At 34.8% G+C, this 57,671-nt stretch carries 63 protein-coding genes and 1 pseudogene; 63 read left to right on the top strand and 1 reads right to left on the bottom strand.

Annotated elements, in window-relative coordinates:
* Nucleotides 1-61: 61 nt before the first annotated feature.
* The 10 genes from MWH25_RS02760 (at nucleotide 62) to MWH25_RS02715 (ending at nucleotide 9,242) form a co-directional block, all read left to right on the top strand.
* A complete protein-coding gene (locus MWH25_RS02760) occupies nucleotides 62-289 on the top strand; it encodes a FeoA family protein (RefSeq protein ID WP_248625546.1) in 228 nt (75 codons plus the stop codon).
* 29 nt (nucleotides 290-318) lie between these two features.
* Nucleotides 319-2,085 (top strand): FeoB small GTPase domain-containing protein, encoded by a 1,767-nt coding sequence (locus MWH25_RS02755; protein WP_248625544.1) that lies wholly within the window; start codon nucleotides 319-321, stop codon nucleotides 2,083-2,085.
* A 26-nt stretch (nucleotides 2,086-2,111) separates the two neighbouring features.
* Nucleotides 2,112-2,747: a class I SAM-dependent methyltransferase gene (locus tag MWH25_RS02750; protein ID WP_248625542.1), complete on the top strand. Its 636-nt coding sequence runs from the start codon at nucleotides 2,112-2,114 to the stop codon at nucleotides 2,745-2,747.
* A complete protein-coding gene (locus MWH25_RS02745; protein ID WP_345947217.1) occupies nucleotides 2,629-3,669 on the top strand; it encodes a lysylphosphatidylglycerol synthase transmembrane domain-containing protein in 1,041 nt (346 codons plus the stop codon). Before MWH25_RS02750 ends, MWH25_RS02745 begins: the two co-directional genes overlap by 119 nt.
* 212 nt (nucleotides 3,670-3,881) lie before the next feature.
* The gene (locus tag MWH25_RS02740) at nucleotides 3,882-4,997 is read left to right on the top strand and encodes a YibE/F family protein (protein ID WP_248625538.1); all 1,116 of its coding nucleotides are present in this window, start codon (nucleotides 3,882-3,884) and stop codon (nucleotides 4,995-4,997) included.
* A 123-nt stretch (nucleotides 4,998-5,120) separates the two neighbouring features.
* The gene (locus tag MWH25_RS02735; RefSeq protein WP_248625536.1) at nucleotides 5,121-5,543 is read left to right on the top strand and encodes a nucleoside recognition domain-containing protein; all 423 of its coding nucleotides are present in this window, start codon (nucleotides 5,121-5,123) and stop codon (nucleotides 5,541-5,543) included.
* Between the two features lie 21 nt (nucleotides 5,544-5,564).
* Nucleotides 5,565-6,065: a nucleoside recognition domain-containing protein gene (locus tag MWH25_RS02730; RefSeq protein ID WP_248625534.1), complete on the top strand. Its 501-nt coding sequence runs from the start codon at nucleotides 5,565-5,567 to the stop codon at nucleotides 6,063-6,065.
* On the top strand, nucleotides 6,062-6,931 hold the full coding sequence (gene aroE / locus MWH25_RS02725; protein ID WP_248625531.1) for a shikimate dehydrogenase: 870 nt from the start codon (nucleotides 6,062-6,064) through the stop codon (nucleotides 6,929-6,931). Before MWH25_RS02730 ends, aroE begins: the two co-directional genes overlap by 4 nt.
* A gap of 117 nt (nucleotides 6,932-7,048) precedes the next feature.
* The gene (locus tag MWH25_RS02720) at nucleotides 7,049-9,082 is read left to right on the top strand and encodes an HAD-IC family P-type ATPase (RefSeq protein ID WP_248625529.1); all 2,034 of its coding nucleotides are present in this window, start codon (nucleotides 7,049-7,051) and stop codon (nucleotides 9,080-9,082) included.
* Nucleotides 9,051-9,242 carry a hypothetical protein gene (locus tag MWH25_RS02715; RefSeq protein WP_248625527.1) on the top strand — a complete coding sequence of 64 codons (192 nt, stop codon included), beginning with the start codon at nucleotides 9,051-9,053 and terminating at the stop codon, nucleotides 9,240-9,242. Before MWH25_RS02720 ends, MWH25_RS02715 begins: the two co-directional genes overlap by 32 nt.
* Nucleotides 9,243-9,278: 36 nt before the next feature.
* Here the strand turns inward: MWH25_RS02715 and MWH25_RS02710 are convergent, their stop codons facing one another.
* Nucleotides 9,279-12,266: a cation-translocating P-type ATPase gene (locus MWH25_RS02710; protein WP_345947219.1), complete on the bottom strand. Its 2,988-nt coding sequence runs from the start codon at nucleotides 12,264-12,266 to the stop codon at nucleotides 9,279-9,281.
* Nucleotides 12,267-12,657: 391 nt separating this feature from the next.
* On the opposite strand from MWH25_RS02710, the gene MWH25_RS02705 reads away from it, so the two are divergent.
* From MWH25_RS02705 to MWH25_RS13010, 53 genes and pseudogenes are all read left to right on the top strand, one after another.
* Complete coding sequence (locus MWH25_RS02705) at nucleotides 12,658-12,888, top strand: hypothetical protein (protein WP_248625523.1); 231 nt, start codon at nucleotides 12,658-12,660, stop codon at nucleotides 12,886-12,888.
* 18 nt (nucleotides 12,889-12,906) lie between these two features.
* Nucleotides 12,907-13,224: a DUF1490 family protein gene (locus MWH25_RS02700; protein WP_248625521.1), complete on the top strand. Its 318-nt coding sequence runs from the start codon at nucleotides 12,907-12,909 to the stop codon at nucleotides 13,222-13,224.
* A 30-nt stretch (nucleotides 13,225-13,254) separates the two neighbouring features.
* Nucleotides 13,255-13,599, top strand: a complete 345-nt coding sequence (locus tag MWH25_RS02695) for a hypothetical protein (protein WP_248625519.1) — start codon at nucleotides 13,255-13,257, stop codon at nucleotides 13,597-13,599.
* 139 nt (nucleotides 13,600-13,738) lie between these two features.
* Nucleotides 13,739-15,043: a GspE/PulE family protein gene (locus MWH25_RS02690; protein WP_248625517.1), complete on the top strand. Its 1,305-nt coding sequence runs from the start codon at nucleotides 13,739-13,741 to the stop codon at nucleotides 15,041-15,043.
* Nucleotides 15,044-16,249 carry a type II secretion system F family protein gene (locus tag MWH25_RS02685; RefSeq protein WP_248625515.1) on the top strand — a complete coding sequence of 402 codons (1,206 nt, stop codon included), beginning with the start codon at nucleotides 15,044-15,046 and terminating at the stop codon, nucleotides 16,247-16,249.
* A gap of 16 nt (nucleotides 16,250-16,265) precedes the next feature.
* On the top strand, nucleotides 16,266-16,709 hold the full coding sequence (locus MWH25_RS02680; protein WP_248625513.1) for a type II secretion system protein: 444 nt from the start codon (nucleotides 16,266-16,268) through the stop codon (nucleotides 16,707-16,709).
* A gap of 24 nt (nucleotides 16,710-16,733) precedes the next feature.
* A complete protein-coding gene (locus tag MWH25_RS02675) occupies nucleotides 16,734-17,219 on the top strand; it encodes a pilus assembly FimT family protein (protein ID WP_248625511.1) in 486 nt (161 codons plus the stop codon).
* Nucleotides 17,220-17,229: 10 nt separating this feature from the next.
* Nucleotides 17,230-17,589, top strand: a complete 360-nt coding sequence (locus MWH25_RS02670) for a type II secretion system protein (RefSeq protein WP_248625509.1) — start codon at nucleotides 17,230-17,232, stop codon at nucleotides 17,587-17,589.
* 5 nt (nucleotides 17,590-17,594) lie between these two features.
* Nucleotides 17,595-18,041: a PulJ/GspJ family protein gene (locus tag MWH25_RS02665; protein ID WP_248625507.1), complete on the top strand. Its 447-nt coding sequence runs from the start codon at nucleotides 17,595-17,597 to the stop codon at nucleotides 18,039-18,041.
* 14 nt (nucleotides 18,042-18,055) lie between these two features.
* Nucleotides 18,056-18,856 carry a helix-hairpin-helix domain-containing protein gene (locus MWH25_RS02660; RefSeq protein WP_248625505.1) on the top strand — a complete coding sequence of 267 codons (801 nt, stop codon included), beginning with the start codon at nucleotides 18,056-18,058 and terminating at the stop codon, nucleotides 18,854-18,856.
* A 5-nt stretch (nucleotides 18,857-18,861) separates the two neighbouring features.
* Nucleotides 18,862-19,896: a type IV pilus assembly protein PilM gene (pilM, locus tag MWH25_RS02655; RefSeq protein ID WP_248625503.1), complete on the top strand. Its 1,035-nt coding sequence runs from the start codon at nucleotides 18,862-18,864 to the stop codon at nucleotides 19,894-19,896.
* Nucleotides 19,889-20,389: a PilN domain-containing protein gene (locus tag MWH25_RS02650; protein WP_248625501.1), complete on the top strand. Its 501-nt coding sequence runs from the start codon at nucleotides 19,889-19,891 to the stop codon at nucleotides 20,387-20,389. The genes pilM and MWH25_RS02650 overlap by 8 nt, the downstream gene beginning before the upstream one ends.
* On the top strand, nucleotides 20,386-20,871 hold the full coding sequence (gene pilO, locus MWH25_RS02645) for a type 4a pilus biogenesis protein PilO (protein WP_248625499.1): 486 nt from the start codon (nucleotides 20,386-20,388) through the stop codon (nucleotides 20,869-20,871). The genes MWH25_RS02650 and pilO overlap by 4 nt, the downstream gene beginning before the upstream one ends.
* Nucleotides 20,872-20,884: 13 nt before the next feature.
* Nucleotides 20,885-21,454 carry a hypothetical protein gene (locus MWH25_RS02640; protein ID WP_248625497.1) on the top strand — a complete coding sequence of 190 codons (570 nt, stop codon included), beginning with the start codon at nucleotides 20,885-20,887 and terminating at the stop codon, nucleotides 21,452-21,454.
* A 78-nt stretch (nucleotides 21,455-21,532) separates the two neighbouring features.
* Complete coding sequence (gene aroC / locus MWH25_RS02635) at nucleotides 21,533-22,729, top strand: chorismate synthase (RefSeq protein ID WP_248625580.1); 1,197 nt, start codon at nucleotides 21,533-21,535, stop codon at nucleotides 22,727-22,729.
* 5 nt (nucleotides 22,730-22,734) lie between these two features.
* The gene (locus MWH25_RS02630) at nucleotides 22,735-23,235 is read left to right on the top strand and encodes a shikimate kinase (protein WP_248625495.1); all 501 of its coding nucleotides are present in this window, start codon (nucleotides 22,735-22,737) and stop codon (nucleotides 23,233-23,235) included.
* Between the two features lie 365 nt (nucleotides 23,236-23,600).
* Complete coding sequence (aroB, locus tag MWH25_RS02625) at nucleotides 23,601-24,698, top strand: 3-dehydroquinate synthase (protein ID WP_248625493.1); 1,098 nt, start codon at nucleotides 23,601-23,603, stop codon at nucleotides 24,696-24,698.
* Nucleotides 24,695-25,126 carry a type II 3-dehydroquinate dehydratase gene (gene aroQ, locus MWH25_RS02620; RefSeq protein WP_248625491.1) on the top strand — a complete coding sequence of 144 codons (432 nt, stop codon included), beginning with the start codon at nucleotides 24,695-24,697 and terminating at the stop codon, nucleotides 25,124-25,126. The genes aroB and aroQ overlap by 4 nt, the downstream gene beginning before the upstream one ends.
* A 108-nt stretch (nucleotides 25,127-25,234) precedes the next feature.
* The gene (locus MWH25_RS02615) at nucleotides 25,235-26,302 is read left to right on the top strand and encodes a M24 family metallopeptidase (protein ID WP_345947216.1); all 1,068 of its coding nucleotides are present in this window, start codon (nucleotides 25,235-25,237) and stop codon (nucleotides 26,300-26,302) included.
* 82 nt (nucleotides 26,303-26,384) lie between these two features.
* Nucleotides 26,385-26,945, top strand: a complete 561-nt coding sequence (efp, locus tag MWH25_RS02610; protein WP_248625487.1) for an elongation factor P — start codon at nucleotides 26,385-26,387, stop codon at nucleotides 26,943-26,945.
* Between the two features lie 571 nt (nucleotides 26,946-27,516).
* Complete coding sequence (spoIIIAA, locus tag MWH25_RS02605) at nucleotides 27,517-28,473, top strand: stage III sporulation protein AA (protein WP_248625486.1); 957 nt, start codon at nucleotides 27,517-27,519, stop codon at nucleotides 28,471-28,473.
* Between the two features lie 15 nt (nucleotides 28,474-28,488).
* On the top strand, nucleotides 28,489-28,998 hold the full coding sequence (spoIIIAB, locus tag MWH25_RS02600; RefSeq protein WP_248625485.1) for a stage III sporulation protein SpoIIIAB: 510 nt from the start codon (nucleotides 28,489-28,491) through the stop codon (nucleotides 28,996-28,998).
* Between the two features lie 27 nt (nucleotides 28,999-29,025).
* Nucleotides 29,026-29,220 (top strand): stage III sporulation protein AC, encoded by a 195-nt coding sequence (gene spoIIIAC / locus MWH25_RS02595; RefSeq protein WP_248619034.1) that lies wholly within the window; start codon nucleotides 29,026-29,028, stop codon nucleotides 29,218-29,220.
* An 11-nt stretch (nucleotides 29,221-29,231) separates the two neighbouring features.
* The gene (gene spoIIIAD / locus MWH25_RS02585) at nucleotides 29,232-29,618 is read left to right on the top strand and encodes a stage III sporulation protein AD (protein ID WP_282706860.1); all 387 of its coding nucleotides are present in this window, start codon (nucleotides 29,232-29,234) and stop codon (nucleotides 29,616-29,618) included.
* Nucleotides 29,619-29,630: 12 nt separating this feature from the next.
* On the top strand, nucleotides 29,631-30,806 hold the full coding sequence (spoIIIAE, locus tag MWH25_RS02580) for a stage III sporulation protein AE (RefSeq protein WP_248625484.1): 1,176 nt from the start codon (nucleotides 29,631-29,633) through the stop codon (nucleotides 30,804-30,806).
* Nucleotides 30,807-30,813: 7 nt separating this feature from the next.
* On the top strand, nucleotides 30,814-31,362 hold the full coding sequence (gene spoIIIAF, locus MWH25_RS02575; protein ID WP_248625483.1) for a stage III sporulation protein AF: 549 nt from the start codon (nucleotides 30,814-30,816) through the stop codon (nucleotides 31,360-31,362).
* Between the two features lie 78 nt (nucleotides 31,363-31,440).
* Entirely contained in the window at nucleotides 31,441-32,040 is a 600-nt protein-coding gene (locus MWH25_RS02570; RefSeq protein ID WP_248625482.1) for a hypothetical protein, read from the top strand.
* A 9-nt stretch (nucleotides 32,041-32,049) separates the two neighbouring features.
* Nucleotides 32,050-32,655: a SpoIIIAH-like family protein gene (locus MWH25_RS02565; protein ID WP_248625481.1), complete on the top strand. Its 606-nt coding sequence runs from the start codon at nucleotides 32,050-32,052 to the stop codon at nucleotides 32,653-32,655.
* A 176-nt stretch (nucleotides 32,656-32,831) separates the two neighbouring features.
* On the top strand, nucleotides 32,832-34,697 hold the full coding sequence (accB, locus tag MWH25_RS02560; protein WP_248625480.1) for an acetyl-CoA carboxylase biotin carboxyl carrier protein: 1,866 nt from the start codon (nucleotides 32,832-32,834) through the stop codon (nucleotides 34,695-34,697).
* A gap of 16 nt (nucleotides 34,698-34,713) precedes the next feature.
* Nucleotides 34,714-36,066, top strand: coding sequence for an acetyl-CoA carboxylase biotin carboxylase subunit (gene accC, locus MWH25_RS02555; RefSeq protein WP_248625479.1), 1,353 nt, complete (start codon nucleotides 34,714-34,716; stop codon nucleotides 36,064-36,066).
* A gap of 76 nt (nucleotides 36,067-36,142) precedes the next feature.
* Nucleotides 36,143-36,556 (top strand): Asp23/Gls24 family envelope stress response protein, encoded by a 414-nt coding sequence (locus tag MWH25_RS02550; RefSeq protein ID WP_248625478.1) that lies wholly within the window; start codon nucleotides 36,143-36,145, stop codon nucleotides 36,554-36,556.
* A gap of 66 nt (nucleotides 36,557-36,622) precedes the next feature.
* Entirely contained in the window at nucleotides 36,623-37,156 is a 534-nt protein-coding gene (gene amaP, locus MWH25_RS02545; RefSeq protein WP_248625477.1) for an alkaline shock response membrane anchor protein AmaP, read from the top strand.
* Nucleotides 37,157-37,175: 19 nt separating this feature from the next.
* On the top strand, nucleotides 37,176-37,409 hold the full coding sequence (locus tag MWH25_RS02540) for a DUF2273 domain-containing protein (RefSeq protein ID WP_248625476.1): 234 nt from the start codon (nucleotides 37,176-37,178) through the stop codon (nucleotides 37,407-37,409).
* Nucleotides 37,410-37,515: 106 nt separating this feature from the next.
* Nucleotides 37,516-37,950, top strand: a complete 435-nt coding sequence (gene nusB, locus MWH25_RS02535; RefSeq protein ID WP_428832789.1) for a transcription antitermination factor NusB — start codon at nucleotides 37,516-37,518, stop codon at nucleotides 37,948-37,950.
* Between the two features lie 5 nt (nucleotides 37,951-37,955).
* Nucleotides 37,956-38,891 (top strand): Kae1-like domain-containing protein, encoded by a 936-nt coding sequence (locus MWH25_RS02530; protein ID WP_248625474.1) that lies wholly within the window; start codon nucleotides 37,956-37,958, stop codon nucleotides 38,889-38,891.
* Between the two features lie 501 nt (nucleotides 38,892-39,392).
* Nucleotides 39,393-40,244 (top strand): sulfide/dihydroorotate dehydrogenase-like FAD/NAD-binding protein, encoded by an 852-nt coding sequence (locus tag MWH25_RS02525; protein ID WP_248625473.1) that lies wholly within the window; start codon nucleotides 39,393-39,395, stop codon nucleotides 40,242-40,244.
* Nucleotides 40,201-41,607 carry an NADPH-dependent glutamate synthase gene (gene gltA, locus MWH25_RS02520; RefSeq protein WP_282706865.1) on the top strand — a complete coding sequence of 469 codons (1,407 nt, stop codon included), beginning with the start codon at nucleotides 40,201-40,203 and terminating at the stop codon, nucleotides 41,605-41,607. The genes MWH25_RS02525 and gltA overlap by 44 nt, the downstream gene beginning before the upstream one ends.
* Before the next feature lie 172 nt (nucleotides 41,608-41,779).
* Nucleotides 41,780-42,994 carry an exodeoxyribonuclease VII large subunit gene (xseA, locus tag MWH25_RS02515; protein ID WP_248625472.1) on the top strand — a complete coding sequence of 405 codons (1,215 nt, stop codon included), beginning with the start codon at nucleotides 41,780-41,782 and terminating at the stop codon, nucleotides 42,992-42,994.
* A 186-nt stretch (nucleotides 42,995-43,180) separates the two neighbouring features.
* Nucleotides 43,181-43,429 carry an exodeoxyribonuclease VII small subunit gene (gene xseB, locus MWH25_RS02510; protein ID WP_248625471.1) on the top strand — a complete coding sequence of 83 codons (249 nt, stop codon included), beginning with the start codon at nucleotides 43,181-43,183 and terminating at the stop codon, nucleotides 43,427-43,429.
* Nucleotides 43,429-44,304 carry a polyprenyl synthetase family protein gene (locus tag MWH25_RS02505; protein WP_248625470.1) on the top strand — a complete coding sequence of 292 codons (876 nt, stop codon included), beginning with the start codon at nucleotides 43,429-43,431 and terminating at the stop codon, nucleotides 44,302-44,304. Before xseB ends, MWH25_RS02505 begins: the two co-directional genes overlap by 1 nt.
* Nucleotides 44,305-44,377: 73 nt before the next feature.
* Nucleotides 44,378-46,255: a 1-deoxy-D-xylulose-5-phosphate synthase gene (dxs, locus tag MWH25_RS02500; RefSeq protein ID WP_248625468.1), complete on the top strand. Its 1,878-nt coding sequence runs from the start codon at nucleotides 44,378-44,380 to the stop codon at nucleotides 46,253-46,255.
* Between the two features lies 1 nt (nucleotide 46,256).
* On the top strand, nucleotides 46,257-47,069 hold the full coding sequence (locus MWH25_RS02495; protein WP_248625466.1) for a TlyA family RNA methyltransferase: 813 nt from the start codon (nucleotides 46,257-46,259) through the stop codon (nucleotides 47,067-47,069).
* Between the two features lie 34 nt (nucleotides 47,070-47,103).
* Nucleotides 47,104-47,961: an NAD(+)/NADH kinase gene (locus MWH25_RS02490; protein ID WP_248625464.1), complete on the top strand. Its 858-nt coding sequence runs from the start codon at nucleotides 47,104-47,106 to the stop codon at nucleotides 47,959-47,961.
* Between the two features lie 12 nt (nucleotides 47,962-47,973).
* Nucleotides 47,974-48,429: an arginine repressor gene (argR, locus tag MWH25_RS02485; RefSeq protein ID WP_248625462.1), complete on the top strand. Its 456-nt coding sequence runs from the start codon at nucleotides 47,974-47,976 to the stop codon at nucleotides 48,427-48,429.
* Nucleotides 48,430-48,442: 13 nt separating this feature from the next.
* Nucleotides 48,443-50,140 carry a DNA repair protein RecN gene (recN, locus tag MWH25_RS02480; protein WP_248625460.1) on the top strand — a complete coding sequence of 566 codons (1,698 nt, stop codon included), beginning with the start codon at nucleotides 48,443-48,445 and terminating at the stop codon, nucleotides 50,138-50,140.
* A gap of 110 nt (nucleotides 50,141-50,250) precedes the next feature.
* Nucleotides 50,251-51,576, top strand: coding sequence for a SpoIVB peptidase (gene spoIVB, locus MWH25_RS02475; protein WP_248625458.1), 1,326 nt, complete (start codon nucleotides 50,251-50,253; stop codon nucleotides 51,574-51,576).
* Between the two features lie 96 nt (nucleotides 51,577-51,672).
* Nucleotides 51,673-52,464, top strand: coding sequence for a sporulation transcription factor Spo0A (spo0A, locus tag MWH25_RS02470; RefSeq protein WP_248625456.1), 792 nt, complete (start codon nucleotides 51,673-51,675; stop codon nucleotides 52,462-52,464).
* 158 nt (nucleotides 52,465-52,622) lie between these two features.
* Complete coding sequence (gene steA, locus MWH25_RS02465) at nucleotides 52,623-53,741, top strand: putative cytokinetic ring protein SteA (RefSeq protein ID WP_248625454.1); 1,119 nt, start codon at nucleotides 52,623-52,625, stop codon at nucleotides 53,739-53,741.
* 11 nt (nucleotides 53,742-53,752) lie between these two features.
* Nucleotides 53,753-54,337, top strand: a complete 585-nt coding sequence (locus MWH25_RS02460) for a copper transporter (RefSeq protein ID WP_248625452.1) — start codon at nucleotides 53,753-53,755, stop codon at nucleotides 54,335-54,337.
* Nucleotides 54,330-55,010, top strand: coding sequence for a glycosyltransferase family 2 protein (locus MWH25_RS02455; RefSeq protein WP_248625450.1), 681 nt, complete (start codon nucleotides 54,330-54,332; stop codon nucleotides 55,008-55,010). Before MWH25_RS02460 ends, MWH25_RS02455 begins: the two co-directional genes overlap by 8 nt.
* The gene (locus MWH25_RS02450) at nucleotides 55,010-55,825 is read left to right on the top strand and encodes a glycosyl transferase family 4 (RefSeq protein ID WP_248625448.1); all 816 of its coding nucleotides are present in this window, start codon (nucleotides 55,010-55,012) and stop codon (nucleotides 55,823-55,825) included. The genes MWH25_RS02455 and MWH25_RS02450 overlap by 1 nt, the downstream gene beginning before the upstream one ends.
* Before the next feature lie 165 nt (nucleotides 55,826-55,990).
* Nucleotides 55,991-57,103: a M20/M25/M40 family metallo-hydrolase gene (locus tag MWH25_RS02445; protein WP_248625446.1), complete on the top strand. Its 1,113-nt coding sequence runs from the start codon at nucleotides 55,991-55,993 to the stop codon at nucleotides 57,101-57,103.
* Nucleotides 57,104-57,392: 289 nt separating this feature from the next.
* Nucleotides 57,393-57,549 (top strand): annotated as a pseudogene (locus MWH25_RS13010) (RNA-guided endonuclease TnpB family protein); the annotation flags it as partial.
* Between the last annotated feature and the right edge of the window lie 122 nt (nucleotides 57,550-57,671).

Below are 57,671 nucleotides of genomic sequence, written 5' to 3'. Positions count from 1 at the left end.
ATTGTAACAACAGGCTTTTAATTTAGCTGAGAGCGTTGACTATTAAAACGGAGGTGTTATGATGTTTTTATATGATTTAAAGAAGGAGCAGGCTTGTAGAATAGAACAATTACCAACAATTCCTCTTTTGAATTCTTTGGGATTAAGAGAAGGAATGAATGTATCTATTAAATCTCATCAGCCTTTGGGTGGGCCAATTGTTATCCAAATAGGCAGAAGAAGTGTTGCTGTAGCAAAAGATATTGCAGAGGAAATTTCAGTAGAAAAGATAGAAAAAAATATTTCATAAGAGGCTATATAGAATAGGGGGCAAACTAGGTGGACTGTCATGGTGTAGAAGAAGAGAAAATAGAAGTAGGAAGAGATGAATTAAAAATTTTATTGATGGGAAATCCGAATGTTGGAAAGAGTGTTTTCTTTTCAAAGTTGACAGGCAGAGAAGTTATGTCATCAAATTATAGTGGTACTACAGTAAGCTATACTCATGGTAAAATGCAATATAGTGATAAGCAAGCAACATTAATTGATGTGCCAGGTACTTATTCCCTAAAGGCAACATCTCCAGCTGAAGAGGTTGCAGTAGATTTTTTACAAGATGGTGAAGTAGATGTAGTTGTCTGTGTTTTAGATGCTACTAACTTAGAAAGAAATTTAAACTTTGCTTTACAGGTGAAGGAATTTGGATTACCTGTAGTTTTTGCTTTGAATTTGATAGATGTTGCCCAAAATCAAGGGGTATCGATTGATGTAGATAGGTTAGAAGAAGAATTAGAAAGACCAGTAATACCTACTGTAGCTATTCGTAATGTAGGGATGAAGGAGTTATTAGAAGAGGTTTGGAAAGCAAGTGCAGATCAAACTCAATTTAATGAGCAAGTATCGGTAACAGAAGATGAAAGGTGGCAAGCTGTAGGGAGAATAGTGGAAGAGGTTCAGGAGGTAGAACATAGACATCCTACTTTTCTAGAAAAATTAGGAGATTTAGCAGTCAAACCTGTTACTGGTATTCCTATAGCTTGTTTAGTTTTACTCATAGCTTTAGTGATTGTTGTCGGGGGAGGTAAAGGTTTAAGAGCTGTTTTCTTTTTACCATTTGTAGACAATATTGTTGTTCCCTTTTTTAGAAGTATTGTTTCTATTTTTATAACAGAAGGGTTGTTATTCAATGTTTTAGTAGGGGAGTATGGTGCACTTGTAAAGGGGATTGAATGGCCTTTTGCTTTGGTATTACCTTATGTATTCTTATTTTATATTGTTTTGTCCTTTTTGGAGGATAGTGGTTATCTTCCGAGGGTTGCGGTACTGCTGGACTCTACTTTACGTAAACTCGGTATTCAAGGTGGTAATATTGTCCCTCTAATTATGGGATATGGATGTGCTATTCCAGCAATATTAGGGACAAGGGCCAATACTAGCCCGAAAGAAAGATTAGTTACATCTTCTTTAGTAGTGTTAGCTGTTCCCTGTTCTGCACAGGCGGGAGCCTTTGTTGCTTTGTTGGGAGATCATTCTATTTTAGCTTTAGTATTAGTCTATCTAATTTCCCTTGCTGGTTTATTATTAGCTGGAGTAATATTAAATAAGGTAATTCCTGGAAAGTCTGATCCTATGTTGTTAGAGATACCACATTTATTGTTACCAGATAGAGAAGCACTGTTCAAGAAGATATGGCTGCGGACTAAATCATTTATGATAGAAGCAGAGATGCCTATATTATTAGGAGTAGGTTTTGCTGCTTTATTGGTTGAAGCTGGATTGCTAGAATCGATTAATAGTTATCTAGCACCATTAACAACAGGATGGTTAGGTCTTCCTACTGAAGCTACAATGGGACTTATGTTAGGAATTATTCGTCGGGAATTGGCTGTTTTACCTCTGTTAGAGTTAGATTTATCCACTTTGCAAATAGTTGTTGGTTCTGTAGTAGCTTTATTTTATATTCCTTGTATTTCTGCATTAGGGGTTTTAATTAAAGAATTTGGAGTTAAGATAGCTATAACTATAGGTTTCGTAACTACATTTATTGCTATTTTTGCTGGCGGTTTAATTAATCAAGTTGTTAGTTTTATTGGAATATTACTTTAATTATTAATAGAGGTAGGGTGAGAAAGTTGGGGATTATACCTGTATTAACAAAGAAGATTGAGAAATGGGCATCTTATTTTCCTGTTTCTCATTATTTATTAGGAATATATTATAATAAAAAAGTGAAAAGAGAAATTGAATTAAGTGATATTTGTAATGAGGATAGAGTTCTTTGTATTGGTGGAGGTTCTGTTCCTTGTACTGCACTAGAAATTATGAAGAGAACAGGAGCTTCTGTAGATATCGTTGATTTAGATCCAGTAGCAGTAAGGAATTCTAAAAGGTTAATAGAGAAGTTGGATTTAGATGACAAGATAAATGTGATCCAAGCAAGAGGAGAAGAGGTTGATCCTAGAGGGTTTACAGTTATTCATGTGGCATTACAGGCTTATCCTCATGACCAGATTTTGAAAAATATTTTATTTAAACTTTCTGAAGGAGCTAGGATTTTATTAAGAAGTCCTAAAGAGTCACTCAACAAGGTGTATAGTACTTTAAATCAAGTTTATCCTACAGGAGAATATCAATGTGTAGAAAAAGAGTATGGAAAGGGAGCAGCAGTATTGTTATTTATTGACCCTGAAGGGGGTAATGAGGATGAAGAGAGTTTCACTATTTATAGTGGGAATACTGCTGGTATTTCTAATTCTATGGCAGGCTGATTTTTATGAGGTTTTAGAGGGTTTAAAGGACTTTTCGATCCCCCTTTTAATAACTACATGCCTATTACAACTGATAACAATTCTAACAATTAATTTTCAGTGGTATAAATTAGCTATTCAGATGGGAGAACGGATACCTTTAAGGAAGATATTACATATTAATTTAATAGGAACTTTTGTAGAGAGTATTACTCCTTCCAATAAAGCAGGAGGGGAGCTAACTAAGGTATTATTGTTGAGAGCAAAGTTGAGTTTTTCTACTAGCAAGGCAACAGCATTAGTAACATTACAGAAGACGATTAGTAGTACTGTCTTTATTTTTTTAAATTTAATAGCTATTATGTGGTTTCTGCTTACTATTAAAAGAGAGGGGCTTCATTTACAGGTTTTATTAATTATTTTTTTTTGTGGAGTATTGATTTTAATTTTAGCAGGGTTATTTATTCTTTATCCAGCCAAGTTTTATAATCTGATAGCAAAAATACCGATTAGTGAGAGGATAAAAGGAAAGATTGAAGACACAATTTTTATGCTCAGAAATAATTTAAAAGAAATAATAGAAAATAAAAAAATTCTTTGGGAACAGATATTGTTGTCATTATTAATATGGATTTTATTTCCAATAAAAGCTTATTTGATTATAAAGGGATTATCAATAGATATAAGTTTTGTTGCTGCGGGAGTAGTAACCTATTTAACCTATATGGTGGGAATGCTTCCTCTTTTGCCAGGAGGAGTAGGTACTGTTGAAGGCAGTATAGTCTTTTTTTTACTGCCTATGGGAGTTGCTGCCTCTGATGGTATGGCTGTGGCATTAATATTGAGATTTGTTACTTTTTGGTTTGTATTCTTGCTGAGTGCGTGTTATATGGGCTATCAAGAGCTAATAAAAGTTGTTAGAAGTAAGCGTATAGCTAAATAAAAGTAAAGAGAAAGTAATTAAATGTCCATTTTTTATTAAGTGAGGGCTTTGCTCGTTTAGGAGCATTAATCTTAATTTAAGTACTCAATTTTTGTGCTTAAACCAGTTTGATTTTAATAAAAATAGTATATATAATTAGATTGAATTAGTAAAATCATTATTCTGTTTTAGAATCAGAATAATGATTTTTTATTATAGAAAGGGTGGGTGTTATGATTAGATTGCCAAGGAAATTGATAATAATTTTAATCTTAGTGGGTTTAATCTTCTCTATTACTATAGATAATATTGCTTTTGCTAGAGAAATTGAAGAGCAAGAGATAGAGGAGTATTATCGAGGGAAAGTTTTATTTGTTCAAGAGCTTGAATCAGAAAGCTATTCGAGGATGGTTGAACAAAGGGCTGAGGTGTTATTAACAACTGGCCCTCATCAAGGGGAGAGAATAACTGTTACGAATACTTATGAAGAAGGGAATACATACTTAAGCCTTTATTTAGAAGAAGAACAAGATGTTATTTTGGTTTCTAGGGATAGAGAGGGCCAACTTGATCAGATTTATTTGCATGATGTTGCTCGGGATCGCGGTTTGTTTTATTTAATTATTATCTTTATGTTATTATTGCTGATAGTTGGAGGAAAATCTGGATTAAAGACGATTATAACTTTAGTCTTTGCGGGATTGATTATTGGTAGGTTTATGCTTCCTTTATTATTGGAAGGCTATGATCCTATTTTTATAACTACAGTTTCAGCAGTTATAATTATAATACCTACTTTGTTAATTATTGGAGGAATTAATGAAAAGTCTTTAGCAGCAATTATAGGTACAGCTACTGGAGTAGGAATAGCTGGTCTTTTGACTTTATGGGTAGGAGAACTATCACATTTGACCGGTTTTAATAGTGAAGAAGCTATGATGTTATTTAATTTAGATCAGGATATAAATATTAGAGGCTTGCTTTTCGCAGGGATAATTATAGGCTCTTTAGGGGCAGTTACAGACGTTAGTATGTCTGTAGCATCAGCTATTTCTGAAATTAGTAATAATAATCGGAGACTGAGGGTTTCTGATTTGATGTTGGCTGGTCTAAATGTAGGGCGTGATATTATGGGAACAATGGCCAATACATTGTTGTTAGCTTATGTAGGTAGTGCAATACCGTTGCTATTGTTATTATTGGGTGTAGAAATGCATTGGATGAGGATTATTAATATGGATATCATTGCGACGGAGTTTGTAAGGGGGATTACAGGTAGTATTGGCTTAATTATTTCGATCCCTGTAACGGCTTTTGTAGCAGCCGTTTTAATGGGGGAAAATAAGTAAGATAGCAACACCAGTGGAAAATTTTAACTAAATTTTCTTGTAGCAAGGGTTTTGAGGTGTTAGTATTGAAATAATTGATATTAAAGAGCAATTTTAAAAAATTAGAGGAGGAGTTATAGTTATATGGTTAATCTATTTAATGCGGTAAAACGAGGCTGTAAAAAGGCTTTTGTTACTTATATTGATTTAATAAAAATAATTGTTCCAGTATATATATTAGTAACTTTTCTTAAAAACATTGGTATAATTGAGTATTTAGCTGGTTTTTTTAGTCCAATGATGCAGTTGTTTGGATTGCCAGGAGAAGCTGTAGTTGTGTTAATGACTGGATATTTTTTAAATCTTTATGCAGCTATAGGGGCAATTTCAAGTTTGCAATTGGGGATTAGAGAGATTACAATTTTGGGTGCTATGTTAGGATTGGCCCATAGTCTAATTATAGAAGGAGCGGTAATGAAGAAGATGAGGGTTAATGTTCTAAAGTTAGTTATCTTAAGAGTAGGAACTTCTCTAGTAGTAGGAGTGATTTTGAATTTAATATTATAAACAAGTTATAGGGGGATTAGTATGGATTGGTCAAAGATGTTGCTGGAGATGTTATCAGGTAATCTTGAGCTGTTAGTGGATATTGCGAAGATTATCTTTCCATTATTAATTGGAATTGAACTAGCAGATGAAGTAGGGATTTTAGATAAAGTCTCACAATTATTTAATCCCTTTTTAAAATATTTTAATTTACCTTCCGAAGCAGGTTTACCTTTAATTGTTTCTCAAATTTTTGGTATTACTTATGGAGCTGGAGTGATAATTAGAATTGTAGATGAAGATAAACTTACAGCAGAAGAGTTGATGAGTGTGGGAGTGTTTTTAGCAATCTGTCATGCAGTTATAGAGGATACATTATTATTTATTGCGATTGGTGGCAGGGGAGTAATTATGTTAGGGGTAAGGATTGTTTTAGCAATTGGTTTAACATACATATATAGTAATTATTTGGTTAATGATCAGCGGGAAGAGGATACTACAATTCAGTCAAATCGTTGTACAGAAAGGTGGGAGGAGTTATGATTAATAGTTCTACTAAATTAGTAGGTTTGCTAGGAGATCCAGTTGAACATTCAAAATCACCATTAATGCATAATGCTGTTTTTGATCAACTAGGTCTGAATTATCGTTATTTAGCTTTTCAAGTTAAGGCTAAAGAAGTTAAGGAAGCATTGCAAGGGATTAGAGCTTTAGGAATTAAAGGAGTTAATGTGACTATCCCCCATAAAGAAGCAGTTATAAAGTCGCTAGATGAGCTGTCTAAAGAAGCTAAATTAATTGGAGCAGTTAATACGATTGAAAATAAACAGGGAGAATTGATTGGACATAATACAGATGGACAAGGGTTTATTAGGGCATTAGGAGAAGGAGTAGGGTTTAGTGCTCAAGGAAAAAAAGCTTTAATAATTGGAGCCGGTGGTGCTGCTAAAGCTGTTGCTTTTCAGTTAGGTTTAGAAGGGGTTAGTCAGTTATATATAGCTAACCGCACTTTTGAAACAGCAGTTGAGTTAGTAAAGAATCTTGAAGAAAAACTGAGCTTATCAAAGGTAGAAGCATTAACATTACAAGATAAAAATTTAGTAGATAATTTGCCCGAGCTTGATTTAATTGTTGATACTACTCCGATAGGAATGTACCCTCAGATTGATGCAACGCCAGTTATAGGAGATAAATTATTGAAAAGAACTTCATTGGTAACTGATTTGGTATATAATCCAGTTGAAACGGTACTATTAAAAAGAGCTAAAAGCTTGGGAATAAAGACTGTCAGTGGCTTGGGTATGTTGATTTATCAAGGTGCTATAGCATTTGAAATTTGGACTGGACAAGAAGCTGAGATTGGGACAATGAGAGATGTTATTTTATCCCAACTCAAAGCAAGAGACTAACTTATTTTATTTAAAGGAGCTAGCTGAAAAATTACAAGGTTTGGTGCAAAATATTGAAGAAATTAATCAGAATATAATTAAATTAGTTTGTCTAAACTAGCACTAGGTGTTTAAAAAATGAAAATTTTAAGCTTGATACCTGGTCGGATTAGATTAAGAATAGCTGAATTGTATAAGGATGTTCAGTCAGCAGAGATTATGGAAATATATCTAAAAGGGCTGACTGGAACAAAAAAGGTAAGGGCCAATCCCGTAATTGGTACCTTAGTGGTTGAGTATGAGCAAGAAAAGTTAACTACAGAAGAGGTAGTAAGAGCGATTAATGATTTTGAGCCTGATGATTATTTGAGTTATCTGTATGAGTATTATACAGACTATTATCAGGCAAAGAGGGACTTTGTTGCTGCTCGAGATAAGACTCTTTTATTTGCTGGTATTTTTTTGCTCTACAAAATAAAAGGTTTGTTGTGGGGAAAGTCTATTTTAAATAAGGATTTAACCTTTTTAATAGTTGCTACAATTGTTAGTTTAGTTAGTAGTTATCCAACATTAAATAATATTTATCAAAGAATGAATCAGTCAATTACAGAATTAGCAGATGATTTACTTATTTGGTCAGGAATTTTATTGACATTACTAAGGGAGAGTACAGGGCTGATTTTCTTATTCTTAAAATCGATTACTGATCTGATTGGAGAGCATTCTAATTTACAGTTGCAACAGGTCTTATTAGCAAATGATCGAAATCGGTTGGAATTAGTCTGGTATAACCATAATCAGCAAGAATACTTATTACCACTAAAAGAAGTAGAACGAGGGGATCTTATTTCATTTTATGAAGAAGAGATGATCTTAGTTGCAGGTACGATCAAGGAAGGAACTGCTATTGTAAGTCTTAGTTATCGCTCTGGGCAACCAGAAGTAAAACAGTTAACGGAAGGGGTCAAAGTTGTCCCTGGGATGCTTCTTTTGGCTGGAAAAATAAAAGTCAAAGTTGCTCAAGTTTCAATCAAGCAAAAAACTGAGTTGGAAGAAGTAAAAATGAAGTTGCGAGAAGAGGTTGATAATTATCAACAGCATTCCCTTTATACTGCTTCCAGTTTAGCAATCTGTAGCTATTTGACTACAGGAACTTTGGTTGGCCCGTTAAGTATATTTTTGGTAATGTCTCCTAGTGCAACTGAGATTGCATTAAATGCTGGACTAGCTAAGTATGCCAAGTTATTATTAAGAAATAAGATTTTATTAAAAGATGTTAATAAGATTGAAAAGATTATAGAAGTTGATCAGGTTCTATTCGATAAAACAGGGATATTAACTTCAGGAAAACTAGAAGTAGTAGAGATGGAATTAACTGATAATACTTACTGTTATAAAGATTTGAAATTGACCTGTCAGCAAAGATTTGATTTAGCCGAACAAGATCAGATCACTTCTATAACAGATGTTGAAGATTCTGAATTATTATCAGTCAAAGAGTTGCAATTTGAGGAGCAGTATTTAACAGTTTATATTGGTACTGTTGATAAAGTGATAGGAAAAGTGAAATTAAGAGAGCAGCTATGCTTTGCAAGTAAAGAAGTTATTTTTAAGTTGAAGAGAAGAGGAATAGAAGTAGAACTATTAAGTGGGGATAGAAGATCAAATGTAGAGCATATTGCCCAAAAGTTAGAGATAAAAGAATACCATGGAGAGTTGACAGATCAAGATAAAATGAACCAAATTGCTAACAAGAATGAAAATGTTATTATGATGGGGGATGGGATCAATGATTTAGCTGCGATCAAGACAGCTGATTTGGGTCTGACATTCAAACAATCTGAATGCAAGGAAGTAGTAGCTTCAGCAGATTGTATTTTACTAGATAAAGATTTGAACTTACTTCCTAGATTATTAGCTTTATCAGAAGAAAGCTATCAACAGATAAGACTCAATATAGTTGTGGGCCAAGGGTTTAGTTTATTGTTGAGTTCAATTGCTCTTTTTGGATCTATCAATCCATTTTTAGCTAAGAGTTTAAGTACCTTGAATTCAATTTTAGCTATTTTGAATAGTGCTAGAATTTTGCAGCTCGAGTCCAATCTTATTGTAGATGATAAAATTGAAGGAGTTGACCTTGATGAAGAAAATATTCAGCTTCTTAACAGGTAAGGGAATTTTATTTTCAGTAGGTCTAAGTTTAGCAGGATACTTATTAGGGCCATTATTAAAGGAAATGATGAATAATGATCCAACTACCGAAGACAATTTTATTGAGTTGACTGCTCGGGAAAGAGATTTATTTCTAAAGGATAAAGATAATTTAGACTAAAAGTACTCCTGCCTAGGCAGGAGTACTTTTAGTTAGTCAGCTAAGTTTTACTTGGAAAATAGTTGCAGGTTGAGGTAGCTCTTGCTGAGGAGTATAGTTAACTAAATTGATTAAACTAGAGGTTAAGAAGATAATAATCCAATCAGTCAATTGTAAGGGTACAGTACCAAATAGCTGCATTAATGGTGAAAAATAAATACTGCTCAACAGGAGTAAGCAAGAAGTTATAACTGCGGGAACTATATATTTATTGGCTCTAATAGGCTTATCTCTACATTGAAAGACATGAACCATTTGATTGATTACTAAATTAGCATAAGCAAGAGTACTAGCTTTGGTCAGATTACCGGTAGCAAAGTAGTTGGTGAGATATAAACCGGCTGTACTAGCTCCCAATAAAGAACCTTTAATTAATATTTCTGATAGGAGATTCTGATCAAGGATACTCTGCTGTCCATCCCGCGGTGGTTGTTTCATATTGTTTTTGTCTGCTGGTTCAATTCCCAGTGATAAAGCAGGGAAGCCTTCTGTAATAAAGTTAATTAGCAACAGTTGGCTAGCGATTAATGGTGGTGGTAAGCCTAAGATTGTAGCAGTAAAGATAGCAATTGCTTCACCAATATTCCCAGCTAAAACGTATTTTAAGAATCTTTTAATATTGCTGCTGATACTTCTGCCCTCTTTAATGGCATCTACAATTGTAGCAAAATTATCATCAGTTAAGACAATTGCTGATGATTCTTGAGCTATGTCAGTTCCAGTTTGGCCCATAGCAATACCGATATCTGCTTTTTTAATTGCAGGAGCATCATTTACCCCATCACCTGTCATAGTAACTACATGTCCTTTAGCCTTCAAAATTTTAACAATTCGTAATTTTTGTTGAGGTGATGTACGGGCAAAGATTGAAATATTATCAATTTTGTTAGTTAATTCTTGATTAGAAAGGTTATCTAATTGTTGACCAGTCAATAGCTGCTGTTTTTCTGTTGAATTTAATAGATTAAGTTTTTTACCGATAGCTTTTGCGGTTCGTTTATGGTCTCCAGTAATCATTACTACTTTAATTCCTGCTTGATGGCACTGCTTAATTGCACTTTTAACTTTAGGACGGGGAGGGTCAATCATACCTGTTAATCCTACAAAAATCAGGTCTTCTTCAATTGTATGATCGTTAGTTGGCTTATGATTTAATTTTTTGTAAGCAAAGCCCATTACCCTCAGTGCTTTGGTTCCCATCTCTTTTATTTGCCTATTTATCTTTTTAATATCTTTTTTGGTTAATTTTCTAATCTGATCGCCATCAAGAATTTTAGAACATTTAGCAAGGATGACATCTGGTGCTCCTTTAACATTGACTGAATAGTTATTAGAATTGTCTTGACAGATAACTGTCATCTTTTTTGTTTCGGAGTCAAAAGCGATCTCTTCTTCACGCGTATAACAATCAAAATCTGCAAGTTCTAAATTCGCTTTGTGGGCCACTACTCGTAGAGCACCTTCACTAGGATCGCCAATGATCTTTAAAGAACCATCATTTTTGTCATATGATGTATTATTACATAATGAACCTATTGTTAATAATTGTTTTAAATCTTGCTGTTGTTGAGGGTTGATAGGTTGTTGGTTACAGTAAAATTCTCCTATAGTAGAGTAGCCTCTACCTGAAATTTTATATTTATTATTAATAGTTTGAATTTCTGTTACAGTCATCTGCCCTGTAGTTAAAGTTCCTGTCTTATCTGTACAAATGATGTCGGTACAGCTTAGATTTTCAGTGGCAGATAACTGCTTTACAATAGCCCCTTTTTCTGCTATCTTTTTAACTCCAAAAGCCAAGGAAATGGTCAAGATTGTGGCTAATCCCTCTGGGATAGCTCCAATAGCCAAGCCTAATCCTGTCTTAATCATCTGCATTAAAGGTTGACCAGTTAAGAGACCGGTAACTATAATCCCACTACAAATTGCTAAACAAGACCAGGTAATATTTTTAGCTAATCGTTCCAAATCTCTTTCTAAAGGAGTAGAGCGTTGCTTAGTTGTATTAATTTTTTGAGAGATATAGCCTATTTGTGTATTATTACCTGTAGCTACTACAATTGCTTTTGCTCTTCCTTTAACAATACTTGTTCCCATAAAGATCATATTTTTTCTATCTGCTAATGGTCTGGTCGATGTATAGTCAATTTTATGGGTTTTAGAGATAGCTTCCGATTCACCGGTCAAGGTTGATTCATTTATCTTTACCTTAGAGCTGTCAATCAATCGAGCGTCAGCAGGAACAATATCTCCTGCTTCTAAAGAAATAATATCACCTGGGACCAGTCTTTTAGAATCGATACTTGTTGTTTTATTATTTCTGGTTACTTTAGTTTTGGTTTTTGAATATTTCTTTAGAGAAGCTAATGATTTTTTTGCCTTAAATTCTTGCCATGAACCAACTAGTGCTTCTAAGATTGTAATAGATAGAATGACTAAGCCATCACTAATTTGGCCCAATAAAAAAGATGTAAGGCTGGCTCCTAATAATAGTTTGATGATAAAATCTTTAAATTGCTTTAAGAATAATCGCCAGAAACTCTTTCTTTTCTTTTGCTTGAATTGGTTTGGCCCTATTTTTGCAATTAATTGCTGAGCCTGTTTTTGTTTTAAACCTTGCTCGAAATCACTATTTAAAGTTTTGATGATTTGCTGTAGAGGTAACTTATACCAATCTTTCTGCTGGAATGATTGCTTAGAAATTTTAGGTTTCTCAACTGAATTCTGTTCTAAGGTAGGAGCGACAAGATTGATTCCTCTTTTTTCTTTTAAATTTTTATATTTTGTCAATAGATAACTTACCTTTTTAATAATTGCTTTAGCTGAGATCTGATGAGGTTGATAGTAGATTAAGATAGATTTACTATAGATGTTAGTTGTTATTTGATTGATGCCGCTAAATCTGAGCAATAATTGCTTGATTTTTTGGGCTAGAGGATTATTTTGTTTGATCTCTTTGATCTTAAAGCGAATTCGACCTGGCAGATAGGAAGCGATATTTGGTTGGTAAGCAATTGAACTTTCTTCATTAATAATATAGTCACTCCTTTCCCTACTTTCTTATCAAGTAGTATTACCTAGATTGATATTTGAATATACAGAAATAGAGTTAAGAACCAGGAAAATTATAAGTAATATTTTCCTGATAGTCAGGATTGAATATTTTATTTTTTTTAGTTTATACTATTAATAAGTTTAAGTAAATTACAATATAGCGTAACTTCAATTGATAATTGATAGTTTAAAATTGATAGTTAAAATTCAAAACCAAACCCTTTATAAGCAAGGGGTAATGTGCTTTTTATGTTTTATGGTTTTAACTATCCACTATCAATTATCAACTATAAACTATATAAGAGTTGTGAGGGGGGTTATAATGAAAGAAAAGATAACCAATGAATTGAATCAAACCATTGGAGTGATTAAAGAGAACTTGTTAAATAGCTTTAGATATATCAAAGAGAATCCGCAGGAACGAGAAGAAATCATCAATATTTGGAAAGGATATGTTAAAAAAATATGGAGTGAAACTAGTAAAATGAGTGAAAAGTATAAGGAAAAAGGAATTATCAAAGCTATAACTAAAGTATTCATGTTTGGACGCTAAAAGATTGGAGGGGATTACATGATTCCTTTAGGGATAGTATATGGAGTTGCTACTTTTTGTGGGTTAAAGAAACTAAAAAGACCGATTAGAAAAGCAGCGGTATCGACCACTAGTCAAGTATTTAGTGCTGTAGATGTGACTAAAGAAGCAGCATATAGTTTCAAAGAAGAAGTTGAGGATATTATAGCTGAAGCTCAGTATGAAAATATGAAACGAAAGCAGAACACCTTTGAGGAAGATTTTAATTTGGAAGAGGAACTCATGGGAGAGGAATTTAGCACTGAATTAATAGAAGCGAGTGATCAAAATATCTTAGAGGGAAAAGAGCTAGAGTAGAGCAGCTAAGTTAAGAGAGGGAGGAAAAAAATGAAGTTTTTAAAGCCATTTGGAACTCAAAATTTTGTACTAGGTATCGGAATAGCTGCCGCAACTTATTTATTAGGGCCAACCTTGAAGAGAAATGCTAGAAATGTAGCAGTTAAAGGGATGCAGGGGGCATTATCAGCTGGAGGTATGGCGTCGCAGGTGATGGATGATGGGAAAGAAAAGATGTCTGGTTTAGTTGAAAATATGTCAGGTCAGCGAGCAAATCAAGAGATGGCTATGATTTATAATGAACTGCGGGAAGAAAGAGAGGAGCTCAAAGAATTGCTTACTACTGTAAAAGAACTGCAACAGGAAGTAGCTGATATAAAAAATGAAACAGAATAATTTGAAGTCAGTAACCCTGCATTCTATTTTGAATGCAGGGTTTAGTATTTGGAGCTAGTAAAAAAAGAATCTATCATGTATAATCTTCCAAAATATAGATAAAATATTAATAAATCAGTTGAAAGCTAGGTGGGAGAGGATGATGGAGCAATCTGAACTTATTAAGCATTACGAAGCTGAAAGTGAAATTATTGAACACTTGAATAGTTTAGAGTTAAAAAAAGAGTACTTTAATATCACCAAAGATGAATTAGCTATAGCATCAATGATAGAAATAGTTGATCTAATCATTAATCAAGCAATTGAAGCAAAGGTTAGTGATATTCACCTTGAAGTGGTAGGAGAGAAGTTGAGGGTTAGATATCGAATTGATGGTTTATTACAGGAGGTATTGACTCTGCCAAAGGGGATTCATCCTGCTTTAGTATCAAGGATCAAGATTATGGCTGATTTAGATATTGCTATCAAGAGGGTTCCTCAAGATGGGAGAAAAAAGTGGAGTTATAAAGAACGACAGATTGATTTGAGAATTGCTATTTTACCAACTGTAGTTGGAGAAAAGGTAGTTATTAGGATCTTAGATAAGAAGAACTTATTATTTGATTTAGAGGAGTTGGGTTTTGATTGCCAAGTGATTCCCGAGCTTAAAAGGATGATTAATCAATCGCACGGGATGCTCTTAGTTTCTGGGCCAACTGGTAGTGGTAAGACGACGACTTTATACTCAATTATCAATCAATTAAATTCAACTGCTAGCAATATTATTACAATTGAAGATCCAGTTGAATATCGGTTATTAGGAATCAATCAAGTTCAGATCAACCCTAAAGTTAGTCTCGGTTTTGCGACCGGATTACGGGCAATTTTACGCCAAGATCCTGATATAATTATGGTCGGCGAGATCAGAGATTATGAAACAGCTAAAATAGCGATCCAGTCATCATTAACCGGTCATTTAGTTTTGAGTACTATCCATACTAATGATGCTGTTAGTTCTGTGATTAGATTGATTGAGATGGGGGTCGAGGATTTCTTAGTTGCTTCTTCGGTGGTAGGGATTATAGCCCAACGATTGGTACGTAAAATTTGTGATAACTGTAAAGAAGAGTATCAATTGCAGGGAGCTGAAATTGATCAATTTTATTTTAAGGAGCAACTAGCAGTTGGTGAGACTTTTTATCGGGGAGTAGGCTGTTCAGAGTGTAATCATCTCGGGTATCAAGGGCGGACAGTTATTTCTGAAGTCTTAAATTTAGACCACAATTTAAGGGAATTGATTACTGAAGGAGCTTCTAGTACGCAACTAAAAAGATCTGTTCTGCAGCAAGGGATGAAGTCCTTATCTGAAAGTGGAATTCAGAAAGCTAAAGCGGGTATAACAACTTTAGCAGAAGTAAAGAGGGTAACTTCGCGAGTAGAAACAGAAGTCAAGGTGCTAAGTTAAATGGAGTTCTTTAATTATCAGGTCATGTCAGCAACTGGAACTAAAAAGAGGGGTAGTATAGAAGCTAAAAATGAAACGATTGCAGCCAAAAGATTGAAGCAAGAAGGATACTATATTATTGAGCTTGAGGCTGAGCAGAATAGAGAGCAAAGGAGTTTTTTTAAGTTATTAAGTAAGGTAACATATCAAGATTTAGCTGCTTTTATGCGTCAATTTGCTACAATGATAGATAGTGGCTTGCCACTGGCAAGCTCTTTATCGCTTTTAGCGGAGCAGTTTATTAATTCTAATTTACGTTCAATAATTAATCAGATCAAAGAGGATGTCGAACAAGGTAATATGTTATCGACTGCAGTGGCAAAACATTCTACTGTTTTTCCGGATGTAGCAATTAATATGATTGCAGCTGGAGAGGAAGGGGACTGTTTAGCTGCTGTAATAACTGATTTAGCTACTTACTTTGAAAAACAACTACAGATGAGGAAGAAATTACGAGCAATCTTAGCTTATCCACTCTTTATTTTGGCGGTTGCTTGTGGTTTGTTATTATTCATCTTTTATGTTGTATTACCCTTATTTACAGAAGTATTTGCTACTTATAATCTAAATCTACCATTGATAACCCGAAGTTTATTACAGATAACAGAAATTTTGACTGAATATTGGTTATTTATTTTACTGGGGTTGCTTACTTTGTTAATTACTATGGTTACTTATTTTAAAAGTAAGCAGGGAAGAGATTTATTAGATCAATTATTATTAAAAGTTCCTTTAATTAATAATTTAATCTTAAAAATTATGATAACTAGGATTACAAGAACCTTAGGGACTTTATTGTTGAATGGAGTTGGTCTGTTAGCAGCATTAGTAAGTATAGAAAAGATTGTGAATAATAAAGTGGTTGAGCAGAAGTTGAAGCGAGTTCAGCAGGCAGTCAAGGAAGGGGGCAGTCTTCGTAATGCTCTAGAAAGTATTGATTTACTGCCAGAGATGGTATTGCAGATGGTCAGCGTTGGAGAGGAGACTGGTCAGTTAGGAGAGGTACTGCTCAAGGTTGCAGATTATTATGAGCAGGAGTTAGAAACTGATCTAGAGTTAATCACTTCGTTAGCTGAGCCTGTATTGATCTTAATTCTGTCAATTATTGTTGCTGGGGTTATTATATCGATCTTATTACCTATTTTTAATTTGATTAACTATCTTTAAAGGAGCGAGACAGATAATGAAGTTTTTTGCTAATGATGAAGGGTTTACATTGATTGAATTGATGATCGTTATTGCAATCATTGGGATCTTTACCAGTCTAGCACTACCTAGGGTTGCTGGAGTTAAAGGACAAGCAGAAAAGCAGGTGGCTTTGAGCCAGATCACCAATATTGCGGAAGCGATAGAGATGCATTATTTGGTGGAGGGGGATTATCCAGATTCAGAAGGTGATTATGGTGATTTACATAATGACATTGAGGATTATATCAATTTATCTACACTGGATAATCTAAATGTTGAAGGGTTTACTTACTCTTTATTAGAAGATGCTGAAGATACTGAAGATAATATTGATGGTTTTAAAATAGAATTTGAGATTGATGACTTGGACTATCGTTATCGGACTGATAAGGGGCTTCAGATTGATGAAGATGGTAATGGAAGTTGGGAACAACTATAGTTTTAATTGAGGATGGTCAAGAAGATGAAGATTAATCAACAGCAGGGGTTTACCTTAGTTGAATTGTTAGTGGTTTGTGCAATTATTAGTGGTCTGTTGCTCTTAGTTGGTCCTACGTTCAATAATTATTTAGATTACCTAGAATTAGAAACTACCATCAATCAATTGGTCAGTGATTTAAAATGGGTCCGCCAACAGGCAGTTATTAATCAAGAAGAGTGGGGAGTCGTCTTTGATCTTGCAGAAAATAAGTATTTAGTAGTTGAAGGAAGGTTAGAGCCTCAGGTTGTAAGAAGGGTTGAGCTTGAGGAGCGAGTAAAGATTGAAGAAGTCACTTTACCTGAATATACTGAACTTGAAACTGAAGATTTTAATTCAGAGCGAGCTGTCTTCTTTAAAAAGTTAGGGAATCTTGCAGGACATAATGGAGGAATTAAACTTGAATTAGAGGATTATGGAACCAGGAGGATCGTCTATTCTTCTAATGCTGGTGAACTTAATTTAGAATAGAGGTGCAGTGATGTCTGAAGCTGAGGGGTTTACTGTAATTGAGTTGTTGATAGTAATTGCGGTCATTGGAATTTTGTTGGTGCCAGTAGCTAATACGGTAGCTAGTACTACAGAAAAGTTGACTACTGCTTCACTGATTACTGAGGCTACTGGTTTGGCCCAACTAAAATTGGAAAAAGAGCGAAGTCAAGAATTCGAGGAGTTGACAACTACTTCTCGGCAATCAATAGATGAGACTAGTGGTTATCAGTATTCAGTTGAAGTTGAGGAGATTAAAGAGGATTTAAAGCAGATAATAGTTAGAGTCTATTGGCAAGAAGAATTAAAAGTAGAATTAGAGACATTCAGTTCTCGATTGGTTGAGGGTTGATTAGAATGAAGAATTTATTTAGTGGACAAGATGGTTATACTGTGGTGGAGATGATGGTGGTAATTTCAATCTTAGGAATTTTGATTGGCTCCTTAATTGGAATTAATAGAGTCTTGATCACAACTTGGCTGAAGAGTAATTTACATTCGCAATTACAACAGGAGTTAAGGGTTAGCATGAACCAGCTAGTAAGTAATTTGCGTTCGGCTAATAAGATAATTGCTGTTGAGCAGCAGAGGCTCTCTTTTTATGATCAACAATTTGATGAACAAGAAATTTATTATCAGCCAGAAGTAGGGTTGGCCCATAATGATGATCGTAATCTGATCAGTAATCGAATCAGTGATTTGAAATTTGAATTAGTGGCTGATGAGTTATTAGTCATTAAACTGGTAGCAGAGAAAGATGAGCTGGAAAGAGAGTTACAGACCGGGTTAGTGATAGATAAATAGATTGGGTGAAAATAATGCTTAAAGGAGAACGAGGATACGTCACAATCTTTGTTCTGGTTATCTTAGTTGTAATTGGAAGTTTGCTTCCTTTGTTTATCAGATTAGTAACTAATGAGTTACAGATTACTGCTAACTATCGCCAGATGGTTCAAGAAGATTATTGGCAGGAAGGGTTACAAGTAATAGGAGGTCATCAGGTGACTGTAGAATTAGGAGAGCAGTTGACCGATCAATTAGTAACCAGAGAGGAGTTAGCAGAAGTTTCTGTAACAGGAGAAGAAGAGATCAATAGTGAGTTACAGGATGAAGTAATTAAAGTTGATTATAGGGTAGTAGAGATTGTAGATCAAGCTACTCAAGTTAATTTAAACTTACATAGTCAAGAGATGCTAGAATCACTACCGAATATTGGTGAGACATTGGCAGAGAGGATAATTACTAATCGCAATTATGATGATCAGGCAGAAATTTTAAAGCTTGCAGGTATTGATCAGACGACCTATCAGAATATTAAGGATTACATCACAGTCGATTCGACTGGAAAGATTAATCTCAATACTGCCTGTCAGACTGTCTTACAGACTTTATCTGAGATTGGTGAAACTTTAGCTAAAGAAATAGTTACTTATCGTCAAGAAAAAGGTAGATATACAGAGATAGAGCAACTAAAAGATGTTACAGGGATTGGTGATGGTACATATAAACAAGTAAAGGATCTAATCACAGTTGAACCAGCTTTGTTGCAGGTGAATATAGAGATCGAGCAGGCTGATCAAAAATATAATAAACGGATGGTTTTAGATTTAGGAGGTTGATTGAAGTGTGGTCAAGGAGTAATAATAACTTAGCAGTAGGGCTAGATATTGGAGCTGATTCAGTAAAGTTGACCCAGCTATTAAAAGAATCGCAAGTCCCTCAATTACAAGAATGTATTATCAAAAAGCTGCCTGAAGGTACTATTGAGGAAGGGGTAATTCAGGAGGAAGAAGTTTTACAAGAGAGCTTGGAATTGCTTGTAACTGAATATAATCTGCAAGGACAAGAGGTTGTGATAGCTATGGCAGGTAGTAACTTATTTGTTAAGAGATTAAGCTTACCACAAATGGAGTTAGAAGAATTAGCAGGAATAATCAGATGGGAAGCTGAAGATCATCTACCGCTATCTATGGAGGAGGCTGTTTTAGATTATCATATAATTGAGCAGAAGAAGACAGAGATTGAGTTGTTCTTAGTAGGTATTAAGAAAGAGATTGTATTAGATTATGTTAACTTAATAGAAAGGGTTGGTTTACAGGTTAAGGCTGTTGATATTGAAATGTTGGCTTTGCAAAGAAGCCTACTTAACCAAGAGCAGGTAAAGGATGATCTAATTTTACTTAATTTAGGAAAAAATGAGACTGAATTTGTAGTCTTTAAGCAAGGTAAGTTTGCATTTAGACGTGTTTTACCTGTAGGGGGTAGGGATTTTTCAGAGGAAGTTAAGGTTAAAAGTGAGCAGAGTATTAATTTAAGAGAAGCAAGAAGATATAAACAGAATCAGAATTTATTTAAGTCAGGATTGATCACTAATACTGCACTAACTTTGATTAAGGAAGTTAAACGGGCAATTGATTATTATCAATTGAAGTTCAAAGAAGATACTCAACAGAGAATTATCTTAACTGGTGGAGGAGCTAAATTAAAGGGGCTGAAAGAGTTTTTACAGCAGAAACTGCAATTAAGAGTAGGGGTTGGCAAAGAACTAGCAATGATTGATTTTGATCCTGAAAGGTTTACTAGCCATTATTTGCGTGATAAATTTGCTTTTGTGGCAGTCAGTTTAGGTTTGGCATTGAGGGGATTAGAAGATGATTGATTTATTACCGCTTGAGATAAAAAAAGAGAGAAGGTATGACAGGTATAAAAAAGTTAGTTTGATTGTTTTATCTTGTCTGTTAGTTATAATATTAGGATGGGGTTTATATAGTAATTTTTTGGTTGCTGAATATCAAAAAGAAGTGGAGCAAATTAAGAAGCAAAGTGCTGACTTATCTTTAGTTGAGTTAGAGATGTTAGAGCAGAGACAGCAAGTAATTACAGAATTAAATGCTAATCAGTTGTTAAGTTATGGGCAGATTATTGCCGATCTTAATTTGGTTATACCTCCTTCGATCTGGCTAGAAGAATTTATGATTACTGCTGAAGAAAAACTTCTAATTATTGCTAAAGCAATTGATGATCAACAGCTACTTAAAGTGATTACAAGATTGAATAAATATCCTTTCTTTACTCAGGTTGAATTGTTAGCTACTGAAAGGCTAAAAGATGGTACTATCTTATTGGAACTTGAAGGAGAGGTTAAAGAATGAGGTTGTTAACAGTTACAAAGAAGGGGCACTTAATCTTATTAATCGGTTTGCTAATAGCTAATTATGGAGCTGCAATTTATGTCAGGTCTAATTATAGAGAAGTTGCTAATCTACAACAGCAATTAAGATCAGAAACAGAAAAAGTAGCTAGATTTAAAGAGAGTGATCTTATTGAGCAGGATGATTTTGTAGTACCCTCTCAAATTAAGTTGAGTGAATTTATAACCCAACTTGAACAAGTGGTAGCTAAATATGAAATCAGTTTAATCAACTTTACATCTGATAGCAAATCCGAAACAGAAGAGGTAATTAAGCTTCCCCTAGAAGTTTCTTTTGTAGGGGATTATAAGAATTTGATCAACCTTATTTTGGATTTAGAGCAACAGGAGAGGCTAGTAACTATCGAAGAATTAAAGTTAAAAGGTACAGAGGAAGATAAATTAAGAATGAATTTATTATTAAATATGTATGCTCTACAATAAAGTGGTGAATAAAATGCTAGAAAAATTAATAAGTAGATTAACTGAGGAGTTTAAGGAGACTTCTCCCAAGAAGTTGATAGTTTTAATTGCTTTACTTTTATTATTGATTGCACTTTGGATTAACTTACTCTTTTTTTCAGGGCAAGTTGAAGTAGAAACTGAGAATAAAGAGCAAAATAGAATTGAATTAAATGAGCAATCAGATAATGAGGCGTTTAGCCAGCAAGAGGAGGTAGATTTATACCAGTTATATGGAATAGAGAAGATAGCACGAGAGAGTCCATTTCTGAAGCCACTAGAATTGTCTAAATCTAAATTCAGCTATCAAAGTGATGAGGAAATAAAAGAGGAATCTCAGCAAGATTCAGGAACTAAGTTAAAGGATGGAAGTAAAATTGATTTAGAATTAGAAATATTAGGGATTGTAAGTAGAGCAGAAGAAAGTTTAATCTTACTTGATTTAAATGGAGAAAGTAAGTTGGCCCAAGTGAATGAGCAAATTTATGATTTTAAAATTGAAGCTATTATGGATAATAAGCTTATTATTAGACAGGATAATAAACGATATAGCTTTGATTTTTAGAATTAATCATTTATTTTTGAGAAAAATAATGATAAAATTAATAAAAAATTTATTGAATGTAAAAGGGAGGAGTATAAAATTCGTTACTTAACAGCAGGAGAATCACATGGGAAAGCAATTACAGGAATTTTAGAAGGTATTCCAGCGAATCTAGAAATTACAAGAGAGGATATTGATCGTGAATTGGCTAGACGCCAGGGGGGTTATGGTCGTGGCGGAAGAATGAAGATTGAAACAGATCAGATTGAAATTTTATCTGGAATTAGGGGAGGGAAGACATTAGGTAGTCCAATTACCTTTCAGATTAAGAATGATGATTGGGAGAATTGGCAACAGGTGCTAGCTCCGTTTGGTAATTCAGGCTATGACCAAGAGGAGATAACAATTAAGAAGGAAGAGAAGGTCAAAGCGGTTGCTCCTAAGGTGACTAAGCCACGACCTGGACATGCTGATTTGGCAGGTAGCTTAAAGTATAATCAAACTGATATTAGAAATGTTTTAGAACGGGCCAGTGCTAGAGAGACGGCAGTCAGGGTAGCAATTGGGGCTGTGGCTAAGAAATTTTTACAGCAATTTGGAATTGAAATAGTCAGCCATGTGTTACAGATAGGGCGGGCCAAGCTTGAAGAGGAAGAAGTTAGCTTTTCTAAAATCAAGGCTAAAAGTGACCAATCTCCAGTCAGGTGTATTGATTCTCAAATAACTGAGGAGATGATTAAAGAGATTGATATCTGTAAAGAAGAAGGGAATTCCTTAGGAGGAATCTTTGAAGTCAGGGCCAATTCTTTGCCTGTCGGTTTGGGTAGCCATGTCCATTGGGATCGCAAGTTAGATGGAAAGTTGGCCCAGGCGTTGATCAGTATTCAGGCGATTAAAGGAGTAGAGATTGGTTTAGGTTTTGAGGCTGGAGAGAGAGAGGGCTCTAATGTCCATGATGAAATTGGCTATCAAGATGGATTTTATCGTAGTTCAAATAATGCTGGGGGGATAGAAGGAGGAATCAGTAATGGGGAAGAGGTTGTCTTAAAAGCAGTGATGAAACCGATTCCTACTTTATATCAACCATTATCCTCAGTCGATTTAGAGACAAAAGAGGAGTTTAAAGCAAGTGTTGAACGTTCAGATGTAACGGCTGTACCTGCAGCTAGTGTAGTAGGAGAGGCAGTAGTAGCGGTTGAATTGGCTAAAGCATTATTAGAAAAATTCGGTGGAGATAGTTTAGAAGAGACAAAAATGAATTATAATAATTACTTAGCACTGTTGGAACAGAGGTAGTAAAGATGAATATAGCATTGATCGGTTTTATGGGGACAGGGAAGAGTTCAGTTGGTAGGGAGTTGGCAGATGAGCTAGGTTATAGTTTTGTTGATTTAGATCAAGAGATTGTTAAACATGAAGGTCAGGAGATTCCACAGCTCTTTGCTACTGCAGGGGAAGATTACTTTAGAGAGGTGGAGACTGAAGTTACTAAGAAGGTAGCAGCTAAAGATAAGCAGGTGATTGCCACTGGTGGAGGAGTAGTCTTAAAGGAAGAGAATCTAGAGGCTTTAAGAAGTAATGGAACTTTAATCTTACTGACTGCTACCCCTGAAGAGATATTAAGACGTACTAGTCAAGATGGTGATCGACCATTATTAGAAGTTGATGGTCCATTGGCAAAGATTGAGGAATTATTAACTGAGCGGAAGGAGAAGTATGACTGTACTCCTTATCAAATTGATACAACCGGTTTGTCATTGATTGAAGTTGTGGAAGAGATAATTGAGCAATTGGAGTTATAATATTGTGGCACTTTGGTGCCACAATATAGTTGACGGTTGACAGTGTACAGTTTACAGTTGAAATTCAAAAAATAAAAAAAGAACCTTAAAAAGCCTTATGCCTGCCTATTAAATAAAGGACTAACAAATTATTAGCATATGTTTTAATGTATGGTGCTCGTTGTTAAATCAAGGTCTATTAAAGGTAAGAGCCACAGCGCCCTGAGGGAGGTGGTTTTACCGACCGAAGAAGTACTCTTGGGGTGGTTAAAACCTGCCTCTATTACTAAGATGAAAAGTTACCAGTAATTTTGGTTTTAAGGGCTTGATCTTTAACTGTCAACTGTAAACCGTAAACTGTAAACTGATTTTAAGGGGGGGAGATTATGGAAGAAGTAAAGGTTGATCTAGGAGTAAGAAGTTATCAAATCAAGGTTGGAGAAGATTTATTAAAGGATATCGGTACTTACTTAACTGAATTAGAAATAGGATCAAAAGTATTGATCATAACTAATGATTTAGTTGATAGTTTATATGGTCAAGAGGTGAAAGATTCTTTAAAAGAAGTGGGCTTTACAGTTGAAGTGGCTAAGATTGGTGATGGAGAAAAGTACAAATCTTTAGAGACTGCTCAACAGTTATATGATCAAGCAGTAGTAGCTGGATTGGATCGTAGCTCTTCTATTTTGGCTTTAGGTGGTGGAGTAGTCGGTGATATTGCTGGCTTTATTGCTGCTACTTATATGAGAGGGGTTAACTTTATTCAGGTGCCTACTACATTGTTGGCCCAGGTCGATAGTAGTGTTGGTGGTAAGGTAGCAGTCAATCATGCGGCAGGCAAAAATTTAATTGGTGATTTTTATCAGCCTCAGTTGGTAGTAGCAGATATTAATGTATTATCAACCTTAGAAGAAAAAGAATTAAAAGCAGGCTTAGCTGAGGTTATTAAGTATGGTGTCATCTGGGATGAAGAATTTTTTACATTTTTAGAGGATAACTATAAAGAAATTTTAACTTTAGAGCCTCAACAAGTACAGCATTTAATTAAAGTATCTTGTCAGATTAAAGCAGCAGTAGTTGCTCAAGATGAGACAGAACGAGGCTTGCGAGCAATTTTAAATTATGGTCATACACTAGGGCATGCTTTAGAAGCAGTTACTGATTATCAGTATTATCGGCATGGTGAAGGAGTAGCGATTGGTATGCTTGGAGCAGCTAAGTTGGCCCATCAGATTGGCTGGTTAGATAAAGCAGATGTAATCAGACAGCAGAGGTTGATCGAAAACTTTGGTTTACCTACTTCTTTCAGTCAATGGTCGGTAGATGAAATCTGTCAGGCTTTAACTAAGGATAAGAAGGTTGAGGATGGAGTGATCAGATTTATCTTGGCTAAAGAGATTGGAGAGGTTGAGATTATTGCTGATTTAGAAGAGAATTTAATCAAAGAGGTTACGCAAGAATTAAAGGTGGGTGATGAAAAATGATTCTAGTACTTCATGGGCCAAACTTGAATCTATTGGGGACTCGGGAGCCGGATGTTTATGGCTTGCAGACTTTAGCAGATATTAATGAAGAATTACAAAGAATTGCTAGTGAGAATGATATTGGATTAGAAACTTTTCAGTCTAATAGTGAAGGTGAATTAGTAGATCGAATTCAGCAATCGATTGCAGAGGAAGTAGAGGCAATTATTATCAATCCTGCTGCCTATACTCATTATAGTATTGCAATTCGTGATGCTTTAGCAGCAGTTGAGGTACCAATTATTGAGGTGCATTTGAGTAATATTTATCAACGGGAAGAGTTTAGGCATAAATCTGTTATTTCACCTGTTGTGACCGGACAAATTGCAGGCTTTGGGGTGGCTAGTTATATTTTAGCTTTACAACAAGTATTAAGGTTAATTGATTAATTTTTTTAAGATTTTGGTTTGAATTATTATTTTTCATGATCTTGATTTCAACTGTCAACTGTCAACTGTACACTGTAAACTGAATTGTGGTGGGGAGTGGTTAATTAAATGCAAACTAGACTTAAAATGTTAAGGAAAAAGTTAGTAAAGGAAGAAATGGATGCCTTACTAGTCAATAATCCAGCTAACAGGAGATATTTAAGTGGGTTTACTGGAACGGCTGGTAGTTTATTGATTACTCAACAAGAGGCAATATTGGTGACTGATTTTCGTTATACTGAACAGGCCAAAGTAGAAGCAGTAGATTATGAAATTATTGAATTTAAGGATACTAATCTAGAGATGTTGAATCAGTTAATTATTGAGCAGCAAATTGAAGTATTAGGTTTTGAAGCTGAGTATGAAACTTATGCTCAGTATTTAAAGTATCAAGACAAGTTTGAGCTAGAATTAAGAGCAACGAAAGGATTGGTCAAAGAATTACGAAAGATTAAAGAGCAAACTGAGGTAACTAAAATAAAAGAAGCAGTTCAAATTACGGAGGAAGCTTTCTCTGAAATTCAACAAAGCTTACAACCAGGAGTAATTGAACGAGAAATTGCTGCTGAGCTAGAATTCTTACTCCGTAAAAAAGGGGCAAGAGGAAAATCGTTCGACTTTATTGTTGCTTCTGGTAAACGCTCTGCTTTGCCACATGGAGTAGCAGGTGAGAAAGAGATTGAAGCTGGTGATTTAGTAACGATCGATTTTGGATGTCTTTATCAAGGGTACTGTTCTGATATGACAAGGACGGTGGTCGTTACTGATGGGCCAACGGAGAAACAAAAAGAGGTCTATTACACAGTGTTGGAAGCACAACAAGAGGCTCTGAAAGGAATTCAAGCGGGAGTCAAAGCAGCCGATGTTGATCAGATTGCTCGTGATATCATTACCGAAGCAGGATATGGAGATTATTTTGGTCATGGATTGGGACATTCAGTTGGGTTGGAGATCCATGAAGAGCCAAGGTTATCTCTTAAGGATGATACAGTTTTAGAACCAGGGATGGTACTGACAGTAGAGCCTGGTATTTATCTACCTGATTGGGGCGGGGTTAGAATTGAAGATATAGTGGTCGTTACTGAAGATGGTTGTCAGGTGTTGAATAAATTTAGTAAGGAATTAATAGTAGTTTAGTCAATTATTGCAGGTTTTTTAAACAAGATCTTGAATAATGATTAAGGAGATTATTATTATTGTTTAGAAGGAGGATGAAGTAGTGATTTCGACCAATGAATTTCGAACCGGTTTGACGATTGAATTGGATGGAGAATTGTACAAAATAGTCAACTACGATCATGTTAAGCCAGGGAAAGGTGGAGCATTTTTACAGACAAAGTTGAAGAATATTGAGACTGGACAGACAATTAATAAACGATTTAGAGCTGGAGAGAAAGTAAATAAGGCTCATATTGAAAGTAGGACTTATCAGTTTTTATACCAGGGTGGTCAGGATTATACTTTTATGGATAAAGAGACTTATGAGCAGATTACTTTGGATCAAGAAGAGATTGGAGAAGCGGCCAAGTTTATTAAGGAAAATTCCGATATTGAGATCCAATTATATCAAGGAAATCCGATTGGAGTAGATGTACCTGTCTTTGTTGAGTTAGCAGTAATAGATGCTCCTCCAGCAGTAGCGGGGAATACTGTTTCTGGAGCTTCTAAAACGGTTACTTTAGAGACGGGGACTGAGGTTTCAGCGCCGTTATTTATTGAAGAAGGAGATATCTTGAAAGTAGATACTAGAACAGGTGAATATATAGAGCGAGTTAATTAATAGCAGCCAAGCTGGGCTTGAACCTAGCTTGGTTTTTTTATTTCATATAAAGTGAAATATTATTACAATATAGCTTCACAATTGACAATTGACGGAATGTACAATTTATAATTAAAGGTCAAAACCTTGAAAATCTAAGACTCCTAAAAAGCCTATATATTTACAGGTTAGCTTGGTTTTGACCTTTAAGGTTTTAATTAGGTTTTAAGAAAATTTATGTTTGAGCTAAGCATAGTTTCTGCGTTTAAGATTCGGAAAAGGGCTTAATATTTAAATATTAAGTAGTAAAATTAATTTTAAGCAGAGATTTAGCTTTGAATAGCGAGTTTAAATTTTCCTCTGGTTTTTTAGCTTTTTTTCCTAAATTTTTTTGCAGTAAAAAAATTTAGTCGAGGAAGGGCTGATTTTTAGCCCGCTCGAAACTGATTTTGAAGTTTATTGGTTTAAGGTCTTAACTTTAAAAGGTGACGCTATATATCAATTAAACTCAGTTGCCTTTAGGCAACTTTCTTTTTTTATTTGCATAAATTTGCCATACAAATAATAGAATTAGATAGTAAGGGTGGTGTTTATGAAAAATAAAGCTACTAAAATTTTAAAGCAAGATATTTTACCAGCTTTAGCTCCTCAGTTAAGAAGGATTATCAGTAAATTAGCAGACTCTAAATTAGTTAATTTAGTAGAAATTCGATTAAGGGTCAATAAACCATTGATTTTAGAATTAACAGAGGATGAACTATTCATAGATCAAGATGGTTTAATCAGAAAGGATATGAGACAGGCTTATCAAGTAAGTCAATCTGAGATTATAGATACGTTAAATTTAATGACAGCCAGTTCGTTATATACAATTGAAGAAGAATTAAAAGCAGGTTATCTAACGTTACCAGGAGGACATCGAGTGGGATTAGTCGGTCAAGTGATCAGGGAACATAATCAGATCAAACGAATTAAATATATTTCTGGATTAAATATCCGTTTATGCCAAGAGATTATAGGGGCAGCTGATGAAGTGGTCAGACAGATTATTACTGGTAACGATGATATTTACAATACCTTGATTATTTCACCACCACGGTGTGGTAAAACAACTTTGCTCAGGGATTTAACTAGACAGCTTAGCAATGGGATTTCTGAATTAAACTTTAAGGGGTTGAAGGTAGGGGTTGTAGATGAGCGTTCCGAGATTGGTGGTGCATATCAGGGAGTAGCTCAGAATAGATTAGGAAGAAGAACAGATTTATTGGATCGAGCTCCTAAAGCTGAAGGGATGATGTTATTGATCAGATCGATGTCACCTGATCTAATCGTAACAGATGAGATTGGTTCTAAAGAGGATGTTAAAGCAATATGGGAGGCTCTCAATGCAGGAGTTAGAGTAATTACAACTATTCATGGTAATGATTTAGCAGAGGTTAGATCTCGTCTGAAATTAAAAGAATTGCTGCGGGAAGATGTCTTTAGACGAATTATTATCTTAAGTGGGCGATCAGGGCCAGGAACGATAGAAAAGATTATTAGAAGATAAGAGAGGGGGCTGATGATGAAACTGATAGGAGCAAGCTTAATTATAATGGGTAGCGGTGCAATTGGGTTTGTAGTGGCTAAACAGTTTATTTTGCGAGTGAAGGAATTACAAGAGTTACAGACTGCTTTACAGATGTTAGAAACTGAAATAAGTTATGGTCTAACTCCATTACCGCAAGCTTTTGCCAAAATTACTACCAGTTTATCCACTTCAGTTGCTGAGTTGTTTTTAGTTGCTCAAGAGGAGTTAGAATCAGGCTCTACTGCTCAACAAGCTTGGCAGAAAGCAATTGATGAATCATTTGCTGAAACAGCTTTAATTGAAAGTGATAAAGATGTTTTGGTCAGTGTAGGATATAATTTGGGCCAATCAGCAAGCCAAGATCAGCAGAAGTATTTAAGTTTGGCCCAGCATAAATTAACCAACTTGTATCAGCAAGCTGTGGAGGAAAAAGAACAAAAAGTTAAACTGTGGAGATATTTAGGGGTTTTACTCGGCTTATTTGTGGTAATTTTAATCTTTTAAATCTTGATTTTGGGAAGGGGTTAAGTGATGGATATAGATTTAGTCTTTAAAATTGCTGGTCTAGGAATTTTAATTTCTGTATTTAATATGGTCTTAAAACAGGCTAATAAAGAAGAACAGGCTCAAATGCTGACATTAGTAGGGGTAATTATTGTTTTAATGGTCATAATTCAATTAATTGATGAATTATTTACCAGTGTAAGGAGCATTTTTGGTTTTTGAGGGGGGGGAAGATGGAGATTGTTCAGGTTGTCGGTTTAGGTTTAATTGGAACTATATTTACTATAGTAGTTAAGCAGTATAGACCAGAATTAGCTTTACAATTAAGTTTAGTCGTTAGTTTGATTATCTTTATCTTGATGGTTGATCGAATTGCTGTGATAGTTGACGTAATGCGTAGGTTAGCAGATGAAGCAAATATAGATTTGGTTTATGTAAATACGATTTTGAAAGTAATTGGGATTGCGTATATTGCCGAATTTGGAGCTCAAATCTGTCGTGATGCAGGGGAGAATATTATAGCTTCAAAGATAGAATTTGCTGGAAAAATAATGATTATGGTATTAGGAGTTCCGATTATGATCTCAATTTTAGAATCAATACTTCAACTTTTGCCATAAGGGCGTGAGAAGATGAAGAAAAAAGTTATTATGTTGCTTAGCTTAATCTTTTTATTTTTAATTTGTACTTCAGTAGCAGCTAATGAGGTTATTGAGCCTGATAGTATCATAGAGGATCAATTACAAAATTTGAATTTAGGTGAATTAGAAGAAGTAGTCAATGATTTAAATCGGGATGCTGGACATTATTTACCTGAACTAGAGGTTAGAAATATAATTGATCTATTTCGACAAGAAGGGATTTCTGGTATGCCTGCAGAGATTATGAGGGGCTTAGTACATTATTTATTTGATGAGATAGTAGCTAATAGTACTCTACTTGGGCAGTTGATTATTTTGGCAATGATTGTAGCAATTTTAAAGAGTTTTCAAGGGAATTTTGCTGGACAAGAAGTCAGCAAATTGGCTAATGGAATTGTCTATCTTGTCTTAGTAATTGTCGCTTTAAACTCTTTTAAGGTTGCAGTAGCTACTGGAACAGAAGCAATTACAAATATGGTTGATATTATGCAAGCAATCTTACCATTGCTGTTATCACTATTAGTCAGTATGGGTAATGTCACTTCTGCTGCTTTATTTCACCCAATTAGTTTTTTAATTGTTAGTGTTTTAAGTACTTTGGTTAGGAATATTGTCTTTCCTTTAATATTTTTAGCCACTATTTTGGATATAGTCAATAATATTTCTGATGAATTTGAAGTGACGGGCTTAGCTGGATTATTTAAACAATTAAGCATGGGAGTTCTGGGGGTAATTATGACTATTTTTATGGCAGCAATAGTAACTCAAGGTACAATTGGGACGGTTAGTGATGGAGTTACGATTAGAACTGCTAAGTATTTAACAGGAACTTTTGTTCCAATTGTAGGTGGTTATTTAGCAAGTGCTTTGGATATGATTATTGGTGGTTCATTGTTAATTAAGAATGCTTTGGGAGTTTTTAGTGTAATTATTGTCTTGATCTTTTGTTCTCTATCAGTAGTTAAAATTATTGCTATGGCATTTATTTATAGGTTGGCAAGTGCGATTATCCAGCCGGTCAGTGATCAAAAAATAGTCAATTGCCTTGACAAGCTAGCAAATAGTCTCTTATTGATCTTTGCTTCAGTAGCGGCAGTCGGTTTAATGTTCTTTGTAGTGATTATAATCTTGGTAGGAGTAGCTAATTTTAGTGTAATGATGAGGTGATAAAAAATTGGAGCAATTACGAGAGTGGGTTAGAAATATAGTCTTAGTCATTTTATTTGCTAATTTTATTCAGATGTTAGTTCCTAGTGGTCAAATGAAGAGCTTTGTTAAGGTAATCATTGGTTTTTTCATTATTTTAGTGGTATTGAATCCGATTTTAAGCTTGGTCCGTTACCCTCAACAGATATTTAATTTAGATTTATTCAGCATTCAAAGACCTTCCTTTGACGAAGTTGTAGAAGATGGCAAAAGTTTAAAAAGAGAGCAGAATAATGAAATAAGGGGTGACTATAAGCAGAGGCTGGGCAAACAGATTGAATCGTTTATAGAATTTAATTTTCAAATAGAATCCACAGTGGAATTAGCTTTAGATCAAGAAAATGAATTAGAAAAAATAGAAATTAGGGTTCAAGAAGATAGGATTACTCCAGTAAATGTTGATCTGTCTCAGGAAGATAAAGAGCCTAAACCTATTTCAAAAGAGAAGAAACTAAAGGAATTAATTGCTAATTTTTATGCTCTTGATTTAGAGCAAGTTGAAGTTGAGTTTGATTAGAGAAGTATCTAGTTAAAGTTAGGTGGTTGCAATAAATGATAAGTTAATTTTTGAGTTAGCTCATAAAGGAGGAGAAGAATGGGAGCTGAGGATTCATTTTTAAAAGAAGTTTTAAATAGTAATTTAAGTAAGTCACAACTTAAATTTATTCGTTACTTAGTTTTATTTATTTTAGTTGGAGTTTTTTTGATGTTACTTGGGGATTTTGGCAGTAATCTTTCTCAATCTGAAGTTTCGAAGCAAGATTATAACCAACAGCAATCTAGTGCTGGAGGTGTCTTAGCTTTAGAAGAAGAGTTAGAAAAAAAGCTGGCATCTATTTTGTCTCAAGTACAAGGGGTAGGGAGAGTAGCTGTTGACGTTACCTTAGATACCAGCTCAGAATATGTTTACGTTAGGGATCATCAACAATCAAGTCAAGAAGTTAGAGAAGAGGATGATGCTGGCGGAATTAGAAATACGGTTGAATCTGATGATACTGAAGAGATAGTTATCTTAAATAAAGGTAGTGGAGAGGAAGCATTGGTGAAAAAAGAGATTAAACCTAAAATTAGAGGGGTATTAGTTGTTGCTGAAGGAGCAGAAAATTCTTATGTTAAGGCTGATTTAATGCAAGCAATCAGAAGAGGAGTAGGGGTACCTAGCCATAAGATTATTGTATTACCAAAGGAAAGGTAGGGAATAATAATGATCATAGGTAAGTCGGAGTTGAAAAAGAAATTGGGCTGGTTTTTAGTATTAATGGTTTGGGTAGGGATGGTAACTGCTGTTGTAGTTCATCAACTTCCTGAAGGAGAGCAGTTAGCCGAAGTTTCTTCTGATCAAGAAGTTGAATTTGAGACAACAGATTATGAAGAAATGGGTAGTGAACAACTAAAGGAAGTTGAGAAGTTAGAAGAAGAACTGGCTATTAGTGTTGCACAGGATGATAGTCACGATACAAACTTTTTTGTAGAGTATAGGATGGAGCGTGATCAAGCTCGTAGTGAACAGATTAACCTATTACGGGAAATGATAAATAATCCTAATTCTGATGATAAATTAAAGGTTCAAGCCCAAGAACGTTTATTGCAAATAACCAATAATATAGAGAAAGAAATGGAAATTGAGAGCATGATTAGAGCAAGGGGATATGATGATGGATTAGCATTTTTACATGATAATTCAATAGAATTAATTATAGCTACTAAAGGCTTACAGAAACAAGACGTAGCTAAGATTGGAGATATAGTTTCTAATAGTACAGGAATCAGCTTAGGGAATATAACTATAATTGAGAAGAAACCTGAATAATTGACAAACAGAAGCAAATAAGATATAATGATTAGATAAGTTTATTGCTTAACTCAGGTGAAATGTTTAGTACCTGAGTTTTTCTCTTAATCTTTTAAAACGCTTTGTTTTTGTGAAAGAAGAAAATGGATGATATTATAGAAATGTAAGTAGTTAGTAATATAGGAGGGGGAAGAATGGAAAAAAGGAAGGTTAAAATTACAGATACTACGTTAAGGGATGGTCATCAATCTCTTTGGGCAACCAGGATGAGAACTGAGGACATGTTACCGATAGTTGGAAAAATGGATGAGGTGGGATACCATTCGTTTGAAGTATGGGGAGGAGCAACTTTTGACGTCTGTATGCGTTTTTTAGAAGAAGATCCATGGGAAAGACTAAAATTACTAGATAGTTACATCACTAATACTCCATTACAGATGTTACTGAGAGCACAGAATGTAGTTGGTTATAAACATTATCCCGATGATGTGGTTAGAAAATTTGTTGAAAAAGCAGCGGAGAATGGAATAGATATCTTTAGAATTTTTGATGCGTTAAATGATGTTAGAAATATGAAAACTTCTGTGGAAGCGGTAAAAGAGACAGGTAAACATGCGCAAGCAACTATATCTTATACGGTAAGTCCAGTACATACGATAGAACATTATGTAGAGACTGCGACTACTTTACAACAAATGGGAGCAGATTCCATTTGTATTAAAGATATGGCTGGCTTATTAAGACCATATAAAGCTTATGATTTAGTATCATCATTAAAGAAAGAAATTGAGGTGCCAATTCAATTGCATAGCCATTATATTGGTGGATTAGCAATTTCTACCTATGTAAAAGCGATTGAAGCGGGGGTTGATGTAGTTGATACTGCTACTGCATCTTTAGCTTTTGGTTCTTCACAGCCACCAGTAGAGACAATGGCTGCTATTTTGAATGATACTGAATTTGATACTGAGCTTGATTTAGAACAGCTGTTTGATATAGATAGTTATTTTGAACAGGTAAGAAGAAAAAGAGGATTTGATCGTGGAGTTACTAAGATTACTGATATGCAGACTTTCTCTCACCAAGTACCAGGCGGGATGATGTCTAACTTAGTTTCTCAATTAAAAGAACAGGATTCACTGGATAGAATTCAAGATGTATTAGATGAAATTCCAAAAGTAAGAGAAGAATTAGGTTATCCGCCATTAGTGACTCCTACTAGTCAGGTTGTAGGAGTACAATCTGTATTTAATGTATTATTAGGTGAAAGATATAAGGTGATTCCGGATGAGGTTAAATCTTATATTAAAGGATATTATGGTAGACCACCAGCAGAAGTTGATCCAAAAGTTAAAGAATTAGCAATTGGTGACGAAGATCCAATTACTTGTCGACCAGCTGATTTATTAGATCCAATTCTGGATGATATTAAGGATGAAGTGGAACAATATGTAGAGAGAGAAGAAGATTATCTCAGTTATGCTTTGTTTCCTCAAGTTGCTTTAAAGTTTTTAAAGAAAAGAAAGCAAGATAAAAATATCTTTGGAGAAACTAATAACGATGAAATTTCAAGGGAGGAAGAAAATATGGAATTAAAAGATATTAAGGAATTAGTTCAGATGTTAGATGAGACTGATATTTCAGAGATTAATTTAGAAAATGATGGGACAAAAGTTAGTATTAAGAAAGGTGGCAAGGTTGTCGCTCAAGAAGTTAGTGAGAATGCGACTGCTCAACCTGTAGAAACTGAGCCAACTGTTGTTGAAAGTGATAAAGAAGATGCTGAAGCTGATACTCAGACTGCTAAAGCTCCAGTAGCAGGAGAGAAGATTGAAGCTCCAATGGTTGGAACATTCTATCGTTCGCCTGCACCAGATGCTGATCCATTTGTAGAGATAGGAGATATAGTTGAAAAAGGTGATACGGTATGTATTATTGAAGCAATGAAATTAATGAATGAAATTGAAGCTGAATTCAAATGTAAAATTATTGATATCTTAATAGAAGATGCAGAACCGATTGAATATGGTCAACCGTTATTTGTTGTTGAAAGAGTATAAAAGGAGCAGTGATAAAATGTTTGATAAAATATTGATAGCGAATCGAGGCGAAATTGCACTAAGAATTATTAGAGCATGCCAAGAGCTTGATATCAAAGCTGTAGCAGTTTATTCTGAAGCAGATAAGGACGCATTGCATGTTAAGTGTGCTGATGAGTCATATTGTATTGGAGCTGCTTCATCAAATGAAAGTTACTTAAATATTCCTAGTTTGATCAGTGTAGCTGAAATTGCTAATGTAGATGCGATTCATCCTGGCTATGGTTTTTTATCAGAAAATGCTGATTTTGCAGAGGTTTGTGAAGAGTGTGGCTTTAAATTTATTGGGCCAAGAGCTGAAAGTATTAGAAGAATGGGAGATAAGTCAGTTGCTCGAGAAACGATGATTGAAGCAGAAGTACCAGTAGTACCTGGAACTGAAGGTGTTTTAGAAAGTAAAGAAGAAGCAGTTAAAATTGCAGGAGATATTGGATATCCAGTAATCGTTAAAGCTTCCTTTGGTGGAGGCGGTCGCGGAATGCGAATTGCTAATAGTAAAGATGAAGTAATTCAAGCATTCCAAACAGCTAGTTCGGAAGCAGAAGCTGCTTTTGGTAATGCTGAAGTCTATCTAGAAAAGTATGTTGAAAATCCACGCCATGTTGAATTTCAGATCTTAGCAGATGAACATGGTAATGTAGTTCATTTAGGTGAACGTGATTGTTCGATTCAAAGGCGACACCAAAAAGTTATTGAAGAAGCACCTTCACCAGCTATTGATCCTGCTTTGAGGGATGAAATGGGATTAGTAGCAATTAAGGCCGCTAAAGCAGTTGATTATCATAATGCTGGGACAATAGAGATGCTACTGGATAAACATGACAACTATTATTTTATTGAAATGAATACAAGAATTCAGGTGGAGCATCCTGTTACTGAACTGGTAACTAAAATAGATATTATCAAGGAGCAGATCAGAATAGCAGCAGGAGGAGAACTAGGCTATACACAAGATGAAATTGAGATCAATGGTGCTGCTATTGAATGTAGAATTAATGCTGAGGATCCTAGTAAGAACTTTAGGCCTTCCCCTGGTATTATAAATGAATATATTATTCCAGGAGGATTAGGAGTTAGAATTGATAGTTCTGTTTATCCCAATTATATGATTCCTCCTTTTTATGATTCAATGGTTGCCAAGCTAATAACTTGGGGGCGTGATCGTGAAGAGGCTCGTAAGAGAATGTTAAGAGCATTAAATGAATTTAAAATTGAAGGAATTAAGACAACGATTCCATTCCATAAAGAAGTATTACAAAATGAATACTTTATTATAGGTAATTTTGATACAGGGTTTATTGAGGATCATATAATACATAATGAAGAATAAAATTTCTTTACTTAATAATTGATAACTATTGATTAGAGATTTTTGAATTGTAATTTGGAGAAGGGGGGAAAGAAGAATGACTCAGACAGACAATAGTGTAGGAGCAATTAGGATTGCTAATGAAGTGGTCAGTATTATTGCTGGTTTAGCTGCTACTGAAGTTGAAGGTGTAGCTGGAATGAGTGGAGGATTAGCCGGTGGTATTGCTGAAATGCTAGGTAAAAAGAATTTGACTAAAGGTGTCAAAGTTGAAGTTGGTGAAACTGAAGCTGCAATAGATTTATATGTAATTATGAATTATGGAGTTAGCATCCCTGATATATCTTGGAAAATACAAGAGAGTGTAAAGAATGCTATTGAAAATATGACCGGCTTAGATGTAGTAGAAGTTAATATTCATGTCCAAGGTGTTAGTTTCAAAGATGAAGATGAAGGAGAAGAAGAAGGGGAAGGAGAAGGAGAGACTACGGAGGTTCATAGGGTAAGATAATTGATAGTAAAAGCTAACTCTGCTTAAGCGGAGTTAGCTTATATGCTTATTAAGAGGTGAGAAAAAGTGAAGTTGCTTGATAAATTCTTTATGCTATTATTTACAGTGATACTGATTCTTCTGTCCTTAGGAATGATTGGATTAGCAGTGGATTTGATCTCTTTTCAGTATTTATTTGAATTCACTAGGGGATTAGAGAATAGAATTGAAGTGGGGATTATTGGTTTAATCTTCTTTTTAATGTCAGTTAGGATTTTGCAATTATTATTTAGAAGAAAAAAAAGCAAGTCTGCTGTAGTAGGTAATTCAAAATCAGGAACAATTATGATCAGTTTAGAGGCAATTAATAGTTTAGTTAAAAAATTAGTTGAGCAAGAAGATAAAGTTGTAGAAAGTAATTCTAAGATTAAAATTAAAGATAATGGAGTACATATTTATTTGAAATTGGTAGCGCTTGCTGAAACTAATGTACCAAACTTGACTCAAAAATTACAAGAGGTTATTAAAGAGCAAGTAACTCAATCTACAGGAGTTAAGGTTGGGCAAGTAGAAATTTTAATTAGGGAGCTTCAATCAGAAGCAGGAACGAGATTAGATTAAAAAAGAGGTGTTTATTTAAATGGTTGAATTGGATGATCTAATAAAACTTCTAAGCCTCTTGAGTGACTATAAAGGCAGAATTTTAGGTTCATTATTGGGAATATTTATTTCTTTATTGATTATTAGATTTGGGGTTATTTTAACTATTTTTATTTTGATGTGGATGGTAATTGGTTTTTATTTAGGAGCTAGATTTGATCGGAGGGAAGATTTAAGAGATATAATTAATGATATTTTGCCTCCTAGTGAATAAAAATATTTCTTTTTTATTAAATTAAGATTAATTCTAGGCCACCTGCTGAGAATGGGTGGTTTTTTGAATTGAATAGATTACTGGATTATAGAATAAAGAGGAGGAGATTAAAATTAGTCGTAGTATAAATAGACATCAGGCGAGAGAGATTGCTATTCAGGTTTTATATCAGATGGATATTAATCAGGAGAGTTTAGAACATAATTTGAATATTTTAAGCCAAGAACAACCAGAATTAGACTTAAGTTCAGGGTTTTTAGCAGAGATAATTGAAGGGACAGTAGAGAATTTAGAGCAGATTGATCAAGTGATTACTCAAAATACAGTAGGGTGGAAAGTTGAGCGGATGGGTAAGGTTGATAAAAGTATTATTAGATTAGCTGTTTATGAAATTTTATATCAAGCTGAGATACCAGTTGCAGTTTCGATTAATGAAGCTGTAGAATTAGCCAAAAGTTTTAGTGATCAACAGTCGAGTAAGTTTGTAAATGGAGTATTGGGTAATATAGCTGATGCCTTAGAAGAGAGAGAGGAGGAGTAGTTCAATTGATTTTAGGGATTGATACCAGTAATTATACTACTTCAGCAGCTTTATTAGATACTTCTGGAAAGTTAATTGCTCAAAAAAGGGAGCGATTAGAAGTTGAGCAAGGAGAAAGAGGGCTTCGGCAATCAGAAGCAGTTTTTCAACATGTTAAGAAACTACCACAAGTGATTGCTAAGGTAGCTGAAGGTAAAAAAGAGGAGTTGACTAAGCTTGTAGTTAGTACAAGCCCAACTTCTCAACAGGATTCTTATATGCCTGTGTTTAGGGTTGGTGAGGGCCAAGCTAGAAGCCTAGCTAGTATTCTAGGTTTATCTTTGCTTGAAGTTTCCCATCAAGAAGGTCATTTAATGGCTGGAGTCTGGTCTTCAGGATTAGATGTTGAAGAGTTCTTAGCGGTTCATCTATCTGGTGGTACATCTGAGTTATTAAAGGTCAGCAAGAAGCAGGGGTTAGGTTTTGAAGTAGAAGTATTAGGAACCAGTCAGGATCTACATGCAGGCCAATTTATCGATCGGGTTGGAGTAGAATTGGGACTGCCTTTTCCTGCTGGGCCAAGCTTAGAAGAGTTAGCTGTCGAGGGTGAATTAGGAGAAGTTGTCATTCCTTCCGCAGTTGATGGTTACCAGATCAGCTTTTCAGGACCAACCTCAGCAGCAATGAGGGCGATTGAAGCAGGAGAGAAGAAAGCTAATATTGCCCTAGCAGTCCAACAGGCGATTGCTAATACGGTAGAGAAGGTACTAAGAAAAGCTATTGGAGAAGAAGAATTGACCGAGATCTTGATTGTAGGTGGAGTAGCTGCCAATCAATACTTAAGAGAGAGATTGAGAAAGAGGTTAGAGCATCCGGGAGTTGGAGCTGAATTGTACTTTGCAGAGCCGAAATGGAGTAGTGATAATGCCGTAGGTACTGCTGCATTAGCATTAGGGCAGTAGGACTAATATTTAACTATAGTAATGTCTAAAAAGTATTAAATTATCATTATCCACTACTGGTTTTGAACTCTAAACCAGGAGGGGAGTAGCTGCAATGGCATTGGAGAGAGGAACTAAAAGTTAAGCAAAGTATTTAAGGTAGGGAGTTGAATTGTTACTTTGTGTATTGTGAAAATGGTTTTATTATAGTATAATAAGGCTTAGTTATTGATTAGTTACTTTTATCTGTAATATTAAAGCTAAAGTGCAATTTAATTACAATTATGTGTCACTTTGTGACACATAATTGAGTTGACAGTTGACGGTTTACAGTTTACAGTTAAGATCAAAATATTAAGATCTTAAAACCTATGAAAAGACTTAAAATTATAGGTTTAGAGTGATTTTGATTTAAGTTTTTAATGGTTTTCCTTCGGGTTTTTTTAAACCCTAATGTTAAGTTATATATAATTAATTTAAAATAAATATTATGCGCAAAAGAGAATTAGAGGAGGGACTAGAATGTATCAAATTTTAGAGAAAGAAGAATTAGCACCTAAAATCAAAAAATTTGAAGTAGAAGCTCCCCAGATAGCAGCTAAAGCAGAACCAGGGCACTTTCTGATAGTCAGGGTAGATGAATTTGCTGAGCGAATTCCGTTGACAATTGCTGATTATGATCGGGAGCAAGGAAGTATCACAATTATTATCCAAGAGGTCGGTTTCAGTAGTCGACAGATCTGTGATTTAGAAGCTGGTGATAGCTTCTTAGATGTGGTTGGCCCGTTAGGTAAACCGATTGAGACTGCTGACTATGAACGAGTACTCTGTGTTGCTGGAGGTTTAGGAGCAGCTCCTTTATATCCTAAGGTTAAATCATTGGCTAACGAAGGAGTCGAGTTAATTACGATTTTAGGGGCTCAAAATGAAGAGATATTGATCTTAGAAGAAGAGTTGGAAGAATTGAGTAATGAGTTATATATTACAACTGATGATGGTTCTAAAGGAAGAAAAGGATTTGTAACTGATCAACTAGGAGAGATTTTGGCTGAAGATGATCAGTTTGATTTGGTGATTGCGATTGGCCCGATGATTATGATGAAATTTGTATCAGAACTAACTAAAGAGTATGATATAGATATAATGGTTAGTTTGAACTCATTAATGGTTGATGGGACAGGAATGTGCGGTGGTTGTCGAGTTACAGTTGGTGGAGAGACTAAGTTTTCTTGTGTAGATGGACCAGCTTTTGATGGTCATTTAGTAGATTTTGATGAACAACTACAAAGAAGTAAAATATATCAAGAAAAAGAAGAAAAAGTTAAAGAACATGAATTTTTTGGGGGGGATTGCCGTGCAAAAAGAGAAAACTAAGATGCCTTTACAAGACCCCAAGCAAAGAGCTAATAATTTTAATGAAGTAGCACTGGGTTATTCCAAAGAGGATGCGATCAATGAAGCGAAGAGATGTTTACAATGTTCTAATCCTGCTTGTAAGGATGGCTGTCCAGTTCGAGTCGATATTCCTAAATTTATTGACTTGATAGCAAAAGGTGATTTTGCAGCAGCAGCTAAGAAGGTTAAAGAAAAGAATAGCCTACCTGCTATCTGTGGTCGAGTCTGCCCTCAAGAAGAGCAATGTGAAGCTGAGTGTATAGTCGGTAATAAGAATCAGCCAGTAGCGATTGGTAGGCTGGAACGTTTTGTAGCTGACTATATTCGTGAGCAAGAGGAAGTTAAAGAAGCTATTCAGGATAAAGGGCAAGTAGCAGTAGTAGGCGCTGGGCCAGCAGGTTTGACTGCAGCAGCTGATTTAGCTAAGCTAGGTTATCAAGTAACACTCTTTGAAGCATTTCATAAGGCCGGTGGAGTATTGACTTATGGAATTCCTGAGTTCAGATTACCTAAGGATATTGTTCAAGATGAAGTAGAGAAGATTGAACAATTGGGGGTTGAAATTAACTATAATCAGGTGATTGGGAAGATCAAGAGCTTAGATGCTCTATTTGCTGAGGGATATCAAGCGGTTTTTGTCAGTACAGGTGCAGGATTACCACGCTTTTTAGGAATTGAAGGGGAGAATTTAAATGGAGTTTATTCAGCCAATGAATTTTTAACTAGGGTTAATTTGATGAAGGCTTATCAATTCCCTAAATATAAGACTCCAGTTTATACTGGTAAGAAGGTAGCAGTCGTAGGAGCTGGAAATGTAGCTATGGATGCTGCCCGAACTGCCTTGAGATTAGGGGCTGAAGAGTCAGTGATTGTATATCGGCGTAGTAGAGAAGAGATGCCTGCTCGAGCAGAAGAGATTGAACATGCTCAGGAGGAAGGGGTTAAATTTAATTTATTGAATAACCCAACTAAGATTTTGGGTAATGATGATGGTTTCGTAACAGGAATGGAATGCATTAAGATGGAGTTAGGAGAGTTTGATCAGTCGGGTAGAAGGCGACCAATTCCGATTGAAGGTTCAGAATGGAGTTTAGATGTTGACCAGGTGATTATGGCAATTGGCCAAAGTCCTAATCCAATCTTAATCAATGATACTCCAGAGATTGAAACGACAGACCGGGGGACAATCAAGGTAGATGAAAAGACAGGAATGACGACTAAAGAAGGTGTCTTTGCTGGAGGAGATATAGTAACTGGTGCCGCAACTGTAATTCAAGCTATGGGAGCTGGTAAGAAGGTTGCCCAGACCATTGATCAGTATATAACAGAGCAGAACAATTAAAGATTATTTGATTGAGAGCAGGTTATAAAATTTCTATAACCTGCTTTTTTAAGTCATAGAATAAAAAAAGAATAATATGTAAAATTTAACACAAAAGTGAATTGATTTTTTATTTTTAATCTTTTTGTGCTATAATATAACTGGATAACTTACAAAGGAAGAAGAGGATATTATGGATTATATTTGGTCTGTTTCAGGGATTACTAATTATATCAAAGAAGTATTGACAACTGATCCTAATTTAAATCAGTTGTTAATTAAGGGAGAAATTTCTAATTTTCATGCACATTCCTCAGGGCATATGTATTTTACTTTAAAAGATCAGGACTCTCAAATCAAAGCAGTTATGTTTAGAGGGGATAATCGTAATTTAAAATTTGAACCAGAAGATGGAATGTCAGTTATTGCTACTGGAAGAGTGAGTATTTATTCTGTACGAGGAGAGTATCAATTATATGTCAGTGATTTAGAGCCTGATGGGATCGGCTCTTTACATATAGCTTTTGAACAATTAAAAGATAAACTGGAACAAGAAGATTTGTTTGAGGAGGAATATAAGCAACCGATTCCTCAAATCCCTGCTAAAGTAGGGGTCATAACTTCTCCTACTGGAGCTGCTATTCAGGATGTTATTAGTGTAATTAAGCGTAGATTTTCTAATCTTTTTGTCTTAATTGCACCGGCTAAAGTACAAGGGAAGGCAGCAGAAGATAGCTTAATTACTGCTTTAGAGATGTTGAATCGGACAGATGTCGATGTAATTATCATTGGTCGTGGTGGAGGTTCATTAGAGGATTTATGGGCTTTTAATAAAGAACGTTTGGCGCGGGCTATTTTTAATTCTGAGACTCCTGTTATCTCTGCTGTGGGTCATGAAACTGACTTTACAATTGCTGATTTTGTGGCTGATTTGAGAGCACCGACTCCTTCAGCAGCAGCTGAATTGGTTGTTTCTGATGCTAAGGAAATTAAGAGGTACTTAACTAAGCTAGAGGATAATTTAGAGCAAGCTATGGAAAATAAGCTTAATTATCTAACTGAGAGATTAACTTATCTTAAGGAGCGGGAAGTCTTTAAGTTATTAAAACAACAGCTGCAAGAGTATCTGCAACAGATTGATGAATTGGAGTTAAAATTAAAGAGAAATATTAGCAATAAAGTGGATAATAAGCAGGAAAAAATAGAGTCTATCGCAGCTCAACTTAACTCCCTTTCGCCATTAAATACGTTGGCCCGAGGTTATAGCTTGACTTGTAAAGCTGATACTAAAAAAGAAGTTAAATCGGTTGAGCAAATAGAAATAGGAGAGAAGGTTGGAGTGAGATTAAAAGATGGAAAGTTATTTTGCCAAGTAGAAGAAATTGAAACTTTGGAGGAGATTAATTAAAACTTAAGAGGAAGTTAATTGAATCTAAACCAATTTGGTTTAGATTTTTCCAACAAAATCAAGAAATTAATTTTAAAGTTGATAAATTTAGGTATAATAAGGATGTACTCTATCTATTGAAGGAGATAATTATTTGATGTAGAAATAAGTATAGTGTTGAATAATGAGCATAAGGGGTGAAGAGCAATGTCGATTGAAGTTGAATTATCCTTTGAAGAAGCTTTAGAACAAATAGAAAATATTGTTAAGGAGTTAGAAAGAGGAGAATTACCCTTAGCAGAATCTTTGGATAAATTTGAAACTGGGATCAAACTGACTAAATTTTGTTCCCAGAAATTAGAAGAGGCAGAAGGAAAGGTAGAAGTTATTAAAGAAGAAGCAGGAGAAATTAAAACTGAAACTTATGATAATTATGGAGAAAAAGGAGTAAACTAATGAATATCAAGGAATTTATTTCAACTAAAGGAGAAGTAATTAATGAGGCTTTGGACAAGTATTTACCACAGGTTAGGCCTGAAGAATTACATCAGGCAATGCGGTATAGTGTCCTAGCTGGAGGAAAGAGATTAAGACCAATTTTAACTTTAGTAGCTGCTCAATTAGTAGGTGAAGAAGAGGAGAAGGTCTTACCAGCGGCTTGTGCTTTAGAGTTAATACATAACTATTCATTGATCCATGATGACTTACCATGTATGGATGATGATGACTTTAGACGGGGTAAGAAGACTAATCATAAAGTTTTTGGACAAGGGATGGCTGTTTTGGCAGGTGATGCATTATTGACTTATGCTTTTGAGTTATTAGCTGAAATAGATGATTTACCTGCTGAGCGGGTTTTATTAGCAACTAGTAAGTTAGCTAAGGCCGCTGGTAAACAAGGGATGGTTGGAGGCCAAGCGGCTGATTTATTAGCTGAAGGTCAAGAGATAGATAAACAGGAGTTGAAGTATATTCATACTCATAAGACGGGAGCCTTGTTAGAAGCAGCAGTCAGTATGGGAGCTATTTTAGGAGGAGCTTCAGATGAGCAATTGTTTGCTTTACAAGAGTATGCCCAAGGTATTGGCTTAGCTTTTCAGATTGTTGATGATATTTTGGATATTGAAGGTGATGCTGAGAAGATAGGTAAAGATGTTGGAAGTGATCTAGAGCAGGATAAAGCTACATTCCCTGCTTTATATGGGTTAGAAAGATCAAAAGAGATGGCTGCTGAAAATTGCCAACGAGCTAAAGAAGCAATCAATATTTTTGGAGAGCAAGCAGAGGTATTAAGAAAGTTAGCAGATTATATTATAGAACGAGAATATTAAATGGTTGATATGGATTAGATTAATGAATTATTAATCATTGAATGGAAACTAATAAAAGAAGGTGATTTAAATTATGATAGATTTATTATCTGAGATAGATTCTCCTCAGGATTTGAAAAAATTATCAACTGAACAGTTATATGACTTGACTCAAGAAGTTAGAAATAAGATCATTTTAACCTTATCTAAGACTGGTGGTCATCTAGCTTCTTCTATAGGTGCAGTTGAACTAATAATTGCTCTACATTCTATTTTAGATAGTCCTGATGATAAAATAATTTGGGATGTAGGACATCAAACTTATGCTCACAAAATATTGACAGGACGGGCTGATGAATTTACAACTTTACGCCAATTGGATGGTATAAGTGGATTTCCTAAATCTAAAGAAAATATTCATGATCATCTGGATGTAGGACATAGTAGTACTTCTATCTCCGCTGCTTTGGGAATGGCTTGTGCTCGTGATATTAAAGGAAATGACGAAACTGTTGTAGCAGTAATTGGAGATGGTGCTTTAACAGCAGGGATGGCCTTTGAGGCTTTAAACCATGCTGGAGATTTAGGAAAAGATTTAATTGTGGTGTTAAATGATAATGAGATGTCGATTGCTAAGAATGTGGGTGCTGTCTCTAATTATTTAGATAAATTGAGAACTAATCCTCGCATCCATAAAGCTAAACAGGATGTAGAAGATTTATTGCACAAGATTCCTAGTCTTGGTGATAAGCTCTTAAAGACGGCTGGAGCAATGAAGGATGCTCTGAAGTATCTAGTGGTATCTGGAGTCTTATTTGAGGAGTTTGGATTTACATATTTAGGGCCAATTGATGGTCATGATCTGAAGTCGATTCAAAGCCATATTGAGGATGCCCAAAATGTGGGAGGGCCAGTCTTGATTCATGCTTTAACGACTAAAGGTAAAGGATATCTTCCTGCTGAAGAGAATCCTTCTCAATTTCATGGAGTTGGCCCGTTTAATATTAGAACAGGAAAAGGAAAGAGGAACCGTGAACACCCAACCTATACCAATATCTTTAGCCAAACTTTGGTTGAGTTGGCTGAAGAAGATGAGGATATTGTAGCAATTACTGCTGCTATGCCATCAGGAACAGGATTGACTGAATTTGCAGATAGATTTCCTGATAGATTTTATGATGTTGGGATTGCTGAACAGCATGCAGTTACTTTAGGAGCTGGTCTGGCCTTAAATTCTACCAAACCTTTTGTTACGTTATATTCAACATTTTTGCAGCGGGGTTATGATCAGGTGCTTCATGATGTCTGTTTACAGCAAGCATCTGTTAAATTTGCCATTGATCGAGCTGGATTGGTAGGTAGAGATGGAGGGACTCATCAAGGGGTCTTTGATTATGCTTATTTACGCCATTTGCCTAATATGACAGTTATGGCTCCTAAGGATGAGAATGAATTACAGGATATGGTCTTAACAGCTGCTAATTATGAAGCAGGGCCAATCTCTGTTCGTTATCCACGTGGAGAGTCCTTCGGGGTAGAGTTAACTGAGAATCAGATGTTGGAAATCGGTAAAGCAGAGGTGCTTAAAGAAGGGGAGGATGGAGTAGTTTTAGCGATTGGTTCAATGGTTTATCCAGCTTTAGAGGTTGCACAGCAGTTGGCCCGGGAAGAAGGATTGGATTTAACGGTTGTCAATAGTCGGTTTGTCAAACCTTTAGATCAGGACTTGATATTAGAGTTAGCCGTTGAATTTGATACTTTATTTACTGTAGAAGAGCATGTTTTACAGGGTGGTTTTGGTAGTGCTGTAGCTGAGTTGTTAGCTGATCATAATCAACAGCTCAATTTAAAGCGCTTTGGATTGCCAGATAAGTTTATTGAACATGGGACTCAAGCTGAGTTGTTGGCCCGTTATGGTCTAGATGTTCCAACAATTAAAGCAGAAATTAAAGCAGTTTTGCAGGAGGGATAATGTGGCACAAAAGGAACGATTAGATGTAGTAGTTACTGCTAGAGGATTGTTTAAAAGTCGTTCTCAAGCTAAGCGTTCCATCATGGCAGGTTTAGTTTATATTAATGATCAACAGGTTGATAAAGCAGGAACTAAGATTGATCCTGAAGCTGAGATTAGAGTTAAGGGTAATCTACATCCCTATGTCAGTCGAGGAGGATTAAAGTTAGAGAAAGCAATTACTGAATTTAATTTGGACTTGACAGGTAAATTAGTGATCGATATTGGGGCTTCAACCGGTGGTTTTACTGACTGTGCTTTGCAAAATGGAGCTAGCAAGGTCTATGCTATTGATGTAGGTTATAATCAGTTAGCTTGGAAGTTACGAAGTGATGAACGGGTTATCAGTATGGAGCGTACAAATGCTCGTTATTTGACTCCAGACGATTTGGAGGAAGTAGGGGATCTTGGAACTATAGATGTAGCATTTATCTCTTTGACTAAGATTTTACCTGCTTTAAAAGGGTTATTAAAGCCAGCGGGGGAGATTATAGCTTTGATTAAACCGCAATTTGAAGCTGGCCCAGATAGAGTTGATAATAATGGAGTTGTTAAAGAACCAGCTATTCATCAAGAAGTAATTACTAAAATTTGCTCCTTTGCTCAAGAGATAGCCTTGAGTCCGATTGAACTTTCCTATTCTCCAATTACTGGTGGAAAAGGTCATAATATTGAGTATTTAGTACACTTAACTCTTGATCATCAGAAAGAAATTGATAGTTTAGCTACTAAAATAAAAGATGTTGTTGCGGAAGCCCATCAAGCTTTAGATTGATTAATTTTCTCTAGTTTAAGTTGGGGGTGAAATAGTGAATAAGATAGGATTGATTGCTAATATTACTAAAAAACAGGCACAAGGTGTGTTGGCTAAGGTTTGTGATTTTTTAGAGGATAATAACAAACATTATATTTTAGATGAAGCAAGTGCTCAATTATTAGAGCGAGAAACAGTTAGTAAACCATATCAAGTATTGGTTGATTTTGTTGATGTGATTATTGTTTTTGGCGGGGATGGTACTTTTTTGAAAGCAGCTCGTACTTTTGCAAAAAGTTTAGTACCTATTTTAGGAATTAATTTAGGAAATTTAGGTTTTTTGACTGATATTGAGCTAGATAAGCTTGAGCAGGGGTTAGAAAAGTTATTGATTGGGAATTATTCTATTGAAGAAAGGGTTATGTTAGAAGGTAGGTTGATTAGAGAAGATGAAGAAATTAATCAGGTAGTAGCAATTAATGATTTAGTAATTACTAAAGGTTCTTTTTCACGAATTATAAATTTGAAAACTTTTATAGATGGAGAATATCTAGCTACTTATCCTGGTGATGGTTTGATTATCGGTTCTCCAACAGGTTCAACTGCTTATTCTCTGTCTGCTGGTGGGCCAATTATTAATCCTAAAATGAAGTCACTAATTATTACTCCGATTTGTCCACATACTTTACATTCACGTTCAATTATTACTACTGAAGATGAAAAAATTGTAGTAGAAGTAGATGCTGATCATAGTAATATTATGTTGACAGTTGATGGACAGGATAGTTTACAACTGTTGTCAGGGGATATTGTTGAATTTCAAAAATCAGAGTTAGTTAGTCGCTTAATCAAATTGGAAGGTTATAATTTTTATAAAGTTTTACGTAATCGATTACAGGGGAATAAGTTTTAAGGAGAGATAAGCATGAAAAGTAAACGTCATCTTAAAATTATGGAGTTGGTTAAGGAAGAAGAGATTCAGACTCAAGAACAATTAGCAGTTAGGTTACGAGAAGAGGGGTTTAATATTACACAGGCTACTGTATCACGTGATATTAAGCAACTAGGACTAATTAAAAAACCTATAGGGGAAGGTGGATATAAGTATTCCCTCTCTCCTAATCAACGAGAAAAGGTTAATATTAATAGTCGGATTAAGAGGGTGTTTCAAGATTCAGTAGTCAAGATAGATTATAGTGACAATTTAGTTGTAGTTAAGGCTTTACCGGGAACGGCACCGGGGGTAGCAGCATTATTAGATAATAGTGAATGGGAGCATGTAATTGGTACAATAGCTGGCGATGATACAATTTTAATGATTGTAAAACCTAAAGATGCCGTAAAAGATGTGATTGAAAGTTTAGAAAGTTTGACTGGATAAAGGGGTGAGACTGATGTTATCCAACTTAGCTATCCAGAATTTTGCTTTAATTAAAGAGGTAGAACTGGATTTATCTTCTGGATTAAATATCTTAACAGGAGAGACAGGATCAGGTAAATCAATTATTATTAAGGCGTTAGATATGTTATTAGGGGGGAGAGCTTCAACTGATTATATTAGAAAAGGGAGAGAGAAAGCAGTAATTGAGGCTGTTTTTCAGATTAAAGATAATCAGGCTGTACAGGAAGAGTTTAAAAGATTAGGTTTGGAACTATCTAAAAGTGAGGAAGTTATTTTAACTCGTGAAATCAGTCATTCTGGAAATAATAAGTCTAGGATTAATGGTCGGATTGTTACTTTAGAGATGACACGTTCGATCAGTAAGCATTTGATCGATATTCATGGACAACATGAACATCAATCTTTATTGGATGTAGAGAATCATTTGAGGTTATTAGATCAATTTGGTGGAGCAGAGGTACTAGATCTAAAGGAGCAATTAGCAGATTTTTATAGTGAGTTACAACAAAAGGAAGAAAAGTTGTTTGAGATGAATCAGAGCGAAAAGGAAAGAGATAGAAGAATTGATTTATTAGACTTTGAATTAAATGAAATTGAAGCAGCTGAACTTGAAGTTGGTGAAGATGAAGAATTGATGGCAGAAAAGAATAAATTGAGTAATGCTGAGGAATTAAATCAAGTTATTGGAGCTACATATCATCAGTTATATGAAAGTGACATGTATGATTCTGCTCTGATTGATCAAATTAGTCAACTAGCTAAAGAGATTGATAGTTTAACTAAGATTGATCAAAATTTAACTCCAATTGCGGAGTTATTGACAGAGATCAATTATCAACTTGAGGATGTCTCTTTTAGATTAAAAGACTATCAGGATCAAATAGAATTTGAACCTCAGAGGTTGGATATAATAGAAGAAAGATTAGAGTGGGTCAATGATTTGAAGAGAAAGTACGGGTCAACAATTGAAGAAATATTGGAATATAAAGAAGAAATTGCTATTGAATTGGATCAATTAAAGAATAGTGAGATTAGAAAAGAGAGGTTAGAAGAAGAAATAAAGCAGTTAAGGGCTGATTATCAAGAGCTTGCTGAGCAATTATCAGTTACTCGAAAAAAAACAGCTCAATCTTTAGAAAAAAATATATTACAAAAATTGAAGGATTTATCTATGCCACAAGCAAGGTTTAAGGTTGATTTTAAGCAATACCAAAAATTTACTAAACAAGGAATTGATAAAGTTGAATTTTTGATTGCTCCGAATCCAGGTTCTGATCTAAAACCACTAGCTAAGATTGCTTCTGGTGGGGAATTGTCAAGAATTATGCTGGCTTTGAAGACAATCGCTGCTGATATTGATCAAATTTCTAGTTTGGTATTTGATGAGGTTGATACTGGGATTGGAGGCAGAGTAGCTAAACTTGTTGCTAATAAGTTGCTTTTTTTAGCTAAAAAACATCAGCTAATCTGTATTACACATCTTCCTCAAATAGCTGCTATGGCTGATCAACATTATTTGATTATGAAGAAGTTACAGCAGAAAGGGTCACAGACTGTAGTTCATTCTTTGACTACTAATGGACGAATTAGAGAGTTGGCCCGGATGTTAGATGGTAGTTTGAATACCAAAACTTTAGAGCATGCTAAGGAATTAATTAAATCTGCTTTAGAGAAAAAAGAGGCAATTTAACATAAAGTAACTGAATATTGTTTAATTATTTAGGGCATCTTTAAATATAAAGATGCTTTATTTTTTTTGGAAGAGACTACACAGGTGGGGACTGTGTAGGAGTGTGGTTAATGAAAAAAGCTAAAAAAATTATTTTAATTAATTTAATTTTGATCTTATTGTTAGCTCCATTGGCTTCTGATTTGTTATTTTTAGTGGGTTTGCCTAATTATTGTCAGATTATAGAAGGGAATGAAGAGGAGTTAGAGGTTCGCCTTCCTTTTATGGTTTCTGTTAGTTCGAAACAGGAAGGGAGTTTAAAAGTAAATGGTAGTAAGATAACTACTCAAGGTTTGGATGTTAATTTAACAGAGCCATTAGCATTACAAGCATCTTCGGTAGGGAGGTATAATCTTAAATTTAAGTTATTTGGAATTATTCCATTACAGAGAATGATTGTAAATGTAATGCCTGAAGTTAAGGTTATGCCAGGAGGACAAGCTATTGGAGTTACGTTGAAATCTGATGGTATTATGGTTGTTAGAGATTCATATGTTGAACAAGAAAATGGAACTAAGGTCTATCCTGCTCAAGAAGCAGGGATTCAGGTAGGAGATAGTCTATTAGAAGTAAATGGAGTTGAAATCAAAAGCAAGCATCATTTGGCCCGCTTGATTCATCAATCTGGGAAACGTGGTGAAGAATTAGAGTTAAAAATAAGAAGAAGGGATGCCAGTATTGTTTTTAAAGAAGCTATGCCTGTTGAAGATAAAAGTGGCTATTATATGCTTGGAATTTATGTTGATGATGGAGCTTCTGGTGTGGGAACAATGTCTTTTTATGAGTCTGAAGAAGGATATTATGGAGCATTAGGTCATATGATTACAGAGGATAGTAGTCAATTGAAGATTGATGTGGGTAAAGGAGAGATTGTTAGAGCTAATATTTCAGGAATTAATCAAAGTAGTCAAGGATTGCCTGGAGAAAAGTTAGGTACATTTTTGAGAGAACAAGAAATTTTAGGGAATATAATGAAGAACAATAACTTTGGAATTTATGGAAAATTATCTATTCAACCTGAACATCCTCATTTTGAAAAACCAATCCCCATTGCTAGTGTGTTTGAAATAGAAGAAGGGTCAGCAAAGATGTATACTGTAATTGAAGGAGGAGAGATTGAAGAGTTTGAAGTAGAAATTGAGAAAGTTATGAAACAATATCGACCAAGTGAAAAAGGGTTAGTGATTAGAATAGTTGATCAAGAATTGTTAGAAAAGAGTGGTGGTATTGTGCAAGGAATGAGTGGAAGTCCTATTGTCCAGAATGGAAAATTGGCTGGAGCTGTTACTCATGTTTTTCTAAATGACTCAACCCGAGGTTATGGTATATTGGCCCAATGGATGGTAATGGAAACCGAAACATTAAAAAAACAAAACACCAGAGAATTTGCTTCTTGAATTCTTTGGTGTTTTTTATTAAAATAAGGAGGAATATGGTAATAAATCTAGAACTTATAACAAAAGAGGACCAATGATAGTATAAGGGGGAGAAGAATGGAAGAAAAATCGGTAACTAAAATATTATTAGCAGATGATAATAATGATTTTTGTAATTTACTTAGAGAATATTTGGATCAACAGGAAGATTTCAGGGTGGTGGGAATGGCTAATGATGGTGTACAAACTTTAGAATTAATTGATGAAGTTGAATTTGATCTATTAGTTTTAGATATTATTATGCCTCACCTTGATGGGATTGGTGTGTTAGAAGAATTACATAGTCAAGGAATAACTGAACAGTGCAAAATAATTATGTTAACTGCTTTTGGTCAAGAAGAATTGACCCAAAGAATTGTGAATTTAGGAGTAGATTATTATATTTTAAAACCATTTGATTTAGAGAAATTAGCTAGTAGAATTAGACAGATAATGTCTCCAGTTGTTGGTGGAACCAGTGGCTATGCTATTAAAGCTCAAGGAGTCAGTGAAAGAAATGTAGAAGAAAGAATAACTGATATAATGCATCAAATCGGTATTCCAGCTCACATTAAAGGGTATTTATATTTAAGAGAAGCAATTAGTTTAGTAATCAAAGAAGTAGAGTTACTAGGGGCAGTAACTAAAGAATTATATCCATTAGTAGCTCAAGAGTTTGATACTACAGCTAGTAGAGTAGAACGGGCTATTCGCCATGCAATTGAAGTAGCATGGGAAAAAGGTAATATTAAAGCAATTAATCGGATTTTTGGTCATTCGGTAACCACTGAGAGTGGCAAACCTACCAATTCACAATTTATTGCTAAAATAGCAGATAAGTTAAGAATAGAGTTGAGAAAAGTAAAATAGAAAATTAAAGGTTATTTAAAATATTGGGGCGGATTTAAATCTGTCCCAATATTTTTGTTTTTTTGTAATAATTGAAATTGGTTTCATATTATTAGAAGTATGATACTGATAAAAATAAGCTATACTAGATAGTAGTAATTAAACAGGAGGATTAAATTATGCAGTTAACTGGCGAAGTAAGGTTAGGTACTAGAACTAAGCAGTTAGTTAAAAAATTAGATCAAGATGAGATTACTGTAATTGATCATCAAGATATTGACCAATTAGCTGCAGAATCATTGATTAAATCTAAAGTTAAGGCTGTAATCAATGCTAGTTCTTCAATTAGTGGTAGATATCCAAATTTAGGGCCAAAAAAATTATTAGAAGCAGGAATTCCGGTTCTTGATCAAACAGGCTCAGAAATTTTTTCGTTGTTAGAAGATGGAGATCAAGTTGCCATTGAAGGAGAGTCTATTATCAAAGAAGAGCAGCAGATAGCTAGTGGAGAGGTTTTGACTCCAGAACGGGTTAAGGTTAAATTACAAGAAGCAGAGGATAATTTAGATAATGAATTGAATAAGTTTATCGATAATACGCTTGACTATGCTAAAGATGAAAAAGAATTGATTTTAGGCTTAGATATTCCAGAGTTAGATACTGATTTAAAGGGTAAAGATGTTTTGATTGTGGTCAGAGGCAATGATTATCAAGATGATTTAGAAGCAGTTATTTCTTATATTAGAGAGGTAAAGCCAGTATTAATTGGTGTAGATGGCGGGGCAGATGCTTTAGTAAACTATGGCTTTAAACCTGATATTATTATTGGGGATATGGATAGTGTCAGTGATCAAGTATTGGTTTGTGGAGCGGAACTAATTGTTCATGCTTACTCTAATGGAGTAGCTCCTGGGATGAAGCGAATTAAAGAATTAAATTTAGAAGCTAGTAAATTTGCTGCACCTGGAACTAGTGAAGATATTGCTCTGTTATTAGCTTACGAAAAGGGAGCTGAATTGATTGTAGCTGTAGGAACTCATACAACAATGATTGATTTTTTAGAAAAAGGACGTCCAGGAATGGCTAGTACCTTCTTAGTAAGAGTAAAAGTAGGGAATAAATTAGTAGATGCAAAGGGGGTTAATAAGTTATATAAGAGTCGGGTCAGGTTTAAATATGTAGCTCAGGTTTTAGTTGCCTCTTTGATTCCAATCATAGTCATTGTTATGGTCTCTCAACCGATTTCACAATTGATCAAGTTATTAATTATGAATATTCAACTCAATCTTGGCTTTTAGGAGGAAAATAGATGCTATTGGATTTGAGGTATCATATAATTACAATTGTGATTATCTTTACAACATTAGCAATCGGAATTTTAATTGGTAGTACAATGGTAGGAAATGAATTAATAGTCCAAGAACAGAATAATTTGATTAGTAAGTTAGAAGAGGAGTTCTTATCGATTAGAATGAAAAACCAGAGATTTAAAGAGGAAGTTGAAAATTTGGAAGGAAAATTAGATGATAATTTAGAGTTTCAAGAGATGATCTTGCCACTAGTAGTTCAAGGGCAGTTAGAAGGGGAGCGAATCTTGGTTACAGGAACCAGTAATATCTCTCAAGAGATGGCAGAAAAATTGATTCAGACTTTGCAATTGGCTGATATTAAGCAGGTTGAAATTTTACAGGAGCAGACTGATTATAGTACTGATTTTGATAGTGTTTTATATTTAGATAGAGAATCGAAAGAGGAATTTGATATGGCTCAATTTAATGGAAAACAGATAATGATTGATTCTGAACAATTAGAATCTGTATCCGATTTAATAGAGGTTGTCTTTCAAATCAGTTCTAAAGATCTGGAGAATTTGAGAGGTGTTAGCTTTGAATAAATTAATCTCAATTTTAATCCCAGCTTATAATGAGGCAGACCGAATTGCAGATACGATCTTGGCTGTACAATCATTAACTGAGTTTGATTTAGAGATTATAGTAATTAATGATGGCTCTAGTGATCAAACTGCTGAAGTTGTGAAGCCGTTAGGGGTTAGATTAATAGATTTAGAGGTTAATCAGGGTAAAGGGGCAGCTTTAAATCAGGGCTTAAAGAAGGCAACAGGAAAGATAATTGCTTTGCTAGATGCTGATTTAGGAGAGACAGCAAGAGAAGTAGAAAAGCTTTTGCTGCCTGTGTTTCAGCAAGAGGCTGATTTGACTATTGCTCAATTTCCAGCAGCTAAGAAGAAGGGCGGATTTGGGTTGGTTAAAGGGTTGGCCCGATTAGGCTTAAAGTATTTAGCTGGATTTGAAGCTACAGAACCATTGTCAGGACAGAGGGTCTTAACAAGAGAGTTAATTGATTATTTAACAGGGTTTAGAGCAGGGTTTGGAGTAGAAGTGGCTATGACGATTGAAGCAATTAGAGGGGGGTTTAAAGTTAAAGAGATTCCAGTAAGGATGGAGCATCGAGAAACTGGAAGGGATTTAGCTGGGTTCAAGCACCGAGGTCAGCAGTTCAAGGATGTTTTGGCTGTACTTTGTACTCAGGTTAGAGGTGGTAACTAATGTTGTGGTTAATAACTCTAGCAATTGCTTTAACTTACATTAATTATCCAATTGTAAAAAATATTTTGATTAAGTATCAGTTGGTTGCTACAAATTATGCTGGGAAACAAATTCCTCTTGGTTATGGAATTTTATTAGTCGTTAATTTAATTATTCTCTTAAGTGTAGGGATTAATTTGAGGGTTTATTCTACCCAAGTAGCTGGGGCTTTGTTATATCTTGTAATTGTTGCAGGAGGATTAGGATTAATTGATGATTATTATGGTGAGCAAGATCAAAGTAGTGGCTTGTCTGGTCATGTAGGTGAGTTTATATCGAATTCGCGAGTAACAACTGGCTTATTAAAAGCAGTTTTTATAAGTTTAATTGTCTTTTTATTAGTGACTGAAGTAGTTGATAGTTTGGTAGGAATAATAATTAACTTTTTATTGGTTGTATTAATGACTAATTTTATTAATTTACTTGATTTGAGACCAGGTAGGGCTTTAAAGGGATTCATCATTGTATCAGCTCCATTATTGTTGATTACTACTAGTTTATTTGATAGATTAATAATTCCTTTATTAATTATGATTATGATGATGTTACCAGTTGACTTAAAAGCAGAAGCTATGTTAGGTGATGTAGGGGCCAACTTATTAGGGTCTTTTTTAGGTTTTAGTCTTGTTTTTTCTATCGCAGAAAGTTATAAAGTTATTTTTGTTTTGCTCCTGATAGGGGTTCATTTGTATACAGAAAAGTTTTCTTTAACAGAATTAATTGCTCAAAATGAGATTTTGAACAAACTGGATCAATTTGGTAGAGATAAGGATTGAGATTTATAATTGGTAGCAAATTAGAGTTACTTATATAATTTTGCTGTAATGAATGAAGGTAATTGACGTAGCTTTTAAGGAGGATTTTTTTGTTTAGTATGGAATAGTAAAAAAGTGTGGATAAAATATAAAGATAAAGATAAAGCATAAAAAGGAGTGAGCAAGATGAATCAAGAAAGAATTGTTAATCGATTTTTAGAGTTGATTAAAATAGATAGTATATCTAAGGGAGAAGGAGCAGTAGCAGATTATTTATTAGAATTGCTGACTGCTCTAGGTTTAGAGGTAACAACAGATGGTGCTGGTCAACAGGTTGGAGGAGATACAGGTAATGTAATAGCTAAGTTAAAAGGAGATAGCTCAAAACCTACTTTATTATTGAATGCACATATGGATACAGTAACTCCTGGTAAGGGTATAGAGCCTGAAATAAAGGATGGAGTTATCTATAGTAAAGGAGAGACTATTTTAGGAGCTGATGATAAAGCGGGAATTGTAGCGATTGTTGAAGCTTTAAGGATAATCAAGGAAGATGATATAGAACATGGAGATCTTGAGATTGTCTTTACAATAGGAGAGGAAGTTGGATTGCTAGGTTCTAAAAATTTAGATTATGATTTATTAGAAGCAGATTTTGGAATTTCTTATGATTCTGGGGGAGATATAGGAACGATTATTATTCAAGCACCTGCACAAGATAAGATAAATGTTAAAGTAAAAGGGAAAGCTGCACATGCAGGGGTCAACCCATCAGCAGGAATTAATGCTATTAAAGTCTCAAGTGTTGCTCTATCAAACTTAAATTTAGGGCAGATTGATGATGAAACGACTGCTAATATTGGAGTGATTAAAGGTGGGAAGGCGACTAATATAGTACCAGATTTAGTTGAATTACAGGGAGAAGCTAGAAGTTTAGATGAAAGGAAACTTACTGAGCAGACTGAACATATGTGTGATATCTTTAAGCGAGCAGCAGATAAATATAATGCTGAAGTGGAGATTGAAACAAAGCGAATGTATCCTGCCTTTGACTTAGAAAGAAATAATGAAATTGTTGATATTGCAGTTAAAGCAGCGCGCAGAATTAGTATCAAACCGAAATTGCAATCCACGGGTGGAGGAAGTGATGCTAATATATTTAATGGGAAAGGGTTTCCAACTGTTAATCTTGGTGTAGGAATGACTGATGTTCATTCAACAGATGAAAATATTAAAATTGAAGATCTAGTGACTATTGTTAAATACGCGATTGCTTTAATTAATCAAGTAACTAGGTAGGAAGTATAGTTGATAGTGAACAGTGTACAGTTAAAGGTTAAGATATTAAAAGATCAAGATATCTAAAAAGCCTTATATTACAGGTTTAGATTGGATTTGATTTTAAAATTTTAACGAATAAAGTTCTATTTTTGATCAAGAGCAAATAATAGTAGTAGTGGTATATTTCCAAAAGTAAAAGAAGCTGAGGAGATGGCTGAAAAATTAAGGAGTGTGCAACGTTTAAAGAAGAATAATAAGCAATTTTATAGAACTCAATATTTAATATTTCAAGCGTTCTAGTGTAACTGAAAGTTTAAAAGTAAAGAATATGCTTAAAAACTCTAGACTAGCAAAAAAGTATCTCTGATGTATCTTGGTCTAAATTCGTTGACTATTTAAGCTATGAAGCCCAATGGTATGGTAGAGAATGTGCGACTTGTTGCAATTTAAAAAGAATTGCCTAATATTATGGAGGCAACTCATAATAACTAGAACTGAAGGACTTAAATAGTCAAATGAGAGAGTAACGCCTTGAAGGGCTGTCATTAATACTCCGAATTGCATTAAATATGTTAAGGTACTTAAT

Source organism: Natroniella acetigena, from assembly GCF_023227745.1.
GTDB classification, from domain to species: Bacteria; Bacillota; Halanaerobiia; order Halobacteroidales; family Halobacteroidaceae; genus Natroniella; species Natroniella acetigena.
The sequence above is the reverse complement of the archived record's forward strand: the minus strand, read 5'-3'. Positions and strand labels throughout refer to the sequence as shown.

Coding starts and splice junctions, on each gene's coding strand:
- MWH25_RS02760 (WP_248625546.1), top strand. CDS start 62: ATGTTTTTATATGATTTAAAGAAGGAGCAGGCTTGTAGAATAGAACAA.
- MWH25_RS02745 (WP_345947217.1), top strand. CDS start 2,629: ATGGAAAGGGAGCAGCAGTATTGTTATTTATTGACCCTGAAGGGGGTA.
- MWH25_RS02740 (WP_248625538.1), top strand. CDS start 3,882: ATGATTAGATTGCCAAGGAAATTGATAATAATTTTAATCTTAGTGGGT.
- MWH25_RS02735 (WP_248625536.1), top strand. CDS start 5,121: ATGGTTAATCTATTTAATGCGGTAAAACGAGGCTGTAAAAAGGCTTTT.
- MWH25_RS02730 (WP_248625534.1), top strand. CDS start 5,565: ATGGATTGGTCAAAGATGTTGCTGGAGATGTTATCAGGTAATCTTGAG.
- aroE (WP_248625531.1), top strand. CDS start 6,062: ATGATTAATAGTTCTACTAAATTAGTAGGTTTGCTAGGAGATCCAGTT.
- MWH25_RS02720 (WP_248625529.1), top strand. CDS start 7,049: ATGAAAATTTTAAGCTTGATACCTGGTCGGATTAGATTAAGAATAGCT.
- MWH25_RS02715 (WP_248625527.1), top strand. CDS start 9,051: ATGAAGAAAATATTCAGCTTCTTAACAGGTAAGGGAATTTTATTTTCA.
- MWH25_RS02705 (WP_248625523.1), top strand. CDS start 12,658: ATGAAAGAAAAGATAACCAATGAATTGAATCAAACCATTGGAGTGATT.
- MWH25_RS02700 (WP_248625521.1), top strand. CDS start 12,907: ATGATTCCTTTAGGGATAGTATATGGAGTTGCTACTTTTTGTGGGTTA.
- MWH25_RS02695 (WP_248625519.1), top strand. CDS start 13,255: ATGAAGTTTTTAAAGCCATTTGGAACTCAAAATTTTGTACTAGGTATC.
- MWH25_RS02690 (WP_248625517.1), top strand. CDS start 13,739: ATGATGGAGCAATCTGAACTTATTAAGCATTACGAAGCTGAAAGTGAA.
- MWH25_RS02685 (WP_248625515.1), top strand. CDS start 15,044: ATGGAGTTCTTTAATTATCAGGTCATGTCAGCAACTGGAACTAAAAAG.
- MWH25_RS02680 (WP_248625513.1), top strand. CDS start 16,266: ATGAAGTTTTTTGCTAATGATGAAGGGTTTACATTGATTGAATTGATG.
- MWH25_RS02675 (WP_248625511.1), top strand. CDS start 16,734: ATGAAGATTAATCAACAGCAGGGGTTTACCTTAGTTGAATTGTTAGTG.
- MWH25_RS02670 (WP_248625509.1), top strand. CDS start 17,230: ATGTCTGAAGCTGAGGGGTTTACTGTAATTGAGTTGTTGATAGTAATT.
- MWH25_RS02665 (WP_248625507.1), top strand. CDS start 17,595: ATGAAGAATTTATTTAGTGGACAAGATGGTTATACTGTGGTGGAGATG.
- MWH25_RS02660 (WP_248625505.1), top strand. CDS start 18,056: ATGCTTAAAGGAGAACGAGGATACGTCACAATCTTTGTTCTGGTTATC.
- MWH25_RS02650 (WP_248625501.1), top strand. CDS start 19,889: ATGATTGATTTATTACCGCTTGAGATAAAAAAAGAGAGAAGGTATGAC.
- pilO (WP_248625499.1), top strand. CDS start 20,386: ATGAGGTTGTTAACAGTTACAAAGAAGGGGCACTTAATCTTATTAATC.
- MWH25_RS02640 (WP_248625497.1), top strand. CDS start 20,885: ATGCTAGAAAAATTAATAAGTAGATTAACTGAGGAGTTTAAGGAGACT.
- MWH25_RS02630 (WP_248625495.1), top strand. CDS start 22,735: ATGAATATAGCATTGATCGGTTTTATGGGGACAGGGAAGAGTTCAGTT.
- aroB (WP_248625493.1), top strand. CDS start 23,601: ATGGAAGAAGTAAAGGTTGATCTAGGAGTAAGAAGTTATCAAATCAAG.
- aroQ (WP_248625491.1), top strand. CDS start 24,695: ATGATTCTAGTACTTCATGGGCCAAACTTGAATCTATTGGGGACTCGG.
- MWH25_RS02615 (WP_345947216.1), top strand. CDS start 25,235: ATGCAAACTAGACTTAAAATGTTAAGGAAAAAGTTAGTAAAGGAAGAA.
- spoIIIAA (WP_248625486.1), top strand. CDS start 27,517: ATGAAAAATAAAGCTACTAAAATTTTAAAGCAAGATATTTTACCAGCT.
- spoIIIAB (WP_248625485.1), top strand. CDS start 28,489: ATGAAACTGATAGGAGCAAGCTTAATTATAATGGGTAGCGGTGCAATT.
- spoIIIAC (WP_248619034.1), top strand. CDS start 29,026: ATGGATATAGATTTAGTCTTTAAAATTGCTGGTCTAGGAATTTTAATT.
- spoIIIAD (WP_282706860.1), top strand. CDS start 29,232: ATGGAGATTGTTCAGGTTGTCGGTTTAGGTTTAATTGGAACTATATTT.
- spoIIIAE (WP_248625484.1), top strand. CDS start 29,631: ATGAAGAAAAAAGTTATTATGTTGCTTAGCTTAATCTTTTTATTTTTA.
- MWH25_RS02570 (WP_248625482.1), top strand. CDS start 31,441: ATGGGAGCTGAGGATTCATTTTTAAAAGAAGTTTTAAATAGTAATTTA.
- MWH25_RS02565 (WP_248625481.1), top strand. CDS start 32,050: ATGATCATAGGTAAGTCGGAGTTGAAAAAGAAATTGGGCTGGTTTTTA.
- accB (WP_248625480.1), top strand. CDS start 32,832: ATGGAAAAAAGGAAGGTTAAAATTACAGATACTACGTTAAGGGATGGT.
- accC (WP_248625479.1), top strand. CDS start 34,714: ATGTTTGATAAAATATTGATAGCGAATCGAGGCGAAATTGCACTAAGA.
- MWH25_RS02550 (WP_248625478.1), top strand. CDS start 36,143: ATGACTCAGACAGACAATAGTGTAGGAGCAATTAGGATTGCTAATGAA.
- MWH25_RS02540 (WP_248625476.1), top strand. CDS start 37,176: ATGGTTGAATTGGATGATCTAATAAAACTTCTAAGCCTCTTGAGTGAC.
- MWH25_RS02525 (WP_248625473.1), top strand. CDS start 39,393: ATGTATCAAATTTTAGAGAAAGAAGAATTAGCACCTAAAATCAAAAAA.
- gltA (WP_282706865.1), top strand. CDS start 40,201: ATGAATTTTTTGGGGGGGATTGCCGTGCAAAAAGAGAAAACTAAGATG.
- xseA (WP_248625472.1), top strand. CDS start 41,780: ATGGATTATATTTGGTCTGTTTCAGGGATTACTAATTATATCAAAGAA.
- xseB (WP_248625471.1), top strand. CDS start 43,181: ATGTCGATTGAAGTTGAATTATCCTTTGAAGAAGCTTTAGAACAAATA.
- MWH25_RS02505 (WP_248625470.1), top strand. CDS start 43,429: ATGAATATCAAGGAATTTATTTCAACTAAAGGAGAAGTAATTAATGAG.
- dxs (WP_248625468.1), top strand. CDS start 44,378: ATGATAGATTTATTATCTGAGATAGATTCTCCTCAGGATTTGAAAAAA.
- argR (WP_248625462.1), top strand. CDS start 47,974: ATGAAAAGTAAACGTCATCTTAAAATTATGGAGTTGGTTAAGGAAGAA.
- recN (WP_248625460.1), top strand. CDS start 48,443: ATGTTATCCAACTTAGCTATCCAGAATTTTGCTTTAATTAAAGAGGTA.
- spoIVB (WP_248625458.1), top strand. CDS start 50,251: ATGAAAAAAGCTAAAAAAATTATTTTAATTAATTTAATTTTGATCTTA.
- spo0A (WP_248625456.1), top strand. CDS start 51,673: ATGGAAGAAAAATCGGTAACTAAAATATTATTAGCAGATGATAATAAT.
- steA (WP_248625454.1), top strand. CDS start 52,623: ATGCAGTTAACTGGCGAAGTAAGGTTAGGTACTAGAACTAAGCAGTTA.
- MWH25_RS02460 (WP_248625452.1), top strand. CDS start 53,753: ATGCTATTGGATTTGAGGTATCATATAATTACAATTGTGATTATCTTT.
- MWH25_RS02450 (WP_248625448.1), top strand. CDS start 55,010: ATGTTGTGGTTAATAACTCTAGCAATTGCTTTAACTTACATTAATTAT.
- MWH25_RS02445 (WP_248625446.1), top strand. CDS start 55,991: ATGAATCAAGAAAGAATTGTTAATCGATTTTTAGAGTTGATTAAAATA.